This window comes from Spirochaetales bacterium (genome assembly GCA_016930085.1).
Classification (GTDB): Bacteria; Spirochaetota; Spirochaetia; order SZUA-6; family JAFGRV01; genus JAFGHO01.
Window position 1 is genome coordinate 1 of sequence record JAFGHO010000107.1, and the last position, 57,671, is coordinate 57,671.

The 57,671-nt window shown below is 49.1% G+C and carries 42 protein-coding genes and 3 tRNA genes (1 of these 45 running past the window's edge); 33 read left to right on the top strand and 12 right to left on the bottom strand.

Features of this window, described 5'->3' with window-relative positions; translation table 11 throughout:
- Window positions 1-3,002 (bottom strand): hypothetical protein (locus tag JW881_18185; GenBank protein MBN1699456.1); only part of this gene is annotated, 3,002 nt, incomplete at its 3' end.
- Window positions 3,003-3,338: 336 nt separating this feature from the next.
- Between JW881_18185 and JW881_18190 the strand changes: the two genes are divergently transcribed.
- From JW881_18190 to JW881_18210, 5 genes are all read left to right on the top strand, one after another.
- On the top strand, window positions 3,339-4,013 hold the full coding sequence (locus JW881_18190; GenBank protein MBN1699457.1) for a DUF4384 domain-containing protein: 675 nt from the start codon (window positions 3,339-3,341) through the stop codon (window positions 4,011-4,013).
- A complete protein-coding gene (locus tag JW881_18195; protein MBN1699458.1) occupies window positions 3,985-7,467 on the top strand; it encodes a sigma 54-interacting transcriptional regulator in 3,483 nt (1,160 codons plus the stop codon). Before JW881_18190 ends, JW881_18195 begins: the two co-directional genes overlap by 29 nt.
- A gap of 139 nt (window positions 7,468-7,606) precedes the next feature.
- Window positions 7,607-8,260: a peroxiredoxin gene (locus JW881_18200; GenBank protein MBN1699459.1), complete on the top strand. Its 654-nt coding sequence runs from the start codon at window positions 7,607-7,609 to the stop codon at window positions 8,258-8,260.
- 263 nt (window positions 8,261-8,523) lie between these two features.
- On the top strand, window positions 8,524-11,565 hold the full coding sequence (locus JW881_18205; GenBank protein ID MBN1699460.1) for a PAS domain S-box protein: 3,042 nt from the start codon (window positions 8,524-8,526) through the stop codon (window positions 11,563-11,565).
- A gap of 65 nt (window positions 11,566-11,630) precedes the next feature.
- The gene (locus tag JW881_18210; protein ID MBN1699461.1) at window positions 11,631-12,188 is read left to right on the top strand and encodes a carboxymuconolactone decarboxylase family protein; all 558 of its coding nucleotides are present in this window, start codon (window positions 11,631-11,633) and stop codon (window positions 12,186-12,188) included.
- A 381-nt stretch (window positions 12,189-12,569) separates the two neighbouring features.
- Here the strand turns inward: JW881_18210 and JW881_18215 are convergent, their stop codons facing one another.
- On the bottom strand, window positions 12,570-13,439 hold the full coding sequence (locus JW881_18215; protein MBN1699462.1) for a VIT1/CCC1 transporter family protein: 870 nt from the start codon (window positions 13,437-13,439) through the stop codon (window positions 12,570-12,572).
- Window positions 13,440-13,447: 8 nt separating this feature from the next.
- Window positions 13,448-14,860 carry a hypothetical protein gene (locus tag JW881_18220; GenBank protein ID MBN1699463.1) on the bottom strand — a complete coding sequence of 471 codons (1,413 nt, stop codon included), beginning with the start codon at window positions 14,858-14,860 and terminating at the stop codon, window positions 13,448-13,450.
- Window positions 14,861-14,992: 132 nt separating this feature from the next.
- Between JW881_18220 and JW881_18225 the strand changes: the two genes are divergently transcribed.
- The 9 genes from JW881_18225 to JW881_18265 all read left to right on the top strand — a co-directional run bounded on the left by JW881_18225 (window position 14,993) and on the right by JW881_18265 (window position 27,494).
- Window positions 14,993-15,868, top strand: coding sequence for a hypothetical protein (locus JW881_18225; GenBank protein MBN1699464.1), 876 nt, complete (start codon window positions 14,993-14,995; stop codon window positions 15,866-15,868).
- Window positions 15,846-16,919, top strand: coding sequence for a radical SAM protein (locus JW881_18230; GenBank protein ID MBN1699465.1), 1,074 nt, complete (start codon window positions 15,846-15,848; stop codon window positions 16,917-16,919). Before JW881_18225 ends, JW881_18230 begins: the two co-directional genes overlap by 23 nt.
- A 30-nt stretch (window positions 16,920-16,949) precedes the next feature.
- Entirely contained in the window at window positions 16,950-18,089 is a 1,140-nt protein-coding gene (locus tag JW881_18235; GenBank protein ID MBN1699466.1) for a FecR domain-containing protein, read from the top strand.
- 302 nt (window positions 18,090-18,391) lie between these two features.
- A complete protein-coding gene (locus JW881_18240) occupies window positions 18,392-19,381 on the top strand; it encodes a hypothetical protein (GenBank protein ID MBN1699467.1) in 990 nt (329 codons plus the stop codon).
- Window positions 19,382-19,432: 51 nt separating this feature from the next.
- Window positions 19,433-20,515 carry a hypothetical protein gene (locus tag JW881_18245; GenBank protein ID MBN1699468.1) on the top strand — a complete coding sequence of 361 codons (1,083 nt, stop codon included), beginning with the start codon at window positions 19,433-19,435 and terminating at the stop codon, window positions 20,513-20,515.
- A 99-nt stretch (window positions 20,516-20,614) separates the two neighbouring features.
- Window positions 20,615-22,432, top strand: coding sequence for a type IIA DNA topoisomerase subunit B (locus JW881_18250; GenBank protein ID MBN1699469.1), 1,818 nt, complete (start codon window positions 20,615-20,617; stop codon window positions 22,430-22,432).
- A 10-nt stretch (window positions 22,433-22,442) separates the two neighbouring features.
- Window positions 22,443-24,590: a DNA topoisomerase IV subunit A gene (locus JW881_18255; GenBank protein ID MBN1699470.1), complete on the top strand. Its 2,148-nt coding sequence runs from the start codon at window positions 22,443-22,445 to the stop codon at window positions 24,588-24,590.
- A gap of 124 nt (window positions 24,591-24,714) precedes the next feature.
- Window positions 24,715-26,217, top strand: a complete 1,503-nt coding sequence (locus JW881_18260) for a hypothetical protein (protein ID MBN1699471.1) — start codon at window positions 24,715-24,717, stop codon at window positions 26,215-26,217.
- Between the two features lie 86 nt (window positions 26,218-26,303).
- Complete coding sequence (locus tag JW881_18265; GenBank protein MBN1699472.1) at window positions 26,304-27,494, top strand: hypothetical protein; 1,191 nt, start codon at window positions 26,304-26,306, stop codon at window positions 27,492-27,494.
- Between the two features lie 20 nt (window positions 27,495-27,514).
- On the opposite strand, the gene tsaD is transcribed toward JW881_18265, so the two are convergent.
- From tsaD to JW881_18290, 5 genes are all read right to left on the bottom strand, one after another.
- The gene (gene tsaD, locus JW881_18270; GenBank protein ID MBN1699473.1) at window positions 27,515-28,528 is read right to left on the bottom strand and encodes a tRNA (adenosine(37)-N6)-threonylcarbamoyltransferase complex transferase subunit TsaD; all 1,014 of its coding nucleotides are present in this window, start codon (window positions 28,526-28,528) and stop codon (window positions 27,515-27,517) included.
- Entirely contained in the window at window positions 28,529-29,461 is a 933-nt protein-coding gene (locus tag JW881_18275) for a divergent polysaccharide deacetylase family protein (protein MBN1699474.1), read from the bottom strand.
- A 309-nt stretch (window positions 29,462-29,770) separates the two neighbouring features.
- On the bottom strand, window positions 29,771-30,613 hold the full coding sequence (locus tag JW881_18280; GenBank protein ID MBN1699475.1) for an RNA polymerase sigma factor RpoD/SigA: 843 nt from the start codon (window positions 30,611-30,613) through the stop codon (window positions 29,771-29,773).
- A 177-nt stretch (window positions 30,614-30,790) separates the two neighbouring features.
- On the bottom strand, window positions 30,791-31,603 hold the full coding sequence (locus JW881_18285; protein MBN1699476.1) for a ZIP family metal transporter: 813 nt from the start codon (window positions 31,601-31,603) through the stop codon (window positions 30,791-30,793).
- Between the two features lie 126 nt (window positions 31,604-31,729).
- The gene (locus tag JW881_18290) at window positions 31,730-32,290 is read right to left on the bottom strand and encodes a hypothetical protein (GenBank protein ID MBN1699477.1); all 561 of its coding nucleotides are present in this window, start codon (window positions 32,288-32,290) and stop codon (window positions 31,730-31,732) included.
- A gap of 214 nt (window positions 32,291-32,504) precedes the next feature.
- Between JW881_18290 and flgF the strand changes: the two genes are divergently transcribed.
- The 5 genes from flgF to JW881_18315 are packed head-to-tail and all read left to right on the top strand — an operon-like array spanning window position 32,505 to window position 36,521.
- A complete protein-coding gene (gene flgF, locus JW881_18295) occupies window positions 32,505-33,359 on the top strand; it encodes a flagellar basal-body rod protein FlgF (GenBank protein MBN1699478.1) in 855 nt (284 codons plus the stop codon).
- A gap of 14 nt (window positions 33,360-33,373) precedes the next feature.
- On the top strand, window positions 33,374-34,168 hold the full coding sequence (flgG, locus tag JW881_18300; GenBank protein MBN1699479.1) for a flagellar basal-body rod protein FlgG: 795 nt from the start codon (window positions 33,374-33,376) through the stop codon (window positions 34,166-34,168).
- Window positions 34,169-34,179: 11 nt separating this feature from the next.
- Window positions 34,180-35,148 carry a flagellar basal body P-ring formation protein FlgA gene (gene flgA / locus JW881_18305; GenBank protein ID MBN1699480.1) on the top strand — a complete coding sequence of 323 codons (969 nt, stop codon included), beginning with the start codon at window positions 34,180-34,182 and terminating at the stop codon, window positions 35,146-35,148.
- Entirely contained in the window at window positions 35,138-36,151 is a 1,014-nt protein-coding gene (locus tag JW881_18310; GenBank protein ID MBN1699481.1) for a flagellar basal body P-ring protein FlgI, read from the top strand. Before flgA ends, JW881_18310 begins: the two co-directional genes overlap by 11 nt.
- 16 nt (window positions 36,152-36,167) lie before the next feature.
- Window positions 36,168-36,521: a rod-binding protein gene (locus JW881_18315; GenBank protein MBN1699482.1), complete on the top strand. Its 354-nt coding sequence runs from the start codon at window positions 36,168-36,170 to the stop codon at window positions 36,519-36,521.
- Between the two features lie 71 nt (window positions 36,522-36,592).
- On the opposite strand, the gene JW881_18320 is transcribed toward JW881_18315, so the two are convergent.
- Window positions 36,593-38,377, bottom strand: a complete 1,785-nt coding sequence (locus JW881_18320; GenBank protein MBN1699483.1) for a hypothetical protein — start codon at window positions 38,375-38,377, stop codon at window positions 36,593-36,595.
- A gap of 207 nt (window positions 38,378-38,584) precedes the next feature.
- Here JW881_18320 and JW881_18325 point away from each other — a divergent pair, with 207 nt between their 5' ends.
- The 4 genes from JW881_18325 to JW881_18340 all read left to right on the top strand — a co-directional run bounded on the left by JW881_18325 (window position 38,585) and on the right by JW881_18340 (window position 47,706).
- Entirely contained in the window at window positions 38,585-39,529 is a 945-nt protein-coding gene (locus JW881_18325; GenBank protein MBN1699484.1) for a hypothetical protein, read from the top strand.
- 362 nt (window positions 39,530-39,891) lie between these two features.
- Window positions 39,892-40,218, top strand: a complete 327-nt coding sequence (locus JW881_18330; protein ID MBN1699485.1) for a helix-turn-helix transcriptional regulator — start codon at window positions 39,892-39,894, stop codon at window positions 40,216-40,218.
- Window positions 40,215-42,287 (top strand): cadmium-translocating P-type ATPase, encoded by a 2,073-nt coding sequence (gene cadA, locus JW881_18335; protein ID MBN1699486.1) that lies wholly within the window; start codon window positions 40,215-40,217, stop codon window positions 42,285-42,287. The genes JW881_18330 and cadA overlap by 4 nt, the downstream gene beginning before the upstream one ends.
- Window positions 42,288-42,465: 178 nt before the next feature.
- Window positions 42,466-47,706 carry a hypothetical protein gene (locus tag JW881_18340; GenBank protein MBN1699487.1) on the top strand — a complete coding sequence of 1,747 codons (5,241 nt, stop codon included), beginning with the start codon at window positions 42,466-42,468 and terminating at the stop codon, window positions 47,704-47,706.
- 33 nt (window positions 47,707-47,739) lie between these two features.
- On the opposite strand, the gene JW881_18345 is transcribed toward JW881_18340, so the two are convergent.
- The 3 genes from JW881_18345 to JW881_18355 all read right to left on the bottom strand — a co-directional run bounded on the left by JW881_18345 (window position 47,740) and on the right by JW881_18355 (window position 49,925).
- Window positions 47,740-48,228 carry a flavodoxin family protein gene (locus JW881_18345; protein MBN1699488.1) on the bottom strand — a complete coding sequence of 163 codons (489 nt, stop codon included), beginning with the start codon at window positions 48,226-48,228 and terminating at the stop codon, window positions 47,740-47,742.
- Window positions 48,229-48,437: 209 nt separating this feature from the next.
- The gene (locus JW881_18350) at window positions 48,438-49,673 is read right to left on the bottom strand and encodes a hypothetical protein (GenBank protein MBN1699489.1); all 1,236 of its coding nucleotides are present in this window, start codon (window positions 49,671-49,673) and stop codon (window positions 48,438-48,440) included.
- A 179-nt stretch (window positions 49,674-49,852) separates the two neighbouring features.
- Window positions 49,853-49,925 (bottom strand) — tRNA-Met (locus JW881_18355).
- 334 nt (window positions 49,926-50,259) lie between these two features.
- On the opposite strand from JW881_18355, the gene JW881_18360 reads away from it, so the two are divergent.
- The 10 genes from JW881_18360 to rpoB all read left to right on the top strand — a co-directional run.
- A tRNA-Thr gene (locus JW881_18360) sits at window positions 50,260-50,332 on the top strand.
- An 86-nt stretch (window positions 50,333-50,418) separates the two neighbouring features.
- Window positions 50,419-50,595, top strand: a complete 177-nt coding sequence (rpmG, locus tag JW881_18365) for a 50S ribosomal protein L33 (protein ID MBN1699490.1) — start codon at window positions 50,419-50,421, stop codon at window positions 50,593-50,595.
- A 10-nt stretch (window positions 50,596-50,605) separates the two neighbouring features.
- Window positions 50,606-50,680, top strand: a tRNA-Trp gene (locus JW881_18370).
- Window positions 50,681-50,703: 23 nt separating this feature from the next.
- Entirely contained in the window at window positions 50,704-50,883 is a 180-nt protein-coding gene (gene secE / locus JW881_18375) for a preprotein translocase subunit SecE (GenBank protein MBN1699491.1), read from the top strand.
- A gap of 15 nt (window positions 50,884-50,898) precedes the next feature.
- Window positions 50,899-51,453 carry a transcription termination/antitermination factor NusG gene (gene nusG / locus JW881_18380; protein MBN1699492.1) on the top strand — a complete coding sequence of 185 codons (555 nt, stop codon included), beginning with the start codon at window positions 50,899-50,901 and terminating at the stop codon, window positions 51,451-51,453.
- A gap of 244 nt (window positions 51,454-51,697) precedes the next feature.
- Window positions 51,698-52,132: a 50S ribosomal protein L11 gene (gene rplK / locus JW881_18385; protein MBN1699493.1), complete on the top strand. Its 435-nt coding sequence runs from the start codon at window positions 51,698-51,700 to the stop codon at window positions 52,130-52,132.
- Window position 52,133: 1 nt separating this feature from the next.
- Window positions 52,134-52,817 carry a 50S ribosomal protein L1 gene (locus JW881_18390; GenBank protein MBN1699494.1) on the top strand — a complete coding sequence of 228 codons (684 nt, stop codon included), beginning with the start codon at window positions 52,134-52,136 and terminating at the stop codon, window positions 52,815-52,817.
- A gap of 234 nt (window positions 52,818-53,051) precedes the next feature.
- Entirely contained in the window at window positions 53,052-53,597 is a 546-nt protein-coding gene (locus JW881_18395) for a 50S ribosomal protein L10 (protein ID MBN1699495.1), read from the top strand.
- A 386-nt stretch (window positions 53,598-53,983) separates the two neighbouring features.
- Window positions 53,984-54,382, top strand: a complete 399-nt coding sequence (rplL, locus tag JW881_18400; GenBank protein MBN1699496.1) for a 50S ribosomal protein L7/L12 — start codon at window positions 53,984-53,986, stop codon at window positions 54,380-54,382.
- Between the two features lie 139 nt (window positions 54,383-54,521).
- Window positions 54,522-57,671, top strand: the 5' portion of a protein-coding gene (rpoB, locus tag JW881_18405) for a DNA-directed RNA polymerase subunit beta (GenBank protein ID MBN1699497.1). The gene runs 354 nt beyond the window's last position; the window shows 3,150 of its 3,504 coding nt (coding positions 1-3,150); the start codon lies at window positions 54,522-54,524; its stop codon lies off the right edge, out of view.

Here is a 57,671-nt window from a genome sequence, read left to right on the forward strand (position 1 = left end):
ACGACCTCGAGCCCGGTCGCGTAGTCGACATTCACACACATTGCCGGGTTTGTACTGACGTCGTTCGCGCCGGGAGCGGGTTTGGGGTTGGAAACGGGCGCGGCGGGTAAGGTTTCCGTGGTGAACGTCCATTGCGTCGAATAAGGAACATTGCTTTGTTCACCGTCATGCGCCGAGGCGTACCACCAGTATCTTTGTCCGTGTTCAAGACCGGACCATGTGATGCTCGCGGTTCCGCCGCTCGGGACATTGTCGTCCGTTCCGATTGTCGTGTCTCCGCCGTCTCCGCCGCCGAGAGGACCGCCGTAAAATGTCACATTCATCGCATCTCCGTCAGGATCGAACACATTGACATTCAATGTCACACTCGTGCTCACTCCGGCCGCTTCATCCTCAGGTTCCGGGGCGGAAGGCGGTAGAGGAGCATAGCAGGGGCCGTAATCGATTGCCGAATAAAAAGACCATATGGGAGACGTATAAATCTTTTCACCGTCATCGATAACGACATACCATTTATAGGCTCCACTATTTTCAAGATGGGGAAACCGCGTATCCTGTATTCTGTAATGGTCACCCGTTTCACTTTTGACATTCCAATACATTCCAATACAATCTATAGAAGTTGAACCAGTCGCGGGATTCCATTCGCCGCCGTAAAAACTTATATCTACTTCTTCCTTGTCGGAAAACACTTCAACACGTAGTTGATTATTGTAAACAACTTCGCCATCGTGCGGAACATAGTCTTTGATTGTTGGAATTTTAGGGATATATCTCTCAACCGGTCCTAACCAGAGTGTTCTTCCATTATCATTATATCCGCGGACACCGTATCTATATGTGTTGTTATAAATTGTAATTTCATTGTCAATGAAAAAAGTATTTGTTATGCCGTCCCACTCCTTTGTTGTTCCCGTTTTAGTATCTTTTCTTATTATTTCATACCAGGTGTATGAATCCGGCCCTTTCGACCAGCTTATCTTTATTTTTGTATCATCGTATATTTCAGCATTTAAATTAGCGAGTTCAGCAATTGTTTTTTTTACAGGTATGAGTTTAATTACATATGGCCAATACTTCTTGACTCGCCAAAAAGGTTCGACTATTGTCCTTTCAGGATTACCGTCGTTAAAAAGGGAATTGTAAAACGTGTTTCCTGTTATTTTATTTGTTGAATTATATGCGGTCTCATAATCGGAGAGTATCATGGTTGTGAATGTTCCTTGTTGATTTTTGTTTTCCGTCATTACCTCGAAAAGAATATTTTTATATCCATTATCGATAGCATCAGTAACATCTAAAGGTATAGTTCCCCGAACACGTCTGTATTTCTCATCAAGAATTACACTTTTCAATCTTTTCCATGATTTGTCCTCTTTTTTCCCGATAATGCAAATCTTTGTTTTCCCGAAAGGTATAACATCGTATAATAATTGAATTGTTGTCCGAGTGCCTTCTTCTACATCCTGTTCGGAATAGACTGGCTTTCCGTCCCTTTCGAAGTGTATATCAAAAATCCCTGGTTGAAGATAATATTCGCAGGAAGAATCAATATCGAACATGGCACCAAGCAGTCCTGCTTTACGTGAAATGTTCCATGTATCATTACCGTTCGTCTTGTACCATATGAATTCTCTGCCGTCGATCATATCCTTTATGAATCCTTTAAAATTTAATCCTTCTTCAAGTTGATCCGCGTATGTACTTCTTAAATTTGGTTTTCTATTGGTACTGTAATCTTGATAATATTGTATCATTGATTTATATTTATTCTTATCATCAGGAATTTTATCTTCCGGTACACATTTCCATAGATTTTCATAGCTGGTTACGGATTCCAGATAGGAGGGCCACGGATCATTGGCAGTGCAATATTCAAGTGAAATCCAGAGTATTATCTTGATTATTTTCATTATTATTTTTATAACATCTCCCACTTTCAGAATGATTAAATCATGTAATATTGGGATATCCAATAACCTCACATTTTGATTACCTATATCTCCTATATAGGTAATTAAATCATAGGGAGACCAATTTGGATGACCCAATATACCCCCCTTGTCACTGCCATCCCACCTGTATCCCATTAAAACAAAAAGTGAAATTCCCCACCCATGCATATATGATTCCATTCTCTCCTGTGTCAGGTTATTCACTTTATAATTAACGGCTTTGGCTGCTTCAACGAAACCTTCAACTGCAAGGAAATTCATATCTTGCCATCCCTGGTGTTCCCCTAAAGCGTTCCATTCATTATAGAATTGTAAAAATGCCCTTTTGGGAATTACCTTTGGGTTTTTTCTTTCTATACCGAAAAATAGATGGCGATCAATTTCGTCCCAATTGGTAATAAAGGTGGGAGTGAATATTTCATGATAATATTCACCGGCAGTTAACAGTCCATCGTTTTTCATTGCGGGAGACTCTATGGCTTTACCGTATCCGAATATGGCAGGTTGCATCACCATATGGGCAACGGCATCCTGAAGAAGATGGACATAGCAGCCGTATATCATTGCTTTTTTATATGGTTCCCACTTCTGATCTTTTGCGTGTTTTACCATTTCTTTTATTTTTTCAATGTTTTGATTGGGCGGGGAGTCGATGAAATCTATCTTTGACTGAATATTATCGTATGTATGTTCTCTTATATCAAACGCAAAACTTAAATCCAGGATCCAACCGGGAAATTTATCCTTAGTTTTATATAATTTATTTATCAGGTTCCGAATTGAATTCTGCCCGCTTTCATCTAACATGTCGGGAAGTGTCGTTCCTATATAATAAAACTTATTTGTCAATATTGAAGTCTCATCCAGAATGTTTTGCTTAGTAATGGCATCATAAAACTCCGGATCGTAATCCTTCCAGATATCCTTCATATTAAGACTCATATACACGTGCGACGCCGGGTCCCAGGCATAAAGCGCCGCCGGCAAAAGAATGAAAAGCATTACTAATAGCAGTCCATTCCTTCCTGTTTTTATCACCTGTTTCATTTTTTAGTTCCTCCGTTTATTAATTGCTAAAGAAAACCGCTGTTTCTTTATGACAATTAAAGCAAGATGCGTGCCTTTTCGTTTACCGCAGCTATAATGGTATTAAATCATTATTATAAAAGGAATTATATTTCATTTGACTTTGGGCAAAATAGTATACGCTCCCTTTCCATATGGAAAAACAAAAAGCCGGATGTGCCGGAAATCAATATATTTGTATATATGGCAAGAAATTAAAAGAACCATTGCCGCATGGAAAAAATTTCCATACGGCAATGGGGCGGGGGAAAAATTTGTCCTTGCCGTCATCGCTTATCTGTTGTAAAATTGCATAGTATGAAAAAGATACATGGTGTCATGGTGATGTTTACCGTCATTTTTATTTTTTCCGCATCGATATGTTTTTCGGAACAGGGAGTCGGGGCGGGGAAGGCCGTTTTCAGGTATGCCTTTCTCGCAAGCGATAATGAGGGGAATGCGGCAACGATCGATTACAGGCAGCGGATCACCGATATGCAAACAGGCGAACGAATCAGGGTGTATATGGAGCCGGTGACATCGGTCTATATCTACCTTGTTCATGTCAGTTCCGGAGGTGAACTTTCGCTTCTTTTCCCTGCGGCATTCGGATTTTTCTCTGAAGATTATGAAACGGGAGCAACGTATTATCTTCCTTCGGAAGACAGGTGGTACATTCTCAAAGATCCCCCCGGTATCGAGGAGTTTCACCTGATTGTCTCGACGACCAGGCTGCCCGACCTGGAATCGCTTTTGGACGACTATCTCGAATTAATGTATGACAATCGGCATGAAACAGACACCGCCGATGCCAGGCAGGATGTTCTCGATGAAATCAGGCATCTTGCGAAACGCGGGAACATGCTTGCCGGAAAAAATCTCAAACCCGTTCCCATCGCCGGTGTGGTGCGCGCGTTCGATGAACGGCCCGTATCCGGTGTTGAGGCACGTTTCACGGACGTCTATGCAACAACAATACGGATCAGACACTGAGATCAAAAAGCGTATCGTCTGCGCGTCGATTATCCTCCTCTGTTTTTTCTGCGCGGCCGTCATTGCCCTGGTATTCCCCGTTCCCGTCTCCGTTCTGGAGCATCAGAAAAACGATATGCTTTTCCGCATGCGTTACCGTTTGTGCGGCAAACAAAAGATTTCTCCCTATCTCGTTCATGTCGTGCTGGATGACGCGTCGATAAAAGATCGCGGTCTTCCTCTTTGGGACAGAACCGTCTACGGCCGGATTATACGGCTTCTTTCAGGGGCGGGCGCCGTAGCGATCGTGTGTGACGTTTTTTTCCAGTTCGAAAGCACGCCGGAAAACGACGCGGAGGTCATCGCGGCCGCTTCAGAATCGGGCGGGGTGTATTTCCCCGTTATCGTTGCCCCCCGGGGATATCCCGCTTTTCCTCATGCGGCGGATGTCGGGACTGAAAACGATGAGGGAATCGTATGGCATCCCGCAGTCCTCCTCGACGGGCGGCTTCCCGAAAGCGGCGGAATCGGTTATCCGTTTCAGGCGCTCGCCGCGGAGGCCGCGGGACTCGGCCATATCAACTGCAGCCCCGATAGCGACGGCGTCAACAGGAGGTTCCCGCTCCTTATCGCCAGCGGCGGCGGTGTCGTTCCGTCACTCACCCTGAGGGCGGTAGCCGATTTCCTCGATGTTTCGCCTGCCGATATCGAGGTGGTTGCCGGCAGCCATATCCTGTTGAAAGGCGTAAAATATCCGGGAAGGCGGGAACGGGATGTGACCATACCGGTTGACGGGCGGGGCAGGATTATTTTAAATCATGTGGGGCCCTGGGACGATTCATTCATTCCGTTCCCGGTAGAGAAGATCCTTGATGCGGAGCGGGATGAAGAAGTCGCCACCCATCTTTACAATGTGATGCACGACGCATTCGTCGTTCTCTCGAATGTATCGACGGGAAACAAGGATTACGGCGCGAGTACATTCGACAACGTTTATCCTTTGAGCGGCATTCATCTCAATGTCGCCAACATGATCCTGACTGAAAATTTTATTGACGAGGCGACCCTGTTGGAAAATGTCATCACAGGATGCGTTCTCATCGTATTGTTATGGATTTTTTCATACGGAAGGCGGTCGAGATGGTATATCCCTTCGGGTCTGATAATCATGTTTCTTTTTTTCCTTTATAGTGCGGGATTGTTTTTATTTTTGAAACGACTCGGCGTTTTCGTTCCGCACGCAATCGGTATTATTCTTTCTTTAGCCGGCGTCGGTACATACCTTTATGCTACTGAGGAAAAGGAAAAATCATTTTTCAGGGGAAGATTCGAAAGCGAAAAAGAGAATATACTTTACAAAAACCGGCTTATACTTTCTCTTTCCGGTTCGATACGCGCGCCGCTCGAACGTATGACGCAGCATGTCAAAACACTCTCGGGAAAAGAGGTGGTCCGGAGGCTTCCCTCTCTCAGGGACGCGCTGTGCGGCATTGAACAAAGCTGCGCCGCCATGACGGATCTTTTTTCCGAGCTTCTCGATCTGACAAAATACAGAAAGGTACATGAGCCCGCATTGTCCGGCAACCGGATCGTCACGGGAGAAGGGCGGGGGAAACACGGCAGCGAGGATACGAACGTGTGCCTCCTCATAGTCGACGATAATGAATACGAACGCACGAGGATCCGTGAACTGTGTGAGGGTACATACAGGGTTCTCGAAGCGGAAAACGGGAAGAACGCCCTGCAGGTGTTCGAATCGGAGAAGGTCGATCTCGTCATTTCGGACCTTTTGATGCCGGAGATGAACGGGGATGACCTTATTGCAGAACTTAAAAAGGGTGAAGAAACGGCGGCAATCCCCGTCATTCTCTTGACAGGTCTTGCGGGTGAAGAGATTGAGGAAGAGCCCGACGATATCCTCTCGAAACAATTCACCGACAGGGAGTTGCTGAAAAGTGTCGAGAACGCCCTCGAACGTTCCTCCCAGAAGAAACAGCTTGTGTCGTACAGAAATAACCTCGTACTCACCGGAATACATCACGAGGAGATTGTCGCGGAGAAAAACCGCCTTTATCCGGAAAACCCCGTTGTCATTGTCGAAGACGAAAAAGAGATCCTGCAAAGTTACCGGCGCGCGCTTTGTGCAAAAGGGATCAATAACGTCCGGTTTTTCTCAAAAACGGAACAACTTTTACCGTTCCTTCTCGGGCAGCCCGTTTCCATCCTGATTCTCGATACCTCCATCCCCGGCGGTTCCGGGGATGCGGTCCTTCTCGATATACGAAAACGTTTTCCCGATATTCCCGTGGTAATGGCCTCCGGGATCATGGAAATGGAAACCGCGGTCAGGTGTATCGGCGCGGGAGCATATGACTATCTCGTCAAACCCGTGGAAACAGAAAAACTTGCCTCCCTCATCAATCACTGTATCGAATTGCGGTTTTACAGAGAAACCCTGGAACATATGAGCAGCAAGCTGAAACATCCGGAAATAACCGATACCGGAGCCTTTTCACATATTATCACTTGCAACGAACGGCTTTTGTCCCTTTTCCGTTATTGTGAAGCCGTTTCCGGAAGTCCCAAACCCTTTCTCATTGTGGGTGAAAGCGGCGTCGGGAAAGAACTCTTCGCGGAGGCGATCCATCTTTCGAGCGGACGTAAAGGCAGGTTCGTGTGTGAAAACATAGGAGGACTCGACGATACCATGATCTCCGACACCCTGTTCGGGCATGAAAAAGGGGCTTTTACCGGGGCGGAGAATCGCCGGAAAGGCCTTCTCGAGGAGGCGTGCGGCGGGACACTCTTTCTCGACGAAGTCGGGGATATCCCTCTCCATATACAGGTAAAACTCCTCCGCCTGCTCGAAAAAAACGAGTACCGCCCGATAGGTTCGGATTCATTGAGGAGGGCCGATGTGAGAATTATCGGCGCGACAAACCGGGATATCGCCGGGATGGCGAAACGTGGTGAGTTCAGGCAGGATTTGCTGAGCAGGTTTGTCCATACCATCACGATCCCGCCGCTGCGCGAACGGTGGGACGATCTTCCGCTTCTGGTGAATCATTTTATTAAAACATACGGCGGGGGAAAAACACTCTTCATCCCCGACGAACTATACGGTTATTTGAAGATTTATGATTTTCCGGGGAATGTACGCGAACTCCAGACCTTGATGGTCAATGCTCTCAGGCTGAATAAAGGCAATATACTCTCTCTCGACAGCATCAAATCATATATCCGTGAAAAGCGGAACGGTGAGGTCCGTCCCGAACCCGGCGATGCATATACGGAGGAGAACCTGATTTTCAAAGACGGTCCGGCGTTTCCGACATTGAAACAGGTCGAAGCGGTGCTTATCGACAAGGCATTAAAAAAGGCGGACGGGATGCAGACAGTCGCATCCCAACTCCTCGGCATCTCACCCTCGAATCTCAGCAAGAAATTGAAGAAATTAAAAAAACGAACGGGATAATCGAATAAAAAGATTTAAGCGGTATTTCAGATTTATTTTTTTTTATTTTTTTTAAATTTAATATTGATAATAGTTTTCATTTTCATTATAATAATAATTATTCCGATTATTAATTCTATAAAAAAAGGAGAGAAACAGTATGGAAGAAAGAGTTTTTCACATGCCGTTATTGGGAGACGAGTTTCCCGAATTAAAAGTACAGACGACACACGGGGCCATGAATATTCCCGGCGATTTCAAAGGCCGCTGGTTTGTCCTGTTCAGCCATCCGGCTGATTTTACCCCCGTGTGTACGACGGAATTCGTCGCGTTCCAGAAGCGCTACGATCAGTTCAGGAAGCTGAACTGCGACCTTATCGGTATGTCCGTCGACCAGGTGTTTTCACACATGAAGTGGGTGGAATGGATCGATGAGAAACTGAAGATCAAGATCGAATACCCGATCGTTGCCGCCAACGACGCGATCGCGTTGAAACTGGGCATGCTCCATCCCGGAAAGGGAACGAATACGGTCAGGGCCGTATTTATCGTGGATGCGAACGGCAAGGTAAGACTCGTCATGTATTATCCTCAGGAAGTCGGGAGAAATATGGATGAGGTGGTCCGGGCGGTCAAGGCATTGCAAATTTCGGACAAGCAGGGTGCTGTGCCGGCGGGCTGGCCGGAAAATGAATTGATCGGGAACAGAATCATCGTTTCACCGCCCAAAGACGAAAAAACGAAAAAAGAACGTCTCGCGGATAATAGTCTCGAATGTTTCGACTGGTGGTTCTGCCACAAACCGCTTCAGTAACAAAACCCGGGCGGATACCGGCCGGTATCGAACCGGATTGGGTCAGCCCGCGGGAGGATATTGCAGCGGAACAATTCTTTCCGATTGAATGAAAGGGGGAAGACGGTTGTCGTCCGGCCGCCGTCTTCCCGATTTTTAGTCGAAGTTCTTTCCTTTATATATTTCTTTATCACCTCTGGACTTTTCAACACCGATATATTACTATTGACGGTAAAATGACTGATACTCATTCCAAAAAATCGAACCCGTCGAAAGAATTCCGGATGAATATCATGTTCAAGCGGGATTTGATACCGGAGCTTCTCGAAGAAATACACACACTCAGAAGCGTTATCGAAGGACTCGAGGAAAAGGGGGAACAACTCGAAGAAGCCAGGGAAAAGCTGGCCGATTCCGATGAACGGTTCCGTTTGATTATCGGTCACACCACGGATGCCGTCTTCTGCTATGAGCAAAGGCCGCCCATCCCGCTCGATATAGCTCCGGAAGAACAACTCGAAAAAATGTGTGACGGTATACTCATCGAATGCAACGAGGTGTTCGCGGGATTATGCGGTGAAGGCAAACGCCGGGAGGATGTTGTCGGGAAGACATTGAGGGAGCTCGTCGGGCCGATACCGCTCATTATAAGGGATTTTCTCCTCGATTTTATCGGACACGGGTATCATCTCGTCGAGCGGGAAGTCGTTTGCACATTCCCGGACGGCGAAAAGCGGTCCATTCTCAATAACTGCCACGGGGTGATCGAACACGGGCGGATCGTCCGCGTCTGGGGCTCATTCAAGGACATTACGGAAAAACGGCAGATGATGACGGCGCTTGAAAAGAGTGAGAAGAAATACAGGGATCTCTTCGAAGAAGCGCCGATTTCTCTCTGGGAAGCGGATTTATCGGGGGTCAAGGAATATATCGGCGACATGATACGCCGGGGAGTCGAGGATCCTATCGGATATATACAGAATCACCCCGATTCGATAAAAAACTTTATCGGGAAAATAAGGATCGTTTCCGTGAACAAGGAGACACTCAGACTGTGCGAAGCCGAATCAAAAGAGGACCTTCAGGCAAATCTCATTTCGATCTATACAGAAAAAACACTCGAGACAATCAGGGAACAGCTGGCCGATATTCTGAGCGGGAAATTTTCAAGCCAACTGGAGTGTCAGTTCAGAACACTCAAGGGCAGGGAAATCAATGTGGCGGTTCAATGGATACTGCCCGATGAATATCGTGAGACCTGGTCGAAGACCCTCTTTTCCGTCGTCGATATTACGGAAAAAAAACAGGCGGAAATACTGCTTCGCCTCCAGCACGATATCGCTTCGAGTTTCAATACGTCCGGGAGCATCAAGGATGTGTGTACGAAATTTCTCTATGATCTGGTCGGGATCGACGGGATCGATTCGGGCGGGATTTATCTGAGGAATCCGGAAACCGGCGGGATAAACCTTATATCCCACATCGGACTATCGGACGATTTTATCAAAGCCGTTTCGCGTTTCGATGCGTATTCACGGCAAAGCACGATTCTTTTAAATAAAAAACCATTCTATACGGAATACAGTAAAGCCGGAATTCCGATGGATCAACCTCAAAAGGCCGAACGGCTCAAAGCCCTTTTTGTGTTGCCGATTCTCTATGGCGATACCGTCATCGGTTCCCTGAATGTGGCGTCCCATGTCTCGGATGAAATACCGCTTTACTCCCGTACGATTATCGAAGCGGTCGGCGGCATGATCGGCAGTTATCTCGCCCGGCTGGATGCGGAGGCCGCCCTGCGCGAAAGCGAAGAGCGGTATTCCATGCTGGTTCAGAATATCCCGTATGTCACATGGATAAGCGACAGTGATGGAATATCGGTGTTCGTAAGCGATAATGTCATACGGTATTACGGATTTACCCCGGAAGAAATATGCGGCTTCGGAAGCCGGTACTGGTTCGACAGGATTCATCCCGATGATAGCGAGGACGTCACGAAAGCGTGGCGCGAATTATTTGAAAACGGCCGCGCCTATGATATGGAATACAGGATCAAACACAAGGACGGCCGGTGGATATGGATACTGGACAGGGCCGTGAATACCTTCGAGAAGGACGGCAGACAATACGCCTACGGGATATTTACGGATATAACCAGGAAAAAGCAGACGGAAGAATACCTGCGCCAGTCGGAGAAACTGCAGGCGATAGGACAGCTTGCGGGCGGGATCGCCCACGATTTCAACAACCAGCTCGCCGCGATGTTGATCTATGCGGAACTGCTTCAGTCCGCGGTAACGGGTAATCCGAAACTCGAAGGACATGTAACGAATATGCTCTCATGCATCAATCATTCTTCCAGTCTGGTATCGAAACTGCTTGCATTCTCCAGAAAAGGAAAACTTGACTCCGTCGATCTCGATGTTCACGCGATTATCATGGAAGTCATCAATATTCTCTCGCACAGCGTCAACAAGAAGATCAGGATCCTCTACGATTTCAAGGCGGCAATGCATTATGTTTCGGGTGATCCGTCCCAGCTTCAGAATGCATTACTCAATATCGCCATCAACTCCCGTGACGCCATTCAAGGCAGCGGCTGGATATCGTTCGAGACGGAGAACGTGGAACTCGACCTGAAGAATATCGACAATATTCCGTTATGTCTGTCGCCGGGTACCTATATCATTATCACGGTCCGTGACAACGGGACGGGAATGGACACCGATGTATTGCACCGAATTTTCGAACCTTTTTTCACGACAAAGGATAAAGGCAAGGGAACGGGTTTGGGAATGGCCGCGGTTTACGGAACCGTGAAAAAACACAAGGGCGGTATCCGGGTTTCGAGTGAATTGGGAGCGGGTTCCGCGGTTGAGATCTACCTGCCGGTCATTACGCCGCTTGAAAAAAACCGGACGGAAACACGGCGGCGCTTTGTTCAAAGGAAAAGACCGCTTCATATCCTTTTTGTCGATGACGAAAAGGTGATATGTTCCTCAATCCGGACGATGCTTTCACAGTCGGGATACCGGGTCAGCACCCGTAATAATGGAATGGAGGCGGTCGAATTTTATGCTGCGGCGCATGAGGATGTGGATCTGGTCATCCTCGATATGATCATGCCGGAGATGAATGGTCTGGAAGTGTTCCTTAAAATGAAGGAAATACATCACGGGATAAAAGCCCTTATTGTCTCCGGATACAGCGTCGGAGACGATATCGGGAAGGCACGGGAAGCCGGTGTCGCCGGATTTCTTCAAAAACCTTTCGGATTGTCCGATATCACGGAAAAAATATCGTCTATCCTGAAGGAGGACACATAACGGCCGTCAATGGTTTTCTTTGCCCCGACTGATTTTTTATCCGTATCCGGATCGAAAAGGATGGAATGATGAACAAAGAATCGTTGAGAATATTTTCATCGCTGAGGGAATATCTGTCTCTTTTTATTCTCACCTTCAAAAAAATGTCGGGATTGAGAAAAATCAAGACCGATGAACGCCTTTCCCCCCGATTCCGTGAGAAAATCATGCTCGCCGTTTCCGGGGTGACAAGCTGTGCCTATTGTTCATATCTTCATGCGAAACTGGCGCTGGAGGAGGGAATCGATGAAAAAGAAATCGAAAAGATCCTGAAACGGGACATTACCGATGTCGAACGTTCGGAAATTCCCGCGCTCCTCTTTGCCCAGCATTTCGCCGAGACCGGTGGAGCGGTATCCGAAGGGGCGGAGAGAACCCTTGTCGAACACTATGGAGAAAGCCGGGCGCTGCAGATCCAGGCCTTTGCGCAATCGGTTTTGTTCGGCAATCTCTGCTGCAATACCGTTGTTTCGTTCAGGGAAGGACGGCTTGAGCCGGAAGAAAAAAAAGGGCGCCGTCTCGCCATGATGTTATCAACGCCGGTCGCCGCCATGATACGAAAACGATCGGGTATAAAATCATAGGCGGCGGAGATGGAACTTCTATTAAATTCATTAAATTTCCATTAACATATTCATTAGGAAAGTTTCTCACAGAGTTCACGGAGTGCACAGAGGAATAAATTATCAAGTATATAAAATAATAAAAATAAATATAATTTAAAAATAAATGAAAAAAGATAGTAGATGCAATTATTCGATAATCTCTGTGTGCTTTATGGCCTCTGTGCGAGATTCTCTTTTCTTATAAAATCATGCAAGAAGTTTGCCGTAACAGATGACAATATTGTAAATATTCTTTAATAAAATCTATGTTATTTCTTGAGTGAAAACAATTGAACAACAGGAACTATATGAAATAATTCATTGTTATAAAAAAATAGGCTGAAACAGCCGCATATTCTCTTATACATCGACACCCAAAAGATGTTTCAGCCCCAGCCCGGCCAGAAAACCGATCGCCGCGATGGTGAGGGAAATAACCGCCATCTCGAGGAAACGTCTCCAGAATTTGATTCCTTTCGCCGTGGTAATATAGAAGGTGTAAAGAAAAATGATACACAGCGCGATGGCGAGGGTGAGTGCGAGTGCGGCAAACGGCGTCAAGCCCAAAAAGTATGGAAAGATCAGCAATATGACCGTGATAACATAGGCGACTCCCGTGTACAGGGCCGCCTTGAGCGGATTTTTATTTTCCTGCCGGTCCGCTTCCTCTTTCGATGAAAGGTAACCGGATGCGGCCATGGAAAGGGATGCCGCGAAACCCGTCACCAGACCGGCAAGGGCGATGAGATCGTTTTTTTGCAAAGCAAGGGTGAGCCCGGCAAGGGCGCCGGTCAATTCCACCAACGCGTCGTTCAGGCCCAATATGATCGAGCCTGCATACTCGAGGCGTTCTTCCGAGAGGACCCCCAGCAGTTCCTTCTCGTGCTTTTGTTCGTCCATACTCAGGGCGCGGAGGAACTCATTTTTCTCCGATAAATCGGCATATATCCTCGTGGCGATCGATTCGCCGTTTTCCATAAGCTTCAGGCCGAAAGAAATTCCTAAAACCAGCGAGATGATGTAATAAAACCAGACTTTTATTCTGTTCGGTCGTATCTCCGTCCCGGTAAGTTCCTTCAGTCTGTTGTAATGCCGGCGTTCGTCCTCCGCGATCGAAAGAAGAATTTTCTTGTTCGCTTCATGTTTGACCGAAGACGCGATACGGGAGTATATGTGATATTCGGTTATCTCGTTTTTCTGCATTTTCCTGATTATTGCTTCGTGTGTCATACTCGTATTTACTCCTTTTTATCGTCGTATTCCGGAGAGAGGGGGATGATGAGGGATTGTCCCGGGTAAATGAGGCGCGGATCCGGAATCAGGTCCCTGTTCCACCGCCAGATAAGGGGCCATAGAAAGGGATTTCCGTACACCTCGTCATGTCCCGCGATATTCCAGAGACACTCCGGGTGAAGCGGAATATCTTTTACCGTATAGAGCGAATGAACCGCATACCGCCTGTAGCGGGAGATGAGGTGATACGCGGCGTCGAAACAGCGGGCGGCTTCCGAGTCGTTTCCGCTTTCCTCTTGGACGATACCGGCACGCAGATACGTCTGTGCCCGTCCGAAAAGCTTGGCGACGGGTATATGTTCCCAGAAATCGGTCTGCATACTTCCACGGCTTACCGCCTCCGTTTCATCTGTCCCTTCTTCCGTCTCATCTTGACCGGTATCGATACCGGCAAGAAACTCAGCGGAATCGAACGGTACCGGACCGGTCAATGTCCTGTCTTCCGTCACAACGGAAAACCCCGAGGATTCGGCGAGCAGATCGAGCACCTCGGTTTTCTTCAAGGCGTTCGTCCGCCGTATCTTTCGGGTCTCCGCTTCCGTGATCATGGAAAGACAGTATTCGTGCGCCTCACTGAAAGCTTCGGCCGCCTTATCGAGATCATGATCACCGAAAGCGGCCATTCCTTCAAAGTACCGGCGAAGCGCTTCCTCATGTGAGAGGGATGTACAGGCGAATATCCCGGTACCTTCGGATTCATCGAGCACCTTTTCGACCTCCTGTTTCAGTGCGGTCACGGTGTCGATTTTTTTATTGAGTGTGGTATAGCATTCTTCCATGCTTTTTTCCGTTTTTTCTCCAAGTGCGATGGCGGAAGCGGCTTCACCGTGATCGAACAATCGCGTTACTTCATCGCGTTGGGCTGAAAGCGCCGCATACTCATCACTGACATAAGCATCGGCGTCGATATCCCTGAGTTTTTCGAGGAGGCCGTCAAGCCGATCGATGATGGTTTCCCGTAATTCCGCTTGTGCGATGTCAAATGCCCGGTCAGCTTCGTCACGCGCGGCCGAAAGGAGCGCCCGTGATGAAGCCGGATCGGATTCACGGAGGGAGAGAGCCGAATCATACGCCTCCTGCGCCCGCCTCATCTCTTCCGGGCAGACAGATGCGGCGTCGATTGCGTCTGCACGGGCTAACGCGGAGTGTACGGCGAGTATTTCTTCTTCGGTGACCGGCTGTTCGCCGCCTGAGAGGCTGCCTGTTTTTAACACCGGCGACTCTGAAGCGGTCGTCTCGGGAGCGGTCTCCTCATCGATGTGTCCGGATGAGTTTGTAAGTGGTTCGGTACCGCTTACGCATGAAATGCAAGAGAGAAAGAGAAGCGCGGGCAGCATGAAGAATAATAAATATCTCATGGACGTACTCCTTTTCGGGACCGAAAACCTAAAGGCAGCTTAAAGTGTAACACCTGAAACAGACGAGGTCAAGGAAGTATTGGTGTTAATCATCCCCTTGGAACAATGACGGTATTCTGATAGGATTTATTTATGGAAACATGTTCTCTCACGGAAATCAAGTCCCTCGGAACGGAACTCGATCTTTACGAGCGGAAAAAAAGAATCGATACAGGACTTGTCTCCCGCGGCCTTTATTTGCCCCTTCCCGTTTCCGGGAATGTGCTGATCTGGGGATTTGCCCTCATTGAAGCCTCAGAGAGGTGCGGGATTGATTCGTATATTGTTTCGAGGCTGCCGGAAATGGACAGGCACTCGATGCTTACACTTTCACTCCGCCTGGAAGACCGTCCGGGCGAATATTCCTGGGATGAAAAACTGAAGATAGTCTCCTACGCGGGGTGGAAAACCGTTCCGGATGATATTATCGGACTGATACAGGGCAGGGACGACCCCTCCCTTGAAGCCCGCCTGCGCGCCTATGAAAGACTTCCAGGCCCGGTCAAGGAATGCGTGAGACTCAGATACTGCGATATAAAAACAGCAGTTGCCAATGCGGGCCTGCCGGAAGGAATTTTCTCGGTGCTTCTCGAAAAAAAGGATAAGAAACGATTATCGTTCAGCGATACAAGGATACTTCTCGAATGGGTCTCCGATATCATGAAACGCGACAAACTTCCCGAAAGCGGCATTGTGAAACTGGTCGAAGAAATCCTCCTCGAGGCCGATCCGATGGCGGCCGCCGCCCGGAAGCGTTTTCCTCTCCTCACGCACCTGAACGGGCGTTTCGAGAGGATTTCGAAAGAGGTGCTTGCGGGAACGGGAGTGACCATGAAAGCCCCTCCATATTTTGAGGGCGGAAGCTTTTCGATATCGTTTTCGTTTTCAGGTAAAAGGAATCTTCTCAAGAAAATAGCGGCGATCGAGCGTCTCGGGGAACGGACGGATGAATTGTTTGAACTTCTATAAACGCTTTATCAAAAAAATTTATCTTTCTTCTTCGCTCGAAGGTCACCCGGACGTCGACCATGCACTCCGGCTTCTGGACGGTATTCCGCTTGCCGTGGTCGGGGGGAGGGACGACATACCTGAAAGAGACCGTTCCAGCCATACCCTGTTCATCAATCGTCCCGCTTCTTCGATTGTCGGGCGGTGTCCGGGGTCCCGGGGGCACCTTTGCTGCAACTACCTCACCGTCGATGTGTACGAAGGGTGTCCGATCGGGTGCACCTACTGTATCATGAAAAGTTACCTCAATTTTCAGCCGCTGACCGTCAATATTCAGACCGATGAGGCGATCGCGAGGATTGTCGAAATTTCTGAAAAAAATCCGGGGAAGACCGTCCGTATCGGCACCGGTGAGGTGGGCGACTCCCTTTTCTTCGATCCCCTTTTCAGACTGTCGGAGAGATTCGTGAAGGCCCTCGCGCGGCTTCCCAATGTGTATTTCGAATTGAAAACAAAAACGGATTTTGTCGACCACCTGCTCGATATCCCGGAAAAAGGGAACGCGGTCGTCGCATTTTCACTCAATCCCGATTCAATTTCAAAAACGGAAGAAGGTATTGCGGCGGCGCTCGCGGACCGTATCGGGGCCGCGGCAAAGGCGGCGGAATACGGGTTCAATCTCGCCTTTCATTTTGATCCGGTCTTCTATTATCAAGGCTGGGAAGACGATTACAGGGGGGTGATCCGGATGCTCGACGGATTTCCGCCGCAAAAGATCGTCTGGATCAGCATCGGGACATTCAGATATACCCGCGGGCTTCGTGATGCGATGGATGAACGGTGGTTTCTCTATGACGAGTTCGTCCCCTGCAACGACAAAAAGTTCAGGTATATCCAGCGCAAACGGGGTGCAATGTATGCCTCACTCGTTCGTTTCCTCGATTCGGTTCTTCCTGGTGTTCCCCTCTACATGTGTATGGAAAGCGGAGTTATGTGGCGGAAAATATTTGGTCAAAATCCGAGGAAAATCGATCGTCTTTGTGCTATATTTAAAAAGGTAGCATTACCATGACAATTATGAGGAATGATGGAGGAACTCGAGATGAATAGATTTTTTATTGCCGCGGTATGTATCGTTTCGTTATTTGCGGGTGTCGTGACCGCTTTCGGTGAGGTTGTCGGGAATATCGAATATTGCGACGGGGATATCGAAATAACACGGAACGGAAGGATCCTCGGCGCCGGTGACTGCCGGGAGGGCTCCGCTATTGAAAATTATGACCTCATACGGACATATGGTAACAGCGAACTCTCGATCGTTCTGACCTCCCCGCTCAGTCCGGGGACGGTCATCGATGTCGAACCGAATACGACCGTCACCATCGAAATCAACAAACATGCGGGAAAGAAGATGTCGGCCTTCGATATGCTGACCGGGGGACTCGCTCTCAAGGTAAACAAACTCGGCCAGGACCAGGATCTCTTCGTGCAGACGGAATCCGCGGTCATGGGTGTGCGCGGCACGTCATTCAATGTCACATCTTCTCCGGCGGGGGATATTCTTGTTGCCTGCGACGAGGGCGAAGTGGAATGCGTCGACGAAAAAGGAACGTCATTGCGCGCCGTACCCGGCGAGGTGGTGGAACAGCGCCCCGGGGAGTTGTTCAAAAAAATAGCCGTCAAGGTGAGTAACCTTAAAGAATTCAGGCGCCAATGGATCGCGGAACGGATAGAGGCCTTCAAACCCAACGCCCTCAAGGCGATCCGGGTTTATGCCGGATTATATGCGGTCCAGCTGATTAAATTCGAACGGCAATACAAGGATCTGATGAAGAATCAGGAGATTATCGAACGGTGGATAAAGGAAGAAAAAGAGGGTAAAACGGGTTCGACCATGGATAACCTCCGGGACAAGAAAAAGTTGATCGGTCCGCTTTTCAGGCTGCGAAGGATCCTCTTTATCTTCGAACGGGTGTATTTCCGTCTTCTGGAACTCGAAAGCTATCACGAACAGGGGTACGGGCACGGTACCATCAAACCGGGACTCACCACGGAACAGTTTTTCAAAGATTTCAACACGATATCGAAAGAACTTGCCGCAAAGGCGGGCCGGATCAGGTATATCGCAAAACTCTATGCAAAACGGAATAACGGCAGTTTTCCGGTCGAATTCGGCGGTGATGCGGGAGATGAAGATGATGGTGCGGAGGAAGACGATTTTTTCGGGGACGATGATATTTAGTTGACGGCGGGCCGGCATCCTGAAAAAACGTTTTGCCTTACGAGTCTTCCGGCATGAAATTGGAATTTCTCACGGAGGACACGGGGAAGAAAATAAAAAATATTTTCTCTGTGTTCTCTGAGAACTCTGACTGTGAGAAATTTTCTTTATACAAATCTGAATGAAAATCTTAAGCATTATAGAAAAAAATCGTTATTCAACAGGAACTAATATACTTTTTATTATAATTCAATTGACAAAAGTGATGACTTCTTCGAATATAGGGGATAGATTCCAATACTATTCCCGACAAGGAGGAGTGTATGATAAAAGTATATGGTTACCTGATTATTGCGGCAGCGGCGGCCCTTTTTATTCTGGCCGGTTGTTCGGATATCGCAGAGCCGGCCGGGCCTGTTACGGAGGAAGAGGCCGCATCCGCGTTGAATAAAGAGCTTTCGGCAGTCATGGCGTGCTACCAGAAAGCACAGCTTTCCGGCGACCCCGCTGCGGTCGATGAGTTGATCGGTGTTCTCGATGATTTTGACGCCAGATACGGCGGGGCGACCAAAGCGGAGTTTCTCGAGTTTCTCGAAAAGGGGAAAAAACAGAGCAGACTGACCGCACCCCTGACCGATTTTCCGCCGCTCGCGGATCTTCCACTCGGCTCGGACGGCGATGTCTATCTCGCGGGCGGGGCAAACAGCCTTGCCGGTTATCTCATCGACTGGGTGTCGCCGAATGCGACTGAGGGAAATTACAATCACGGTGCCGTATTCGATCTGGACAAATTCGATCCCACGAACCTCGAGGCCCCCTGTTTTCAGACGGCGATCGAGAAAGGTGCGGGTTTTGAAACGGCCATACAGTGGATGACCAAGCAGAATGTGTGTGTCATGAAACCCGTGGCCGCGCCCGACCGGTCGTCACTCGATACGGCGCAAAAAAGAATGGACTTTTATTGCGATCCGGCGAATACGAATATGGCGTATGGATTTTTTGAAAATACGATCGATGTTTTCAATATGGTGACAAAAAGCGACAATTATTACTGGTATTGCACAAAGGTGCCATGGCGGGTTTATAACGAACTCGGTATCGATATCGATTCCAATACATCCCTGATCGACTGGACGACTTCCGGCCTCTATTCGATCATGAAGACGTATTACAATATCGTCTATTTCTGGAGCAGAAGCAGGGCGAAAAAGGCATTGCAGGCTCATATCGATACCGCGCGGAGAACCCTCGTCCTGGCCGAAGAAGTATACTTTTCGCCCAGGTTTTCACGCTGTTATGAAGTCGTCCGGTAATGGCGCATTTCAATGCGGTGATGCCGTATTGAAATACATTATCGAGGTTCGATGAACAGGATCTGCTCTATCGCATGTGTTCTCTGTATCTGCTCGGGCTGTGCGGGGTCGCTTGCGCAGGAGACGGGAAAAATTTTCTTTCCGTTTTACAACCGGCTCTACGCGTATGACACCGTGGAGGGAACGCTTTCGGTTTTAAAGGAAACACCGTATCTTTTTTCACGGTATTTTCACCCGGCGGGCGGCGGCCGGACCGCCCGCACGTGTTACTGGTTGAGCGGAAACCTTTACGAAAAGCCTTTTGAAAAACACCTCTTTGTCTGGCACCCCGCAAGCGGCAGCCTCGAGACCGTCATCGAGGGCAATTTCATGAACATGTATCCACTGAAAGACGGTGTGGTGACTGTTTCCGGGGACTATACGCCGGGAAAGGGGTACCTGTTTGATTTCTTCCGGTATGACGGGTGCGGGAAGCGGCTGGAAAAACGCTACTCGGCTTTTCTCGATATACTGGTAAGCGATGCAGGAAGCGTCCCGTCACGTTTTATGATCGCCGGATACGAAGCTGAAGGCCGAGACAATCTCATTATCATAATCGATACTGAGGCGGGCAGCCACAGGGAACTCTTCAGGGAAAAAAGAGAAGATGATTTTCTCAAACTCGTGGTGACGGAGAAGGACCTCGTTTTTTTTCCGTCAAGCAGGGACTGGGAGGCGGGCGGGGAGGTTTCCTACCGTTTCTTCAGCCTCACCTCATGCGCGATCGAGGCCGGTTCCGAAACGCCTGAGCCGGTAAAAAAGTCGCTCGCTTCCGGGACGGGCGATGTGGTCCTTTACGGAAGCGGATATTATGCCGACGGACGTCTCTATGTCCAGGTCCTCGATAAGGATTACTCGATCGGCCTCTTCGAAATAGAAAACTATGACACGGTTCCCAGACATATGTCGTATCGGCTTCCCACGGGTCTCTATTCCCCCATCCAGGACACGACGGAGGCCGAACCGGGACGTCTCTGTTTTCTCGGCTACAATTATTACAGGGAAAAGAACCGCTTTTATTTTCTGCAATGCCGCCGTCCCCTTTCACGGGAATCCGTCGAATCGGCGGTGTGTCTGCCGATCGGTAACGAGTAGCAGAAGGGTAACGGTACGGGCCTGCCGCTTGCGCCCTTGACCTTATTACGCGAATCTGGGATAATTATGGAAATTTAAGTCAGTAACTGGGGAAATATTATGGGGAAATCACATGTCATCTATGATGAAAAAGCCATAAAAACCCTCGACGCTCTCGAACATATCCGTCTTCGAACCGGTATGTATGTGGGGAGACTCGGTGACGGGAGTCACCCCCAGGACGGCATCTATATTCTCCTCAAGGAAGTGATCGACAACAGTGTGGATGAGTTTATCATGGGAGAAGGCGAGAGGATCGAGATACGCCGCAAGGGTGATGAAGTGACCGTGAGGGATTACGGCCGCGGTATTCCGCTGGGCAAGGTGATCGATTGCGTCAGCAGGATCAATACCGGAGGGAAATATTCCGATGACGTCTTTCAGTTCTCGGTGGGTCTGAACGGCGTCGGTACCAAAGCGGTCAATGCGTTGAGCAGCGAGTTCGAAGTGGCCAGTTACCGGGACGGCCGGTATGTGCGGGGGCTTTTCAGTGAAGGGAAACTCGTTGAGAAAAAAGAGGGAAAAAAACCCGCGGAAAAAAACGGTACCTATATCAGATTTATTCCCGACCGCTCGATCTTCAAAAACTATTCCTGGAACGAGGAATATATCGAGTGGCGGCTTTCATTTTATTCCTATCTGAACTCCGGGCTTCTCATCAATTATAATGGAAGAAAATTCACGAGCAGGGAAGGACTCAAAGACCTTCTCGAAGCGGAAATCGGAAACGAACCGATTCTCTACAAGATCATCTATTACAAGGAACAGAAATGCGAGTTCGCCTTTACCCATACGATCGGGTATGGTGAAAATTATTTCAGTTTCGTCAATGGCCAGTACACGATCGACGGAGGAACCCACCAGACCGCGTTCAGAATGGGATTACTCAAAGGGATAAACGAGTACGCGGGGACGACCTTTACCGGCGAGGACGTGCGGGAGGGGATCATGGGGGCGATCGCGATCAAACTCAAGGATCCGGTCTTCGAAAGCCAGACAAAGAACAAACTCGGCTCGACGGAAATAAAGTCATGGATCGTCAATTCGGTAAGGGAACAAACGCTTATCTGGCTTCACAAGAACCAGACGGAATCGAAGAAACTGATCGAGAAGATCAAGACGAACGAGCGGCTCAGGAAGGAGCTTTCCACCATAAAAAAACAGGCGCGGGAACGGGCAAAAAAGGTCGCCATCAGGATTCCGAAACTTATCGACTGCAAGATCCATTACACCGACATACGTGACAAGCGTCACGAAGAAAGCAGTATTTTCATCACCGAAGGGGATTCGGCGGGCGGCGCGATGATTCAGGCGCGGAATGTTCATACCCAGGCCATTTTTTCACTCAAGGGGAAACCGTTGAATGTGTACGGGCATAAAAAGGATACGGTGTATAAAAACGAGGAGTTGTACAACATCATGTGCGCCCTCGGGGTGGAAGACGGGCTCGAGGGACTACGGTACGCGAAGGTCATCATCGCCACGGACGCGGATGTGGACGGTATGCACATCCGTAATCTTCTCCTTACCTATTTTCTCCGTTATTTCGAGGACCTTGTTATCAAGAACCATGTCTATATCCTCGAAACACCCCTGTTCAGGGTGAGAAACAAAAAGGAAACCGTCTACTGCTACAGCGAACAGGAGCGCGATGAGGCGGTGAAAGCGCTGAGTAATCCGGAGGTGACGCGATTCAAGGGACTCGGGGAAATCAGCCCGAACGAGTTCAAGCAGTTTGTCGGGGAGAATATGCGATTGATTCCGGTGCAGGTCGGATCGCTCGGAAAAGTTCATAAAATACTCGAGTTTTTCATGGGGAAAAATACACCGGAACGAAAACGGTTCATTATAAAAAACCTCAACATGGATGTCATATAGGGGCCGCGATATGAGTCAGTTAAAACCATTGATGGAAAGAAATTTCGTCGAATACGCAAGCTACGTGATCGTCGACCGGGCAATACCGGATATACGCGACGGGTGCAAGCCCGTCCAGCGGCGGATTCTGGACACCCTCATGACCATCCATGACGGCAAGTTCCACAAGGTGGCGAATGTCATCGGTGAAACCATGAAGCTCCATCCCCACGGCGACGCGTCGATCAGGGACGCTCTGGTCGTCCTCGCGAACAAGGAATACTTTATCGAAAAGCAGGGAAACTTCGGCAATGTCATTACGGGTCATAATGCCGCGGCACCCCGCTACATCGAGTGCAGGCTCACGCCGCTCGCCCGTGAAAACCTTTTCAACAGGCAGTTGACCGAATACAAGCCGAGCTATGACGGCCGTAAAAAGGAACCCGTATTTTTACCCGCGAAACTTCCCGTTCTGCTGATGCTCGGGGCGGAGGGGATCGCCGTTGGAATGACCACGAAAATACTGCCCCATAACTTTATCGAACTTCTGCGCGCACAGGTTGACATCCTCAAAAAGAAGCAGATCGAAATATACCCCGATTTTTTTCAGGGCGGACTTGTCGATGTCTCGGAATACGATGACGGCGCCGGAAGGGTCCGTGTCAGGGCGAGGATCGATACAAAGGGTGAAAAAAAACTCATCATACGGGAGATCCCGTATTCGACGACGACCACGAACCTTATCAATTCGATCGAAGCGGCCGTCCAGAAGGGGAAGGTCAGCGTCGGGACGATAAGCGATTTTACGACGGAACGGGTGGAAATCGAACTCCACTGTTCGCGGGGCGCCACGGTCGAGGACGTGCTGCCGCAGCTTTTTGCCTATACCGAATGCGAGATGAGTGTGAATTCGAATATCGTGGTGATCAGAAACAACCACCCGGTCGAGATCACGGTGACCCAGTATCTGAACGAGATCACCGCTCAGCTCAGGAACCAGATAAAGGCGGAACTCGAACTGGAACTGGCCGGCCTGACGGAACGGCGGCACTGGCTTACCCTCGAACATCTTTTTATCGTCAACAAGGTATATAAACGCCTCGAAAAAGCCGGAAGCGAAGAACAGCTCGTCGCCGAAGTATATGAGGGGATGATGGGCTTTTCATCCCTTTTTATCAGACCGATGACGGACGATGACGTCAAACGTCTGCTCGAACTGAAAATACGCCGGATATCGGTCTATGATATCAAAAAACACAAAAAAGAGACCGATGATATCGTGGCGCGGATCGAAGAGTGCGGGGAAAAACTGAAATCCCTCACAAAGACGACCATCTCGTTTCTCGAAGGCCTGATCGTGAGGTATGCGGATCACTATCCGCGGCGCACGGAAATCACGAGGTTTTCAACGGTCGACAAGAAAACGGTCGCAAAGGCCGATATCAGAATGAGTTACGATCCTGAAACCGGATTTTTCGGCACCTCCATCAGGGGCGGGGTATCGAGTATCACGGTCAGTGAATACGACAGGGTGTTGGTGGTAACGGACGACGGCACGTACCGGATCATGGCGCCGGCGGACAAGGTCCTCCTTACCGGCAGGATGCTGTATTGCGGTATATTCGATCAGGAGAAGGGGGCGGTTTTTACCCTCGTCTATCGCGACGATAACAAGGTCGCATGGGGCAAGCAAATCCATATCAGTAAGTTCATTACCGATAAGCTCTACACTCTTTTCCCGCCGTCACGCTACGGTATCCTCTATTTCAGGGAGAAAAATACTCATGATGTACTTCTGCTTCATTTTGTAAAGACCAAACGTTCGAAACTCCTTGAAGCCGAATACGATTGTTCCGGACTGAAAACGGCAAGCAACGCCTCGCGCGGAACCCGGCTTCACGCAAAACCGGTCGCCCGTATTACGATCGTGAAAGAGAAAAAAAAGGCGGCGGACGCAAAAATGACGAAAAAAAGATCGGTTGAAGCCTCGCGGCAAAAAAATAAGGCAAAACCGTCAAAAACGGCACAAAAGCCGCGAAAAAAGAGGAACGGATCGACAGCATCCCGTCAAAAATCACGGCAATCAACGAAAAAAGCGGGCACAAAGAAAAAGATGCCTGCCGTCAAAACCAAAAAAACCGGAAAGACAACCGGATCAAAAAAAAGAAAAAATCTCTGATGGCATTGTGCCGCCGATAACCCGCGATATCGCTGAAATACCTCTCCCGATGTCTTGATTTATAATCCCGGTTTGATTAGAGTATACGGTAGACACTTGAGGTGAGGAGGATTTCGAGAATCATATGGTAAAAACAAAAACAAAAAAGATATACGATTTCAACATGCCGAAGGTAAAAAATCAACTGGTGCGTGTTCTGAAACGGAGAAACAACGAATCGACGATTGCCGATCTCGTAGCCTCCTCCGGCCTGCCGAAGTTCCAGGTGGAACAGGCGGTCAAGGTGGTGCTCGACGAATACCGCGGGCATCTTCGGGCGACAGAATCGGGGGAACTCATCTATTATTTCCCCCATGGCATGACGAACCAGGTTGAAGGCTTCATTCCCGGATTAAAACGGGCTTTTGCGGGGTTTCTGAAAAGCCTGGGCAGGGTACTTGCCTTTCTTTTCAAGATATGGATCATGGTCATGCTCGTCGGGTACTTTTTGCTTTTTCTCGCGATTTTCCTCGCGGCGGTGGTGGCATCAATCGCGGTTTCAGCGGGAGGAAGGGGGAGAAGCAGCAGCCGCAGTTCGAAAGGGGGCGCCTTTTACCTCGTTATCAAGCTGTTCGAGCTCTTTGCCCGGATATGGTTCTACGGCCAGATCATAAAGGGACCGTCGGCGAGGAAACGCGGAAGGCCGCTGCACAAGGCGGTTTTCGCTTTTGTGTTCGGCGAACCGGATGTGAATAAGGATTTCGAGACAAACGAAAAGAAATATATCATTTCCTTTATCCAGAGTCACAAGGGGGCGGTCACCCTGGAAGAGTTCATGTCGATGACGGGAAAAGATTCCTACGAGGCAAACGAACTCATCAACCGTTACCTTCTCGAGTACGAAGGGGAACCGCGGGTGACGGATAACGGTGCGATCGTCTATTTTTTCCCCGAACTGCTCAGGACGGCGGAAACGGTCGAGGCGATGCGGGAGGTCTCACTCGGTACCCCGCCACGGAAGCGCCCCGTTCCCTTCAATTACAACAAGCAGTCGAAGAACCGCTGGATCGGGTTTTTCAACGGATTCAACATCTTTTTCGGCGCCTATTTCAGCTATTACGCGCTTTTCGAGCCGAACCTCCCTTTTATGGTCGGAAACAAGCTGATTGTCGATTTCGCGCTCGTGTACCGCTTTCTCAATGATTTTTTGCAGGGACTCGCCGACAATCCGCCGGCGCTCGTCTTTATCGCACTCGGGATCGTCCCCCTTTCGTTTTCATTCTTTTTCTACCTCATTCCCATTATAAGAAACGCGCGGCGAAAGGGAGAAAACGAGGCGATAAAGCGGGAAAACCTGAGAAAGCGGATCTACCGGACGATCCGTGCAAATCCGCTGGCGGTCGATACGGCGACGATGCGGGGAGCGGATGAGGAAGAACGCCCGAAAAACATGCCGCGCTTTATCGAGGACGAGGTCAAACGATTCGCCGCTTCGAAACAGGCGGATGTCGAAGCCCGCGCGGACGGGACGTACACCTATTCGATAACGGAACTCGACCGGGAAATAAAGGATGTGGAGGTCTTCAGAAATTCGGTCCGTCTTTCGGATTATGCGGTCGGAAAGAAGATATTCGATTCGGGAGAGTGAACGGGAAACCGTCCAGGTCGTCTACCATATACGGGTGCCGTCTCTCCGTCAGGCAGCCCCGATATTTTCAAGGGAAGGAGACCGTGATGATGAAAAGGGTCTTGATTGCAGGCTGTTTGCTTTTCGGTGTTATCGGGATATACGCCCAGGATACGAAAGATGCGATTGTCGGCAACTATATACGTTATTTCAACCAGGGTGATATCGATACAAAGATCAGCATTATCGAGAATTCCTTCAGGTTGAAGGATGTCAATATGGGGCCCCTCTATCATGAGGCGGTCGAGTTTATCATCGGCAATATCGGATTATTGAACAGCGCGCCGGCGGTCGGCTCGATGATTATCGATTCCCTAAAAAAAATCGAGGAGATACCCTACCGGGAGGCGAGGTATTCGGTTCTGAAACTCGTACAGGTCGACGATACGGGGGTGACGAGAACCTATGCGCTGGATACCCTGGCCGTGATCGCGAAAGGCGACCGAAACGTTATCGTCCAGTTAAACGAGTTCCTCGATCACCAGAACAAGCTTTTCCTGTCACAGAAAAAGCCGGATCTGCATATAGTCGATACCTGTATCAGAACACTCGGCGAACTCGGAGACAAAAGCTCTTTTTCCCGTATCTTTACCTCCTATACACTCAAGTATTCGGTCCATATCACGGAAACGGCGCGGTTGGCCCTGTTCAAGATCGAAGGTAGTTTCAAGGACAACCTCCTCGCCGTCATCGAAACGGGCCCGATCCCGGACCGCCGGAAGGCGTTCGAGTTCGGTATCGACCTCGAGGAGCTTTCCGATTCGGAGAAGAGGGATATAATTATTCGTTCGTTTAAAATGGCCCTGACCACCGACAGCGTCGTGACGGAGGAGCAGAAAATCCTCCGGGAGATACGCTACCGTGCGGTAAGGGAAATCACCGCGTATAAAATGAGTGAGGCAACGGACCTGGTGATCCGTCATTTCGAACGAACCAGGCAGGACCACCTTGTCGGAAGGGATACCAGGCCGCATCTCATCCAGGCGATAGACTGCCTCGGCAGTATGGGAAACCGCAAGGCGGCGAAAACGCTTGCCGATTATCTCGCCTATATGAACGCGATTACGGAAAAGAAACAGGTTTACGACGAGCAACTCGTCATTGCGGCCATCAACAACCTCGCGAAACTGAAGGATCCGATCGGTATCGATCCGGTCCAGTATGCCGTGTTCCTCGATTACAGCGAACGTGTCAAAAAAACGGCACAGGAAGCCGCGGACAAACTGATCGGGATGTAGTGTATGCCGCAGGAGGACTGTTACGGGTAGGTTTTTCTGAACAGGGGAACCCGCGCTTCGGCGTTCAGATCGAACGAGTCCCTCCTGCCTGCTTCAAGATAGCGGTAACCGAGGCCCGCCACCATGGCGGCATTGTCGGTACAGAGCCGGGGGGAGGGGAATACCGATTCGATTCCCTCTTCTGCACCAAGCCGTTTTCTGAGATAGCTGTTTGCCGAAACACCGCCGCCGGCGACGACCGTCGCGAGGCCGGTATCCGCGACAACCCGTTTGACGCGTGAGACGATTATATCGATTGCCGTTTTCTGGAAGGAGGCGGCGATATTTTCCGGAGTTTTTTCATATCCGGCGTTCAAGAATTGATCGAGCTGGTTGACGACCGCCGTTTTGAGGCCGGAATACGAAACGTCATAGCTGTGATCGCCTTTGTGCAGGGACGGTTTCGGAAAGGAAAACGCGTCGGGATTTCCTTTTTGCGCGAGTTTGTCGATGACAACGCCGCCGGGATATCCGAGATCGTAATATTTTGCGACCTTGTCAAATGCCTCGCCGCAGGCGTCGTCGATCGTGGTACCGAGTACCGAAAAGCTGTCATAGCCTTCGACGAGCGCGATGATCGTGTGGCCCCCGGAAACCAGAAGCCCGATATAGGGGTAGGGGATATCTTTTTCCAGGTGCGGAGCATAGAGGTGGGCGTAAATATGGTCCACCCCGACAAACGGGATGCCGCATGCGGCGGCCAGCCCCTTGGCATAGGAAAGACCGACCAGAAGCGAACCGATAAGGCCGGGACGGTAGGTGACCGCAATACCGTCAATATCGTGTACTGAGAGGTGCGCCCGTTCCAGCGCTTCGGTGACGACGGGGGTGATCCATTCCGTGTGTTTGCGTGAGGCGATTTCCGGTACCACACCGTAATACGGCCTGTGGATATCGATCTGTGATGCGACACAGTCCGAAAGGATGGTTTTTCCGTCCCGAACGACCGCGGCCGCGCATTCGTCGCACGATGTTTCGATGCCCAGTATTTTCATTCAATGTATTCCATTATTCCGGCCGTAATGAACGGTCTGTTTTAATTCGGAAAGTGTTACCAGACGCACGTTCTTTTCCCTGAAAACCGGCATATACTCTCCGAGAATATCGATAATAACGGTATTACGGATATGACCGATCAGTACCGCGTACCCGGTCCTGACGGCCAGCTCCAGTCCTTTTTTCATCTGGGTTCTGATTATATCATCATCCGTCTCGTAGTCAAGGAAGATATGCCGTTCGAAGAAGGGGACATCATATAATGACGCGCTTTGTTCGGCGACTGAATATGGCGTTGTTTTCGAATCGAGAAAATACATTCCCTTTTTTTTGAAAAAGGCGAGAACGACATCCATGAGATGTTCGTCCGCCGTTGCCTTTGAGCCCATATGGTTGTTCGCTCCCGCGGCGCCGGGAACGGATGAGAGGTTTTTCTCGAGTATCGATTCGATTTCATTGGCGGTAGAGGTGGTGTAAATCGCCCCGGGGCCGGGGTCTTCATGGCCGAGGGGTTCCATCGGCTGGTGCAGCAGCACCTCTTTCCCGGCATCAAGGATGCGCCGCGCGGATTCCCTGCTTTCGGGAAGCTGCGGAAGAACCGCGATGGAAAGCGGGGCGGGAAAATCAAGAAAGTTCGTGAGTTCGGAAAGACTGTAGCCGGCATCGTCGATGACGATCGAGAGAAAAACCTCGGGTTCTTCTCTTCTTGCCGGTCCCCCCGTCCTTTCAGGTACGGGGGCTTCGCCGTTTCCTTCCGTTTCTGCAATATCGTTTCCAGGTTTTTCCGGAATAAAGCAGAGGATGATCGTAAGAAGAAAAAAAATAATGAAAAGCATGACGACTGCCCTGATCGAACGTTCTTTCATCATCGATTTTTTTGTCTGCCTTCTTTTTTTAACCGTATTGTTTACGCCGCTGTTATTTTTTTTCATATCGTCTCATCCCACCCTCAATCATTGTGCAAAAAGCAGGGGACAACAACCCCCGGTGTCCTGATGCTCTGGCAATTCCGGACGGCTTGACATCCGGATTATCGGGGATATCCCATATTTTATGTTTTCGGCAGGGACAAGCGATGTTATAACATCCGGCGATATATTTATGGAGATGGAAAGGAATACGTATACGGGTTGACGATACAATAACATGTATGACATTGGCGGTATAAAGCCGGGATTGTGTATGTAATGGGGAGGACCTGCAAGGAAGTGATCCGTTTGCAGGCCCGCCCCGTCATTGTATCAGTTGATGCAATACTCCCGCAGTTCTTCCGCATTCTCCTTGAGTTTCGAAAGCGCCCTCATTTCAATCTGGCGTACAGTTTCGGGAGAGATACCCATCCGTGCGCCGATCGTTTTCAGCGTACATTTTTTTCCGCCGTAAAAGGAATAACGGTAGAGGATGATCTCTTTTTCCTTTTTACGCAGCCTGTCGAGATGTTTCAGTGTTTCCTCATGAAGGTTTTTCTGCATTAATTCCCTGTCCGGATCATACGAATAATCTTCCAGCACCTCCTGGAGTGTTCCCGACATATCGTTCGTCTCGCTGTCAAGGGAGACAATATGATTGGAGATTGTCAGGATATTGATGATCTCTTTTTCATCGATACCGAGTTCTACCGCCACTTCATGCATATCCGGGGTTCTCATGAGTTTCTGGGACAGAGCATTGATTGTCTTGTTGATTTTCCGCAGCTTTTCTTCCTTTCTGTGAGGAAGACGAATCGCGCGGCGCTTGTTTGAAAGCGAACGAACGATCGATTGCTTGATCCACCATGATGCGTAGGTGCTGAACCGCACATTCTTCCTGAAATCGAACCGGTCCGCCGCTTTCATGAGTCCGAGGTTTCCCTCCTGGATAAGATCGAGAAAGGAAACATCGTTCGTTTTAAAGCTTCTGGCAATTTTTACCACCAGCTTTAAATTGGCTTCGATGAGTTTCTGACGGGCTTCAAGATTTCCTGCCTGGATTTTTTTTGATAATTCAAGCTCCTCTTCGAACGTCAGGAGCGGTGTATCTTTTATCTGATCAAAGTAGGATTGCAGCGGATCTGTCTGGGATCTCGTCGTCTTGTTTCTTACCATAAATATCCCCCTCTATGCGAATAATAATGCAATTATTGTGCCACATGAGGAATGGTGGATTAAATTTTTAATTATTTATAATATAGATAATTAAAAAAGGCTTTCAATCGGGGCGGATATCCGGCTCAGAAAGTGTATGATATTTCATACACTGTTTATTATTGTGAATATACTGATTTATCCAAGCGCCACATCGAGGGCCATCATGATCGCGAAACCTGCCATCGCACCGAGGGTCGCGATATGGGTATTCCCCGATCCCTGCGATTCGGGAATAACCTCTTCGACCACGACAAATATCATGGCGCCGGCGGCGAAAGCCAACGCGTAAGGAAGAATCGGTTTCATCAGGATAACGAGGGCCGCGCCGCATACACCGGCGACCGGCTCCACGATTCCGGACAGCTGACCGTACCAGAAACTCTTGAGGCGCGAAAGCCCTTCCCGGTGAAGGGGGACGGAGACCGCTGTACCTTCGGGAAAATTCTGTATACCGATACCCAGCGCGAGAGCGATAGCCCCCCCGAGTGTCGCGGAGTCGACTCCCGTGGCGATCGCCCCGAAGGCGACACCCACGGCAAGTCCTTCGGGAATATTGTGAAGGGTGATGGCGAGGACTAAAAGGATGCTCCGCCGCCACGATGTTTTTACCCCCTCTGCATGTTCGATCGGTTCACCGAGATGAAGGTGGGGGAGAAATCTGTCGATGAGACGAAGAAACGCGCCGCCTGAGAGAAACCCTATCACCGCGGGAAGCCATGCGGGAACGCCCGAGCCTTCCGCCATTTCTATCGCCGGCGCAAGAAGCGACCAGAAGCTTGCCGCGATCATCACGCCCCCGGCAAAGCCGAGCATTCCGTCGAGGACTTTACGGTTCATTTTCTTAAAAATAAAGACGAGCCCGGCCCCGAGTGCGGTCACAAACCAGGTAAAACCGGTTGCGATAAGGGCCTGAAGCACATGATTGAGATTTTTAAACCATTCATACATAGCGGTTCACCTCTCTTTTTTAAGAATCATTACAATCCTCTCTCAACGATTATGGATAATACCAGAAAACACACGGGTTGTGAAGACGCTTGTAACGATGATAGGCCTGAGTGATCGGAAATAACGTCACCCGGAGATGCCCAGTTCGGAAAAGACATTTTTCCAGAAGACCGTTTCCTCGAGGGTTCCCTTCAGATAGCGGGAAACGAGTAAACGGACCGCTTCCGGAAAACTCTGCCAGTATCGTTCGGGCCAGTCACCCATTGCGGCCCTGAGCCGTTCGTCTTCTTCTTTCGGCATTTTGTTGATACTGAATGCGATAAACTGGCGGATCATCTCGAGTATCATTTCAGGGGGAAACCGGCCCGTCGGTTGATTTTTCCTTTCGGGTTCACCGACCCATTCCTTGAGAAGAACATCGAGTTGTTCATCGGTGATTTCCGGGGCGTTTTCCTTTATCATGCGGATGACCATGTCCCTCACCGTATGCCTGATCTGCTCGAGGGGCACCTTCATCTGTTTCCCGATCTCTCTGCTCATCCCCGCCGCCATGTCACTCAGGCTTTTCCCGGACGGACCGGCAGCGTTCCGTTCCCTTCGTTTTATCGCTTCCTTGATTGCGAATAGTTCTTTCTCCGTTGCCCGGTTGAGGATAAAATCAAGAATGACGGTCAGGTTGTTTTTCATCGTCGTTACTATCAGTATATCCCAATATCAAAGTAAAATACAACCCGGCATACATCACGGCGCATGCGTTTATCGATTTTTAATATTCGTAAACGCGACTGTTTGTAAGAATTCGCACATATATGTCTTTTCCGGCATGAAACCCTCATTAAGGAAAAAAATAATCGACCGATAATTGTAATGATCATGAAACTTTTAAAACCGGAGGTGTCCCTTGATACGAGGAATGTATACCGGTGCGAGCGGTATGGTCGCACAGATGCACCGTCTCGATGCGCTGTCAAACAACCTCGCGAATGTTGATTTGAACGGCTACAAGCGGGATACGACCATCCACAAAGCCTTTCCCGAACTGCTTCTCCGAAGAATGGACGATGACGGGGTATATAATTTTCCTTTCGGATCGGTCGATACCATGCCGATTGTGGGGAAACTGGGAACCGGCGTCGAGGTCAACGAGGTGTTCACCATTTTTACCCAGGGTTCCCTCAAACAGACGGAAAACCCCTTCGACCTCGCGATCGAAGGGAAGGGGGAAGAGTTTTTCTGTATTCTCACACCAGAGGGCGAACGATACACCCGTAACGGCGCGTTTCTCCTGAACAATGAAAGCTACCTTGTCACCAAGAACGGGGAATATGTCCTTGGTGAAAACGGACCGATCAAGTTGAAGAAAAATAATTTCATGATCGATCAGGACGGGGTCATCTACCAGAACGCGGCATACAGCGGGGACGACAACCGGCTGGTAAGTATGGAAGAGAACGAGTGGGAAAATACCGAGCGGGTGGACAGGCTCAAACTCGTGGATTTCAAACGGTCCCGTTATCTGAGAAAAAAGGGGGATTCCTTCTGGAATTCGACGGAGGAATCGGGGCCGGCCGTAATTATCGGCGAAAGCGGGCGGCCGAAGATACGCCAGGGATTCGTTGAAGGTTCGAACGTGAATCCGGTCGTCGAGATGGTCGAGATTATCGAAGTGCACAGAAGCTATGAAGCGAACCAGCGCCTGATACAAAGTGAAGATCAGATGTCGGGCAAGCTCATTAACGAAGCGGTAAAGCTATAGGAGGATAACGATATATGATGAGATCATTATGGACTGCGGCATCGGGAATGATCGGCCAGCAGTTTAATATCGATACGATTTCAAACAACCTCTCCAATGTCAATACGACGGGATTCAAAAAGAACAGGCCGGATTTCGAGGACCTGCTCTACCAGACACTCAGGGTCGCGGGAACGCCCGCCACCGAGGTGACCAACATCCCCACACCTATCCAGGTCGGCCATGGTGTGCGCCCGGCTGCGACGCAGAAAATATTCTCCCAGGGGAATCTCCAGTTCACGGACAATATCTCCGATATGGCGATCGAAGGGGAAGGGTTTTTCCGGGTGCTGCTTTATGACGGGACATACGGCTACACGAGGGATGGTTCGTTCAAGATCGATTCAAACGGCCAGATCGTCAATTCAAACGGATACCGGCTCATGCCGGAAGTCATTCTGCCTGAAGGCTTTGTCCGTGAAAGCCTGACCGTGTCACAGGACGGCCGTATTACCGTCAAGGTAGCGGGATCGGACGATATTCTCGAAGTGGGCCAGCTCGAATTATACCGGTTCGTCAATCCGACCGGGCTTCATGCGATCGGAGAAAATCTCTTCAAGGTCAGTAACGCCTCCGGCGAAGCGATCACCGGAAGACCCGGATTCGACGGGATGGGGAAAATCATCCATAAATATCTTGAAATGTCGAATGTCTCGATTGTCACGGAAATGGTGAACATGATCGTCGCCCAGCGGGCGTATGAACTCAATTCAAAGGCAATCCAGACATCGGATTCGATGCTGGCAACCGCGAACAACCTGAAACGATAACAGGGTGAGGTATGGGTAAGGCCGATATGACAGGAAAAATCGCGTTGACTCATCTCGTTATGTTCCTTTGTTTTTGTTCTGTCCTCTACGGTGAACGCGGTAACGCGTCTTCGATTCATATGAAGGACGTAGTGATTTTAAAAGATGATGAAATACGTGTATCATATCTTGTCGCGCCGGCAGATAAACGACTCGATACGGCCGTTCTCTCCCTTGATCCGGATTCGCTTCATATCATCCCCTCCCGGGTGATACGTGATGCATTGCGGCCGCCGGGTGAACCGGTGGGCGTTATCGTCGGGAGACATACCGCGGTTGTCCCCCGAAGGCAGGCCTCGATGCTCGGCCCCGGTTTTGCGGAAGGATTCTGCCGGTTTCTGCTTTCCGAGGTGTACGACCGCGACGTGCGGGCGGAAGTCGAAATTAACGGCAGCCCGGTACTCCCCGACGGAAAGGCGGGGGAGCGGTATTCGTTCCGTTTTCTCAAGGCAAACCGTGTGAACGGCAATCCGTGGGGGGAGGCGATCGTCGAGTATGCATATGCAGACGCTTCGGGTGAGGCGGCACGTTTCAATCTTTTTATCCGTTTTCGTCTGTTTATACCCGCATTCAAGGCGCATCGTGATATCGAAGCAGGCGGGCAAATCACCGTGGAATCCCTCACTGCCTCCGAGGCCGAAATATCACCGTTTACCGAAGCGCTTCTCCCCGTTTCACGGAATCCCGGTCAGTATATCGCACGTACGGTGATAAATAAAAACGAGTTCATCCGGATGCGGAATCTTTCAAAACGGATCGACGTTCGTGCGGGGGACGAGGTCGTGATCATCATCAAAAAGGGAACGATACGGTTGACCATGAGCGGTACGGCCTGCAATTCGGGGAGTATCGGTGATGAGATACGTGTGCGGCCGCACGATTCCGGAATATGGCTCGATGCCGCGGTGACAGGGGAGAAGGAGGTGCGGATTGGCATATAAACCGGCTTTAGCCGCCTTCCTTTTCATGTTTTGTGCTGCGTTTCTCTTTTCGGTACCGACCGTGCGTATCAAGGATATCGCCTCCCTGAACGGCATACGCGACAATCAGCTTTCGGGGATCGGGCTTGTCACCGGTCTTGCGGGAAGAGGCGATTCATCCGGTTCCCCCCTCCTCAGACAGACCCTTTCGAACCTCCTTTCGAATTTCAATATCGAGGTAAGCCCTGATGACCTTAAAAGCAAGAATTGCGCGGTGGTTATGGTCACCGTGGAACTTCCCCCGTTCGTCCGTCCCGGTGACAGGGTGAACGTCACGGTGTCGAGTATCGGTGACGCCAGAACACTCGAGGGGGGAATCCTGCTTCAGACGAACCTGAAAGCGGCGAATAACCGTGTTTATGCCGTCGCCCAGGGGAGGGTGCTTGTCCCCAAAACGGGACAGGTCGTTGAAACAGTCGGAACGATTACCGGAGGCGGTATCGTCGAACGGGAAATCACATCGGTCTATAACGAAAACGGTAAAATCAGGATTATCCTGAGAAACCCGGATTTTGTGACGGCCAGCAAGGTCGCGGAAGCGATTACCGGTGCGTTTGACAACATACAGGTGGAAAGCCGGGACGCGGCGATGATCGAGGTGACGATACCCGAATCGCGGCGCGGAAATCCTGTCGCATTTATCGCGGAAATCGAGGCCCTCACCCTTGTCCCGGATATATCGGGAAAGGTCGTCATCGATCCGAACTCGGGGGTTATCATTATCGGTGAAAACGTGAAAGTGGGGAAAGTCGCCGTTTCATACCGTGATATCAATATTACCGTCGGTTCGTATTACGGGCAGCAGGAAGAAAGCGGGGACAAATTCGTGATCGAGGATACGACGACGGTGAACGATCTCGTCGACGTCTTGCGGACGGCGGGACTCTCGACGGATATTATTATCGGAATACTGCAGGCAATCGAACGATCGGGGGCGCTGTTCGGTACCCTGATCGTCATGTAAGTGAAGGAGGAAGGATATGGGAGTACTCGATATCGGGAGTTTGGGGGTCCGGGATACCTATCATACGGCAAGGATGGAAGCCGCGGAAAAGAACGTAACGGCCGGAAAGAACGCGGTGACATCAAACGGGAACAAAAAGAACGGAAAATTGTACAAGGCGTGCCGGGAGTTCGAGGCGATCTATATCAAACAGATGCTCGATGTCATGAGAAAGACCGTGAACAAGACGGGACTTCTCGACGGCGGATTCGCCCAGGATGTTTTCGAGGATATGCTTTATGACGAATACGCGAAAAAGATGGCCGAGAACGCGGGTTTCGGGTTGAGCGACGCCCTCTACAAACAGCTTTCGTCTTATGTCGAAGAGTAACGGGCGACCGCTTTGTGCCTTGCTCACATCTCATCTGATATGTCTTTAATCATATATACCGATGTCATGACTCATTTGCCCAGGATGTCGTTCCACGACCAGCCGATTGCCGCGCGAAAATACGATGAGGGACTGAAGAAGTTTTCGATATCCGTGACGATATACGAACCTTCGATAATAAACCCTCCAAGCGATATCTTTACCCCCATATCGAGACCGTCGAGTGCGCTTCCCATGACACAAAAATAGTAACCGCCGTATACCTGGATAAAGGTGCCGCCGCCCCCGAAACGGAGAAACCCCCTGACCGGGACATCGAGAAAAAGCACTTCAATGTCAAGATTCTCTTCTTTCCAGGTCATGAATGCGCAGCCGGCTTCAATCCCGACACCCAAAAAAGGAAGAAAATTGAGAAGGACATCGGCATAGTAGTTGACCCGGCTGCTTAACAGCATTAGAAGGAGGGAAATATTGATCGGGTAACTCCCCCAGTCTGGTGTATCGAAGAACCCCATGGACAGGCTTGCGCCCATGCCGATATTGAAGAGGGGGCGCGAATGCGATGAAATTGTTTTTTCCGTTTTGGGGACCGTTTCTGAGATTTCATCCGCTTCGATGATTTCCGGTTCCGTTTCTGAAACCGTTTCTTCTGCGGGAGCTTCCGGTACCGCTTCTGCTGCCGTTTCTTCAGAGGATGCTTCAGGTACGGTTTCATCGGCTTTATGTTCCGGTTCTGTGGTAACCGGGACCGATTTCGGTTCGTAGAGCTGGCCGGTTGGTGAAAGAATATATCCTTTTTTGCCGTTGGCGGAGGCCCTTTCCTTTAAAAACGAAAATACAAGCCGGTTTTTTTCAATCGCTTTCAGGTAGACTGAATCGATGAAACCGGAGTAACGCGTCTGATCGCCGGTCCTGATGATCTGCTCGTAGAGGTTATATATTTCATTGAGATCGTATCCTGCGCCGCTTTTCTCTTCTTCGATAACGACAATGAGGGTGCCGTTCTCGACATCACTGACTATGAACTCCCGCTTTTCCGGCGGTTTATCCTTAATCGAAGGTGTATCCGGTGATCCTTTATCCGAACTCCCCGTTTTTGTCTTTTCAAAGGCGGCCGCTCCTTCCGGGGAAGGGGGCGTCGGCTCCCCCACGGCCTCAACGCCCGGTGGGGCCGTCGGAAGCGGGGTCGTCTCCGCTTCAGGGGAGAGTGGAATCGTATTGCCGGTAAAAGGGTCCTTGATTGCGGATTCGAACACAAGCCGGCCGGCAAGGAAACGGTACCGGTCCGAAAGGGGAACGGATCTGAACTGCCCGCCGTAGCTGTCGGCCATCCTGTCTTCGGTGACGGTGATGATTTCCCCCCTGCTGTTCGAGAAAAAACATTCGCCTTTGAGAACAAAGACACTTTCTTCCTTTCCCCGCTTGACAGTCATCCCGAAATCTGCGCGAGAGGCGGTGCATATCGATGTTCCGCAGATAAAACGGGATGGGACGCTGCGTGTTTCGGGACCCGTAACGACACGGCATGTTCCCTCGATGAGTTTGAATGTGAGACCTCCCGTCTCCCCGGACGTCCGTACGGATTCGATTTTGAAAGTGGTTTTATCGTCGAGTTTGATGCCGGTACGCCCACCCCCGAGACTGAGTTCACAGGAACTTCGAATTCCCGTCTCGATCACACTTCCCGGGGGGACCGGGTCGCCTTTGATGAGTTCTTCAAAAGGTATCAGGCGAAAGTCGGGGGTGTAGATGACGATTTCTTTGCCGCCGATATAAGAAAGAACGGCCTCTTCCGCCGTCACTGAAATAACGGCACACGAAAGTAAAAAAAGGAAGATAATAGCGTTTTTAGTCATTGCACCTCCGCTTGACACGATAAACAGTTAATCCGCCAATGTTTGATACCTGCCGGCAGGAAGACGGCAGGCAACCGCATCGACAACGCATCGGTTTACGGAAAAACTCAGCCGCCGCCATTAATTTTATCACAAAAACCCCATAATATCTATAAAAAAAGATGTCTGCTATTTGAAAACATGATGATATTGGCTTATAGTGTGAGTATGAAACATCACATCCTATTAATAAGTATAATCTGTGTCATTGTTGCCGGATGCGCGAGCGGACCTTCATTTACAAGCGGTGAATGCAGCCCCGAAGATATGGTGAAGCTTCTTCACCCGGAAGCGAATGTTTTTTTTGTCGTCAATGTCGGAGAAATGAAGAAAAACGACTATATAACCCGGTTGTTTTTCACGGCGATGAAGGAAATAAAAGAACTGAACGCTTTTTTGAATGAATGCGATATCGACCTCGAAGAGGACGTCTATTTTCTTTCCGTCGGTCTTATCGATTTTATTCCCGGCGCCAAAAACAATGAAGGCTCGGTTATCATCAATCTCCGGTATGACCGGAAACTTCTCGCCGACTGGTTAAAGCGGGACGGTTTTACGGAGAATGAAAACACACCTTCGCATATCGCCGTCTATACAAAACAGTCCGGCGACGGACTCGATTGTTATGCCTTTTTAAGTGACTCGCTGGTTTTCATGGGAAGCGAATCGGTGCTGGCGGTACTCCTCGATCCGGAGAAGGAAGAGAAAGCGGAAAGTCTTCTTTCTATCGCGCAGACCGTCGAGATGAATGCCGCCGGATTCGGAGGGATCACCACCTTTGGCGACTTTCTCAACGCTTCCGACGAAGATAATGCGGCACTTGTCATGACCCTCTTTTCAGGTGTTGCCTCAGTCGCTTTTTCCGTCGATGTGGGTGATGACGATCTCCTTGTTCAATGCCTTTTACTCGTTGCGGATGAAGATCAGAAGGCGACCATTTTTACCATTATGAATCTCTCAAAAAGCCAGGCTTCTTCGGGGGCCGATAATCCGGCCCTTGCCGGGATAATGAAGTCAATGAAAGTCACGAAGGAAGAGAAAGGTGTCATGCTTGAAATGAGTCTGCCGCTTTCCATGCTGGGTGATGTGATTTCGTCTTTCGCGACGGAGTGAATCGGTAACAACGCAGGGGACCTGTCTCGTCGACGTGATTTCTCTATAAAAAGCAGGGGTATCCCGATTGAAATGTATAATAATTCTGTACGGGATAATTTTATACCCGGCAAATCGAATACAGATCGTACACTAAATATACCGGACTTAACATGCTCCTCACTCAATGCATCAAGTATTCAACATAGAAAGAATTAATAAACAGTAAACATTGGTTGACGTCCTCCAGCATCGGACCGGTAATTATCGCCGTGTCCGTTCTTGACCGGATTACAATGAAATTGTATATTATATATGAATATGTGTTCATATATTCAATTGATGTGAAAGAGAGACAGACAATGGCGGAAAAAAAGGGAACGATGACGGGAGTACGCGAAGGAGGATCATCTCCTTTTCAAGCGACATTACAGAACCTGGCGGATTTCTTCAGTGTTTTGGGCGATCCGACGAGATTGAAAATTCTTTTCGCGCTTTTCGGCAAAGAACGCTGTGTGAGTGCAATAAGCTTCGAGATCGGCATGAACCAGTCCGCAGTTTCGCATCAACTCCGTATCCTCAAGCAGAACCGTATCGTCCGCTACCGGAAGGAGGGGAAGGTGATATTTTATTCCCTTTCGGATTTACATGTCGAAGAGATCGTCGACCGGGGATTGACGCATATGCAGGAAAGAGAAGGTACGGGATGAAAACATATAAACTCAAAAATCTCGATTGTCATGAATGTGCCGCGGATATCGAAAAAAGTCTGAACAAACGAAAGGATGTCCGTTCGGTTTCGATCAACTTCGCCACATCAACGATGACACTCGATTCCCCGTCTCCTGAGGAGGTCCTGCGGGATCTCGCAGATATCCATCCCGATATCACCGTGATCGGGGAGCATATCGATGACGGACATAGAATTCCGTTTCGAAGTCTCGTGCCAATCGGGATTGCCGCCGTACTGTTTATAACAGGGCTTTTTTTTCAGCAGATTCTCCATGCAACCCCGTATTCTTTTGCCGAATATCTGGTTTTCGGGTGCGCCTATATCATCAGCGGGTGGAAGGTACTCAGGAATGCGGCAATAAATATGGTTCGGGGAAAGCTGTTCGATGAAAATTTTCTCATGAGTGTAGCCACCATCGGAGCTTTTCTCATAAACGAATTGCCGGAAGCCGTCGGGGTGATGCTTTTTTATCAGGTCGGTGAGTTCTTCCAGAATCTTTCACTTTCACATTCGCGCAGGTCGATCGGTTCGCTTTTGGCACTCAGGCCGGAGACGGCGCACCTCAAGACGGAGACCGGACTCAAGACGATTCATCCGAAGGAGGTCGCTGCCGGGAGTACTATCGTCGTCAAGCCGGGAGAACGGGTTCCGCTGGACGGCGTCATTGTCAACGGGACATCGCAGGTGGACACCTCCCCCCTGACCGGTGAAAGCGTCCCCCGGATATTGAAAAAAGGCGATACCATTTTGGCCGGAATGATCAATAAAACCGCCGCCGTCAGCGTCACGGTCAAAAGGGTTTTCAGTGAATCATCGCTTTCCGTGATTCTGGATCTTGTTGAAAATGCGAACAGAAAAAAAGCCGGGACGGAGAAATTTATTTCGCGTTTCGCACGTTTCTACACACCTTTTGTCGTTGCCACGGCACTTCTCATTGCCCTGCTGCCGCCGCTTCTTTTTCAGGGTTTCTCGTTTCAGGACGCAATAAACAGGGCCCTGGTGCTTCTCGTGATTTCATGTCCGTGTGCTCTTGTCCTGAGTATTCCGCTCGGTTATTTCAGTGGGATTGGTAAGGCGTCAAAGAACGGTATCCTCATCAAGGGTTCGAATTACCTCGATATTCTCACCGGGATAAAAACCGTTATTTTTGACAAGACCGGGACACTCACAAAGGGCGTTTTCACGGTCAGGGAGATCGTCCCGGAACCGGGATATACAAAGGAAGAAGTCCTCCGGCTTGCCGTATCGGCGGAATCCCATTCGAATCATCCCATCGCCGCGTCGCTTTTCGATTATTACGGGAAAAAGCCGTCCTCTCACGAAATCACGTCGCACGAGGAGGTCTCCGGCCACGGCGTTATCGCAACGGTCTCAGGAAAAAGAATTACGGCCGGTAATGACGGGCTGCTTCACCGTGAGGGGATTTCTCATACGGTCTGCCATACCGCGGGCACTGTCGTTCATGTCGCCGAAGATGACCGGTACGCGGGTTATATCATCATCGGGGATGAAATAAAGGATGACGCCCGGGAAGCAATCGACGGCCTCAGGAAAGAAGGGATCAAGCGTATCGTTCTTTTTACCGGGGACAGCGAGGATGAGGCGAGGATACTTTCATCGCGTCTTTCACTCGATGAGTACCACGCACACTTGCTGCCGGAAGAGAAGGTCAGGGAACTGGAGAAGGTGCTGGATGGGTGCGGCAAAGGAGAACAGGTGGCCTTTGTGGGTGACGGCATCAACGATGCGCCGGTGATCGCGCGCGCCGATGTCGGATTCGCGATGGGAAAAAGCGGAACGGACGCCGCGATCGATACCGCGGATATCGTTCTCATGACGGACAGGCTCTCGAAAATCGGTGAAGCCGTCCGGATCGGAAAAAAAACACGGAGGATCATCATCCAGAATATCGTTTTTGCGATTACCGTTAAAATCGCCTTTATTATCCTGGGAAGTCTGGGGTATGCGGAAATGTGGTTTGCCGTCTTTGCCGATATCGGGGTGAGTCTCCTGGCGGTTTTCAATGCCATGAGGATATTGCGATAAGCCGGTCGGCTGATCGAATGCACGGCAATGATGTAGATTTTTCGTCCGATATAGATTACATTGATAGTGAAGGCATCGACGTCGATTTAAAAAGCTATGATAGTATCCCGCCTGTGAAAAAAAGAAGTTGCCATTGATTTTTGTGATAATGCCTTATTATAGTATAGGGTAGAAGAGCGTGGCAAAACAGAGGACAGATACCGACAAAAAAACAAGCCTTTTTGCTCGAATCGGCCGGATTTTCGGGGGATTTTTCAGGCAGCAGCAGGAGAGGCCCGTTGAATACGGAAATTATCCGTCGAAACGCGTCGAAGAGGATACCGAAGGGGCATCGTCGCTGCTTCGCCCCTCTCATGCAGGGACCTCGCCGGGCCTTTCCGCGGCGGACGTTGATCCTTTGAGTCAATCACTGAGGCGTCTTCTTGATACCGTGCACGCGGTGGAAGCAAAACGCATCATCGTCCGGTTCATCGGGCAAACGGAAGCGGATTCGCTTTCCGAAAAACAAAAAACCGCTTTTTCGAATTATTATCGATCGTTTCTCGATGACCTGAAGCGCCGAAAACAAAGAATCAGCCTTACTATCGGGAATACCGGTCTTCCGCAGATAATGAATTTTATCGATGAACTCAAGCGAGATTCAGTTACCTCGAATGTCGTGAAACGGGCTATTGTCAGTGAGATTCTCAAGAAAACGGAAGGATTGGCGTCGGATAACGGTCATGATAAAGGAGAGGTGATGCGGCAGTACTTCGGGTACCTCAAGCGGCTCGAATGGGAATTGAAAGGTGAAATAAGAATCATCACCTATACGGTAAGGGCTCTCATGAAAATCGATGACCTTTCTGAGAGGAGTAAGCGGATCGAGGATCTGGGCCCGTATATCAAATCGAAAATCAAAGACAAACGGCTCGAGGCAACGGCTGATACGATATTCAGGCATCTGGGTTCCTTCTACCGGATCGTCCTGCAGGAAGAGAAGACATCCATGGATATCCAAAACGATGAAGAAGCCGGTTCGGACATCGTGTCGGATGAGGAATGGTCGGAAAAGCTGCCGGATTTCGGTCCCGAAGAAGATGAGTTCCTCAGAAAACTCGAGAAAAGCGATAATCCGCAGGAGATCGCGGCCGAGATCGAAAAATATAGCGAGAACGAAAAAACCCTCCTTATCGAGTCCCTCGGATTCGATCCGAGATTCGACCCGTATTTCGAGGGGATCGTCGAATACCTGAATGAAAAGGATTGCGGGCACCTCATCGGGATCATAATGACAAAACTCAAAAAAGTCGAATATCAATACGGAAAACCGACATGCGTCGAGTATATCGAGGATCTCGCCGGCCGGCTCGCGGGCTTAATCGGTGAGGATTCGATGATTACAAGACGTGTGCGGCAGATGACGATGCACCTCCGAAAGGTGAATAAAGAGTGGACGCTGAAACTCGACGAATTGAAAAGGCGGCTTCGGGGCAAGAGTGTCCTCACCCAGATCGCCGTGCTGGAAGAGATGGCGGAAGATCCCGCATACGCCGGTATTTTCGGAACGGTTCAGAATCTGGAACGGCTCACCGTTGAAGAGCATTTCGACGAGATATTTTCGGGACTGCCACTCGAGACGCAAAAAATCGTCGCCGAAAACCTTCTCGATGATCTGGGAAGCTTGAAACAATACTACCCCAATCTCATCAGGAAACTCGAAAACAAACTTCAAAGCGCTATCGTTCTGTTGCAAAAACAATCGGAAGGAAAGCCCGGTACCGACGGCGATCTGATCCGGCGGATCGTCGATTTTAGCGAATCCGAAACGGGAAGATCAGCACGAGTGGAAGAGACGGAAAGCGCGCAGGATAATATACAATCGATCGCACGGGAAATTGCGCTTATTCCCACACTCGGTGAAAAAATCGAGACGCTGCGGTTCTGGCTGAAAAACAAATATTTCAGCGACGAGCCCGATATCGAACGGTATATCGAAAATGTGCTCGAATCCCTCACTCGCGCAAAGGTGCGTGAAGGCGGGCTGCTGCGGACCGTTTTCGACCACCTTCTGTCATTACAATCGAACCGTGAAAAAATCGCATACCTGAATCAGCGTCTCGACGATCCCGAATATAATCACCTCGTTTCGACGATACGGACATTGATCGGTAATATCGACGGCGGTGAAGAGCTCGTGCCGGGAGAAATTTCAGGTGAATGGATTGTCGAATCGCTCGAAAATATCACCGATCTCCATATGAAACTCGACTGGCTGCGGATACGGCGTTATCTCGAGGCATACTCGGATTACACGTCGCTTATGCAGTATCATATGGACCGGATCGAATCAGAGTTGAAAGAGGGGCTTGAAGAAAGACTCGAGAGTGATTTTTTCGATACTTGTGAAGCGTCCGCTTTGTCCTGGCATCATGAGGTACACGAAAATATCATCACCCTCACCCGGGCGGTGCTGAAACTCCCCGGAAAGGTGATCAGGCGGCAATATATCAAAAAACAGGAAAAGCTGAAACCGTTGCCGGACGAGGATCTCTTCCAGAAACAGAGAAAACTGCTTTACTACATACTCAATACCGAAAGCGATGACAAACCGGAATCGGGTCTCAAAGTACTGGCGGACAAGGTGTTACTGTCATATGCCCAAAAGCGTGAGTACCTTAGAATCCTCAAGCTCTCACGATACAAGGTGTCAGGAACCACGATCACCCTTCAGGATGAATTGGGGCTTACGAACGATCATATCGCCTATTGCGCCGTCTATATTCTTGGAAGCGATAAGCCGTCGCTCGAGGCACGAATTAATATCATCGACAATGTGCTGCATAACTCGATCGTTCCAAAGGATGTTGTTGTAAGCCGTAAAGACGGGCGGGAGATCGGACAGCCGTATCTTTCCTTTTTTGACGTTACGCCTCAGATTATCCGCACGGTCCTCGAGGATTTCAAGGTATTTCTGAAAAAGCATATGAACCGGGTCGCGGGTGGGGCAATTCACGTGTCAGGTAAGGAGGCAACCGGCGGCGGCACCACCCCTGAAGAGGTCCCGCCTTCCGGTGATGATGATTCCGCTACCGAACGCATCGCGGGGGACACCGGTGCCGGGGGAGAGCAGTTGCTGCCGACTGAGGGAATCGAGGGGGGGGGCGGCGAAGAAGAACGGGATATAGGGGAAAATATAGGGGACCGGGAAATGGATGAGAATACCGGTGAGGAGGAAGTTTCAGACAATGAAATAATTTTTGACAATGAAGAGGGAACCTGGGATGGAGAAGACGAATACGATGGTATAGCCACCGAAACGGACTCCGAAAAAAAAGAAAAAGCCCGGCGGCGGTATGCGTTTACGAAACACAATAAACGGGAAGAACAAAACAAGACGACGGAAGGAGACGGCGGGGAATCAGGAAAAGGTCGGAGTACCGATAAAGGTCGGAGTACCGATAAAGGTCGGAGTACCGATAAAGATCGGAGTACCGATAAAGATCGGAGTACCGATAAAGGTCGGAGTACCGATAAAGATCGGAGTACCGATAAAGATCGGAGTACCGATAAAGATCGGAGTACCGTGGAAGGCCGGGAAATCAAACGAAGCGGAGAGGACGATGTTCGGCGTGCGAAGGATCAAGAAACGGAAAAGGTTGAAGAGGACCGGACCATCTCACGGAAGGATAAAGCGGCGATCGACATGGTCGTCAAAGAACGCCTCCTCGAGACAGGAAAAAGAAAATCGGAGGAGATCGCGGAGGCGTTGCGCGCGAAAACCGCAACGACCGTCACCGAGAAGTCGAGTACGCTTGAAAACCGCATCATGAAGCTTTTTTCGGAACTTACCCGATGTTTTCCCGAAGCGGTTCCCCATCTCATCAACCATACAATGCTGCCTGTGTTTCTGGAAAAGAATATCACGGATGAGAGTGACATCCTTAATGCGATAAACCAGAATATTTTTATGCCGGTCCTCTACGAAGGGGCCGATATACCGGTCGATACCACCGTCGATTCTATCGAAGCATTACTGGATAAACAGGGACTCTTGAAAGAAACAAGGAAAATGATCCGCGAGATTGTCGGGCGTATGAAAAAGGTCCGTGTCAAGGAGATCAATAACGAGGCGGTGAAAAAAGGAGAAGCGGCACCCGCTCCCGTGCCGGGAGGGGTATCCGGCGGCGGAATCGGTATCAGCGCAATTCTCAAATGTCTGCGGGCGATAGAAAATCCCGAAGAGATACTCCCGCATCTGCAGGAAAAGTATATCGATCATACGGAGGGCAATCCCGAATATTCCTCACTGACGAAAAATCTGCATGCGTTGAAAAATATACTTTCGACCGACAAACTGGTCAATTGGGAGATGGTGGCGGACCGTTTTGGAAAAGAAGCGGCAGGTATCATCGAACGGCTCAGGATGAGAATTATCAACAAGAAGGAAGAGGAAGGACGGCAGGATGGGGATGCCAAAAAGGAGAAAACACCTCCCGGAAAACATGAAGAAATGCCGCCCATGAAAGAAAACGGAGAACTTGTTCCCGAGGAGATCGAAAAAGCCCTTACCGGTATGGAGTATTTTTCGGATCCGCATCAGGTGATTCTCAAACAGGTGTCTGAGGATCAGGGTTTAAAAGATCGATTCGGGGGAGGGCGATCAAAGGAACGTCAGTATATTGTGTCCACGCTCTTCAATGCCGGAAAGATTTTTACCTATGATAATAAGCATTACATCGGATTCGGAAAAATCAAATCATATATCGACGACAAAAATAATGTGGGCTATGATAAACGGAAGCTATCGCGGGAATTGTTCGTTTTTATCCGAAAGTTTCCCTCGGACAGTCTGAAGGCGAAATTTCTGGGCGTGCACGAAAACGAATTACAGGATTTTATCGCGATCCTCTCCGGATGGGCCAATGTCGGGAAGACCGAATCAAAAGGTACCGTGACGGCAGGCAGGCAAAAACCGCAGAAAGAGCGGCTTTTGAGGAGGGACGTTGACCGGAGGAAAGCGGAAAGGCGTACAAGGATTTCTTCGGGACACACGGGGACCGACCGAAGGAAAAAAGAGCGGCGGGTTGCCGATAGAAAAAAGTCGGCCGGGGATACAGGCTCTGAGCGAAACAAAGACATGCCGAAACTATCCAGACAGCGGGGGGAGGTAGTAAAAAACGCCAGGATTCTCATAACTGATAAACTTGTTTTTCTCATCAAACATTATGATAGGAGGGAACCGCTGAAAATGCTTTTTACCTCATACCTGGCCCATGAGGCACCCAAAAAAAACCTTCTCATGTTGATCGATAAAGACAGGCACAGGATCATGTATGAAACGGTTCGGGACGATCCGGGGGTATTGATGCGTTTAGGTTTCGACCGGGACAAAATAATGAGACTCTACAACAAACGCCTTAAAAAATTGAAAAAATAGGCATTTTGGGGCATGAAACACGGCGGGAAAACCTTACCGTGATCGGGCTTTTTCTGCGATACCGCCGGCCCATTCGACCGCCCGTTCCTCTTCCCCCTTTCCGAGAGGACCTTCAGACCCTTCCACGATAAAACCTTCCGGATCGGCGAGGGGTGTACCGCCCTTTTTTACGAGTTTTTGCAATATCGGATCGGCGGCATATCCGAAAAGGTTCATGAGGAACCTGAGGGCGGATGACGAGGTTGCGGCTGCCTCTATTCTCGTATCGAATGCCGCCACCCCCTTTCCGTCCAGCTTCTTTTTTGGAATGCTTTTGAGAAAGGTTATTATATTTTTTGTAGGCCGGAACGCGCGGGTAGGTGAGCCCACAATCAGTACATCGACATCCTCGAGTTGACCATACACGACGCCGGTCGCCCTGCGGGCTTCAAAAACAGTATCCGGAACAGAAGCGCCGCGCATGCCAAGCGCAATTTTCTCCGTATTGCCGAATACCGAATCATAAACGACCATGACTTTCATGGTAGAATCCCTCCTTTTTTAAAATAATCCGATAATGTTCCGGACAAAAACGGCATTATCGGTATGAAACCGCTTATAACGGCGCGGTTCATTACCGTTAGGATACCACCTCCTTTGGAGGTGGTCCATAGGGTCGCCTGCTTTATTTCGATAAAGGCTATGGCCATAATATTTCCGTACATCGACGTCACAAGGAAATATCCGGCGGGTTATTCGAGTAAGGTAAATCGTTCGCCGTCAGAGGTGATTATTTTCAGTACCGTACGGCGGGCCGCGACAACACCCCTCCTGCGGACAAGCCCGAGCAGCCTTTTAAAAAGATCTTTCCGCTCAAGCAGCTTCAGGAAGGGATAACGGTTCTTCAGCAGACTGAACCCCATGGCGGTATCGAGTTTCATGGAAGGAGTCCGCGAGCTTCCCCTCCTTCCGCTTTCGAGGCTTTTCAGAAAAAAATAATGGCGGTCGAGTTCCGGACAGACCCCTTTCCCGGCGAGCCGGCGGGTAATTTCGGCTTTCACCATTTCCTGCATTCTCGACAGATTGGTACCAGACGGATAGATGACCGGAATATGCAAGGTAACAAGGAGTTCTCCGTTCTCCGTATACCCGCTAATTGCATCAGTATAATAGTTTTTTTCCGGAAATACAGGCGAGGATCGGGGCAAAAACCGGAGTCGTTTGAGTTCGTTTATCTGATGTTCGGTTTCCGAGATACGTTGCTGCAGTCGTTTACTCCCCGGCGATTCGCAGAGTTCCTTTTTCAATTGAGGAAGAAGTTCGTTTTCAAGATAATGGACTGCCTGTGACAGGGGCATTCTCATTCGGTTCGACCGTCTGAGGTATTCCTCTCCTTCATCGATACCGTACGGCGGGCCTTTCTGATTGCCGGGGGCAAGGACGGGGAGGAAGGTTTCAATGATTTTTCTGAGAAATCCGGGAAGCTTTTCCGGGTCGAGGACGGGTTCATACGTTTCATCCGGTCCGTCGTATTTTTTTATTGCATCGACAATGGCCGCGGCAAATATTTTGGCCGATTTATTTTCCTTGATAGTACTCTGAAAGAAATACCCCCCGCCTTCAAGGAGAAATTCGTGAAGAAGTTCCTTTGCCTTTTCATATCCCGGAGCGTTGTTCACAATGTGCTTTTGATCCTCGGAGATGCCGGAATCGAGCAGGCTTTCGAGCATCTGAACGGCTTTTTGTGATTTTGTCTGTGCGAGTTCCTGAATATTTTCTGTCTCTGAGGGGCGGATGTTCGTTTTCAGGGCGGTAATACAGTGCAGGGCGATCGTGAGTTTTATAATAATGAGTTCGAAAAGATCATCGAGGTCCTTAAGCCCGGAATATTCAAAATCAAGACGGCCGATCCGCTCCTCGAGTAAACGTTCCTTTATGAGGTAGTTTTCGAGGTTAATGTCGAATTGATCGATGATACCCTTTTTCATTTTGTTTTTTATATAAGGCCGCGGGCCGTTTGTGTGCCCATGAATGCCACCCTGCCACTATAAAGGGAGGGACGTACATTCCCGTACCCCCTCCCTTCCCTGACATTATATTGAAATAAAGAAAAAAAACAGCGGATGATCATAAAAAAAAAGAGGACCTCCTTGGACCTCTTTTCGTTTAGCAGGGGCAGGACTCGAACCTGCGACCTCCGGGTTATGAGCCCGACGAGCTGCCATCTGCTCTACCCTGCGGCGTATATCAATGTATAAACAATCGATAAAAAAATGTCAAGGCATACTTCCATATTTAATTGAATAATTATCGTTTTGCTGCCATTGTGATAACCGGGAATGACGGTGTGATTCACCGAATTGAACATACTCCTGAAAAGCCTGGAAATATCCTTTGGACCCATGCATGGTTCTGTGATACTGTCCGTGAAATTTATATACTTCCGGTGAATCCGTGGATAACCGTGGTGTAGGGAACGTCGTTCATCTATTGAAATATGAGGGGAATCGGTTTAAATTCGTAAGAAAGTCTTGACAGATTTCTCTAAAAAAATGTACATTAGGTGCTTAAAAGGCCCTTGTAGCTCAGCCGGTAGAGCACCTCCATGGTAAGGAGGGGGTCACCAGTTCGAATCTGGTCGAGGGCTTACTTTTTTATTTTTTCTCTATTGACACGATGGTGGAAATTTGTGTATAGTAGTTTTCCACCAGGTTATAGAAGGAGTAGTATGTAATGGCAAAAGGTAAGGCAAAAACAGTCGAGCTTATTGCGCTGCGGTGTTCCGAGTGCAAGAGACGTAATTATACAACATCCAAGAATAAACGCAATATGCAGGGGAAACTTGAATTAAAAAAGTATTGCAAATTCGATAAAAAACATACACTCCACAAAGAAGCAAAGATCAAGTGATCGGTACTATAGGCCAGTAGCTCCAATTGGCTAGAGCGCCGGTCTCCAAAACCGGATGTTGCAGGTTCGAGTCCTGCCTGGCCTGATACATAATTTCAGGAGAAAAAAGTGAAAAAAATAATTAGTTATATTAAGGAAAGTTATGCTGAATTAAAGAAAGTCATATGGCCGAGCAGGGAAGAGGTATTTTCATCGACCAAGGTTGTTATCATTTCGACGATTTTTATAGCTGCCGCGCTTGGTTTCATCGATATCTTGCTTTTTAGATTATTGAATCTTGTTTTTTAACAGTTGCGGAGGAAAATGGCTAAAGGGTGGTTTGTAGTCCATGTATATTCTGGACAGGAAAATAAAGTAGAAAAACAGATCAGGAAACTGATTGATAACGGCGAATTATCAGATTATATATTCGATGTCAAGGTCCCTTCCGAGGATATTATCGAAGTGAAGGACGGCAAGAAGCGTATGACATCGAAGAAGTTTCTTCCCGGTTACGTATTGGTGGAACTGGATCTGCCGGAGGCGGGGTGGAAAGAAGTGTGTGCCCAGGTAAGAAAAATTCCCGGAGTCACCGGATTTGTCGGATCCAACAGGAATCAAAAGCCGAAACCAATCGAACAGGATGAAGCAAAAGTGATTTTACAGAAGATTGGAGAGATCAAGTCGGAGAAAATACTGAAGCCAAAGATGGAGTTCAATGTGGGTGAGGTCGTGCGTATCATCGACGGCCCGTTCAACAGTTTCACGGGAAATATTGAAGAGATAAATTATGAAAAAAACAAGTTGAGAGTGATGGTCGGTATTTTCGGCAGGGCGACACCGGTTGAACTTGAGTTCTTGCAGGTGGAAAAGATTTAGTGCGGTAATACTGTTCTTTTTTCCGGATATATCGTGAACGTGAAGCTTGAAAATCAGGCAGAACGACGGAAACATGGTGAAGAAAGCGGTGATCCCGACGGGAAACACCGTCCGGAGCGGGATATTCCGGGACATCATAGCGGAAAGTATGTGAGTAAGGCACGAAAAGCCCTTGAAGAGGAAACGAAGCAAACATTATATACTTTAGACGTTTTTATGCGGAATAAAGAGATGGAGAAGATATATGGCTAAGAAAAAGGTAAAGGCATTGATTAAACTGCAGGTCCCGGCAGGAAAAGCCACTCCGGCGCCGCCGGTTGGTCCCGCGCTTGGTCCGCACGGAGTGAGTGCTCCACAGTTCGTTAAGCAGTTTAATGATAAAACGAAAAATATGGAAGAAGGATTGACGATTCCCGTTGTCATCACCGTGTATCAGGATAAATCCTTCAGTTTCATTACAAAGACTCCGCCCGCGGCAGTCCTTATCAAGAAGGCGTGTAATCTCGAAAAGGGTTCATCGGAACCGAACAAGCAGAAGGTGGCGACAATAACCAAAAAACAGCTTCAGGAGATTGCGACAACGAAAATGCCCGATCTGAACGCAACGGGCATGGAAGGCGCCGTCAAGATAATAGCGGGCACGGCACGCAGTATGGGTGTTTTGGTGGAGGAAGATTGACATGAAACGAGGAAAAAAATATCAGGCTGCGGTCAAGGACCATGACCGGAATACACGCTATGGTATCGAAGAAGCGGTATCGGGTCTTAAAAAATGCGCTTACGCCAAATTCGACGAGACAGTCGAGATCGCCATCAATCTCAATTTGAAAAAAGGGGTTTCGGTCAGGGATACGGTCGTACTCGAACACCAGTTCGGCAAGGAAAAAAAGATACTGGTATTCGCCAAGGGTGAAAAGGCGGACGAAGCGAAAAAAGCCGGTGCGACATATATAGGCGATACGGACCTCATCGAAAAAATCAAGGGTGGATGGATCGATTTCGACGTCGCGATCGCCACCCCGGATATGATGAAGGATGTCGGGAAACTCGGTCCGATTCTCGGACGAAGGGGTCTCATGCCGAATCCCAAAACACAGACAGTGACGTTTGATATTAAAGGGGCGATTTCCGAACTCAAAAAGGGACGTATGGAGTTCAGGGCGGACAAGACCGGGGTCGTTCATCTTCCCGTGGGCAAGGTCTCCATGGAAGACAACAAGATCGTTGAAAATGCAAAGGTTGTCATAAAAGAAGTGAACAGGAAAAAACCCGCTGATTTGAAAGGGGAGTTTATCAAATCGGTCGCCCTTTCTTCAACGATGGGTCCGGGATTTATGTTGTCGTTCAAGGAGCTTCTATCCTGACGGGCCGGCGGCCCGGATCGAAAGATGGACCTGAAACCCGGAAAAGGAAGCGTGGAGTGTTGACACTGCGGATGTACAAAAAGTATTGCACACCGTGGGGGTAAAAGAACGGTCGGATGATTCAGTTGATCGTCCCGTCATAGAGTGAAATAAAACGGGGATGATGCAAGGCGATACGGTAAGGCCGCATCCCTGTTTGTTACATACACGCGGGTTGCCGTGAAAGGAGAACTCATGGGAGAAAAAACACAATGTATTCAACAATATAAGGTTGATGCGGTCAATAAACTCAAGCAAGCAATCGAAGGTTCGAAAGATATCGTCTTTACCGATTTCAGGGGGCTGAATGTCGAAAAAATAACGGAACTTCGAACAAAATTATATGAACAGGATTCCGTACTCAAAGTCGCCAAAAATAACTTTATAAAGCTGGCCTTTAAATCGTATGACCTTCCCGATATTCAGGATATCATAAAAGGCCCGATCGCGCTTGCATTGATCAATCGGGACACGAGCCAGATACTCAAGATACTTTTCGACTATGCGAAGAACGAATCCTTTGCGGTGCGGGGCGGCATCGTCGATGGACGTCGTTTTTCACCGGAAAATCTCGAGACACTGTCGAGACTTCCGGGAAAAACACAACTTATCGGAATGTTGATGAGTGCCATGATCGGTCCGGTGAGAAATCTCCTCTACACCATGAACGGCGTCACTCAGAAACTGGTTCTCACCTTGAAGGCAATTGCCGATAAAAAGGAAGGAGAAAAAGGCGAGTAATAGGGGGGCGGTTCGTAAAAACCGTTAAACCGTACGGAAGCGGGAGTGTTGTCAATAAACACGGGGAACAAAGACGAAAATGTGTTTGTTGTGAAAGCGGGAGAAGCATCATCCTTCCCCGAGGAGGGGCGGAAAATGCTTACTTTATAAATAATGAAAAAGCGATTATTTTCCGGTGTATTCGGAATCGGGAAGAGTATTCCGTCCGACGGATAACATGCTTCTTGGTTGTTTATTCCATAACGGGAAGCCGGCGGAAACGGCCGGCTGTCTTTTAGGACGGGGAAAATCAGCCAGTTATCCGGAGAAAGAATATACATGGCAGGGATACATCGGGATGACATTTAAAACGATAAACTATTTGGTAGAGTGAAGGAGAAATTAGCATGGCAGCAATTACGAAAGAACAGATTCTGGACGCAATCGCAAACATGTCTGTACTCGAGGTTTCGGAACTTGTCAAGGATATGGAAGAGAAATTTAGCGTGACTGCGGCTGCACCTGTCGCTATGATCGGCGGCATGGACAGCGGACAGCAGGCGGGCGGTGCTCAGGAAGCATCCGAAGAAAAGACCGAATTCACCGTTGTCTTGAAGAGTTGCGATGACGGAAAGAAAATTCCGGTCATCAAGGAAGTCAAGGCTATTACCGGACTTGGATTGAAGGATGCGAAAGAACTCGTCGAAGCAGGGAATAAACCTGTGAAGGAAGACGTTTCGAAAGAGGAAGCTGAAAAAATCAAGGAAAGACTTGTCGCAGCCGGGGGTGTTGTAGAGATTCAGTAGATGAAACATACGACAGACACGAAAGGTTGTGTAGCTGGATAACATTAATGATGATAAATGACTCTTTAAATTTATTACTCGTGTGCCACCGGAATACGTATGTCCCGGTGGCAATATAAATTTAGGAGGGGAGACGATAATGAGCTCTAAAAAGCCTCAAATAATTAAACGAAAATACCTCGGAAAAGAATATAAGGATGTGATGGCTGTTCCCCACCTCATCGATATTCAACTTTCATCATTCGAACGCTTTATTCAACGGAATAGGTTGTTGGGCGGTGAAACGCCGCTTCGCCAGGGACTGGAAAGTGTTTTTCAGGACACCTTTCCCATCGAAAGTCCGAACGGAGAACTGGTTCTGGAATATTGCGGCTATTCATTGAATGAGGAAGGGGTCAAATATTCCGAACATGACTGTAAGGAAAAAGGCCTTACTTTTTCCATTCCTGTAAAGGCGAAGATAAATCTCCTTTTTCTCCAGACCGGAGAGATACGGCAAAAGGAAATTTATATGGGAGATATCCCCCTCATGACGGATCGGGGGACCTTTATTATCAATGGTGCGGAAAGGGTCGTCGTCAGCCAGATCCATCGTTCACCGGGTGTCATTTTTTCCCATGACAAGGGGATCTTTTCGTCGCGGATCATTCCGTATAAAGGTTCGTGGCTCGAGTTTGAGATAGATCAGAAAAGGGAACTTGTTTATACGAAAATAGACAGGAAAAAGAAAATCCTTATCACCATGTTTCTGAGGGCGCTTGGGTTTGATACCAGGGAAAAAATAATCGAGCTTTTCTATAAAATCAAGACGATAAAGCTTTCGGAATCGCGTGATGAGAAAGAAAAACTCGTCGGTAAGGTCTTTGCCAAGGAAGTATTTCTCGAGCATGAAAACGAGAAAAAAAAGCTTTATCGAGCGGGCGATAAAATACATCCTCACGATGTCGAAGAGTTGCTGCATCAGGGCATCAAGAAAATCGATATTATCGATTTCGAACATCCGGAATCCCTCCATTCAATGATCATTCTCAATTGCTTCGAACGTGAAGAGATGAAGGTGATGAAGGACGATCCCTCAAAGGACGAACCGACGAAAGAAGACGCGATATCTCACGTGTATTCGCATATCATGCCCGGCGAACCGATCACAATCGAAAGCGCCGAAAAAGATCTCCAATCGATGTTCTTTTCACCGAGACGATATGATCTCGGCAAGGTCGGCCGTTATAAACTCAATAAAAAATTCGACTACAAGGATATGGGTGATTCCCATACACTGCGAAAAGAAGACATCATCAATACAGTCAATTACCTTATTCAGGTATATATCGGTGAAGCGAATGTCGACGATATCGATCATCTGGGAAACAGGCGCGTTCGTTCGGTCGGGGAATTGCTTTCGAATCAACTCAAGACGGCCTTTGCCCGCATGGAACGAATCGCGAAGGAACGGATGAGTCTCAAGGAAATAGAGACGATCAAACCACAGGATCTTATTTCGATTAAACCGATTGTGACCAGCATCAAGGAGTTTTTCGGCTCGAGTCAGCTTTCGCAGTTTATGGACCAGGTCAATCCGCTCTCGGAATTGACGCACAAGCGGCGGTTGAACGCACTCGGGCCTGGCGGCCTCTCCAGAGACAGGGCGGGGTTTGAGGTAAGAGATGTTCATTATACCCATTACGGGCGCATGTGTCCGATCGAGACGCCTGAAGGACCGAATATCGGACTTATCGTTTCACTGGCCAATTATACCCGTGTCAATGAATACGGGTTCCTCGAAAGTCCTTACCGGAAAGTGGTCAACGGAAAGGCGACCACAAAGATCGAATACCTTTCCGCAATGGATGAAGAGCGGTATTTTATCGCGCAGGCGAACGCGCCGATAGCAAAAGACGGGACATTTTTGGAGAGTATGGTACCGGTCCGAAAGGGAGGTGATTATACGACGAGAACGCCCGCTGAAATCGATTATATGGACGTGTCGCCAAAGCAGGTCGTTTCCGTTTCGGCGTCGCTGATCCCGTTTCTCGAGCATGACGACGCGAACAGGGCGCTCATGGGTTCGAATATGCAGCGCCAGGCCGTTCCTCTTCTCCAGCCCGAACCCCCGCGGGTCGGAACGGGCATGGAAGGAAAGACGGCATATGATTCCGGGGTCTGTGTGATCGCAAAACGATCGGGGGTGATCACCTATGTCACATCGAAAGAAATTCAGATAAAGCCGGATAATGCGGCAAACAACAAGGATATCGACATTTACCGGCTTTTCAAGTTCAAGCGGACCAATCAGGACACCTGTTTCAATCAAAAACCGATTGTCAGAAAGGATATTCATGTGGAGGCGGGGGATGTCATCGCGGACGGTCCTGCGACGTCCAATGGCGAACTCGCGCTTGGAAGAAATGTCCTTGTCGCCTTTATGCCGTGGAACGGATACAATTATGAAGACGCTATACTGATTTCGGAAAATGTCGTCAAGGACGATATCTTTACCTCCATCCATATAAAGGAATTTTCCGTCGAAGTCCGGGAAACGAAACTCGGCCCTGAAAAGATTACAAGGGATATTCCAAACACGAGTGAACGCTCATTCGACCAGCTTGACGAGGAGGGAATAATCAGGGTCGGAGCGAAGGTCACCTCCGGGTTCATTCTGGTCGGCAAGGTGACTCCGAAAAGCGAGACGGATTCGACGCCGGAGTTCAAGCTTCTCAACTCCATTTTCGGTGAAAAAGCCAAAGAGGTGCGGGACACCTCCCTGAAAGTTCCCCATGGCGTTGAAGGAACCGTCATCGAAGTCCAGCGATTGAGACGGACGGAAGGCGATGATCTTGATCCCGGCGTGATCGAAGTAGTCAAGGTCCTTATCGCGACAAAGAGAAAACTTCAGGAAGGCGACAAGATGGCGGGACGGCACGGGAACAAGGGCGTCATCGCCAGGGTGCTTCCAGAAGAAGACATGCCGTTTATGGAGGACGGAACACCGGTCGATCTCGTGCTCAATCCGCTCGGTGTCCCGTCGAGAATGAATCTCGGACAGATACTCGAAACCGAACTCGGCTGGGCGGCTATGAAACTCGATGAATGGTATGCGACGCCGGTATTCCAGTCAGCGACCAACGAGATGATCGAGAAAAAACTGGAAGAATCACAGCTTCCTAAAAACTCGAAAATCAAGCTTTTTGACGGTCGAACCGGGATACCTTTCGAGAATCCGGTTAATGTCGGATATCTCTATATGCTGAAACTTCACCACCTTGTTGACGACAAGATTCATGCGCGTTCG

Bases quoted from the DNA above. Each gene is read 5' to 3' on its own strand.
- flgA (MBN1699480.1), top strand. From the start codon at position 34,180: ATGGGTAAGGCCGATATGACAGGAAAAATCGCGTTGACTCATCTCGTT.
- JW881_18235 (MBN1699466.1), top strand. From the start codon at position 16,950: ATGAATAGATTTTTTATTGCCGCGGTATGTATCGTTTCGTTATTTGCG.
- JW881_18395 (MBN1699495.1), top strand. From the start codon at position 53,052: ATGGGAGAAAAAACACAATGTATTCAACAATATAAGGTTGATGCGGTC.
- JW881_18230 (MBN1699465.1), top strand. From the start codon at position 15,846: ATGAATTGTTTGAACTTCTATAAACGCTTTATCAAAAAAATTTATCTT.
- JW881_18245 (MBN1699468.1), top strand. From the start codon at position 19,433: ATGAACAGGATCTGCTCTATCGCATGTGTTCTCTGTATCTGCTCGGGC.
- JW881_18215 (MBN1699462.1), bottom strand. From the start codon at position 13,439: ATGACACACGAAGCAATAATCAGGAAAATGCAGAAAAACGAGATAACC.
- rplL (MBN1699496.1), top strand. From the start codon at position 53,984: ATGGCAGCAATTACGAAAGAACAGATTCTGGACGCAATCGCAAACATG.
- JW881_18390 (MBN1699494.1), top strand. From the start codon at position 52,134: ATGAAACGAGGAAAAAAATATCAGGCTGCGGTCAAGGACCATGACCGG.
- JW881_18325 (MBN1699484.1), top strand. From the start codon at position 38,585: ATGAAACATCACATCCTATTAATAAGTATAATCTGTGTCATTGTTGCC.
- JW881_18220 (MBN1699463.1), bottom strand. From the start codon at position 14,860: ATGAGATATTTATTATTCTTCATGCTGCCCGCGCTTCTCTTTCTCTCT.
- JW881_18195 (MBN1699458.1), top strand. From the start codon at position 3,985: ATGCAACAACAATACGGATCAGACACTGAGATCAAAAAGCGTATCGTC.
- JW881_18225 (MBN1699464.1), top strand. From the start codon at position 14,993: ATGGAAACATGTTCTCTCACGGAAATCAAGTCCCTCGGAACGGAACTC.
- JW881_18205 (MBN1699460.1), top strand. From the start codon at position 8,524: ATGAATATCATGTTCAAGCGGGATTTGATACCGGAGCTTCTCGAAGAA.
- cadA (MBN1699486.1), top strand. From the start codon at position 40,215: ATGAAAACATATAAACTCAAAAATCTCGATTGTCATGAATGTGCCGCG.
- JW881_18240 (MBN1699467.1), top strand. From the start codon at position 18,392: ATGATAAAAGTATATGGTTACCTGATTATTGCGGCAGCGGCGGCCCTT.
- JW881_18320 (MBN1699483.1), bottom strand. From the start codon at position 38,377: ATGACTAAAAACGCTATTATCTTCCTTTTTTTACTTTCGTGTGCCGTT.
- JW881_18255 (MBN1699470.1), top strand. From the start codon at position 22,443: ATGAGTCAGTTAAAACCATTGATGGAAAGAAATTTCGTCGAATACGCA.
- rpmG (MBN1699490.1), top strand. From the start codon at position 50,419: ATGGCAAAAGGTAAGGCAAAAACAGTCGAGCTTATTGCGCTGCGGTGT.
- JW881_18290 (MBN1699477.1), bottom strand. From the start codon at position 32,290: ATGAAAAACAACCTGACCGTCATTCTTGATTTTATCCTCAACCGGGCA.
- JW881_18275 (MBN1699474.1), bottom strand. From the start codon at position 29,461: ATGAAAAAAAATAACAGCGGCGTAAACAATACGGTTAAAAAAAGAAGG.
- JW881_18280 (MBN1699475.1), bottom strand. From the start codon at position 30,613: ATGGTAAGAAACAAGACGACGAGATCCCAGACAGATCCGCTGCAATCC.
- JW881_18260 (MBN1699471.1), top strand. From the start codon at position 24,715: ATGGTAAAAACAAAAACAAAAAAGATATACGATTTCAACATGCCGAAG.
- JW881_18210 (MBN1699461.1), top strand. From the start codon at position 11,631: ATGATGAACAAAGAATCGTTGAGAATATTTTCATCGCTGAGGGAATAT.
- JW881_18265 (MBN1699472.1), top strand. From the start codon at position 26,304: ATGATGAAAAGGGTCTTGATTGCAGGCTGTTTGCTTTTCGGTGTTATC.
- JW881_18190 (MBN1699457.1), top strand. From the start codon at position 3,339: ATGAAAAAGATACATGGTGTCATGGTGATGTTTACCGTCATTTTTATT.
- JW881_18315 (MBN1699482.1), top strand. From the start codon at position 36,168: ATGGGAGTACTCGATATCGGGAGTTTGGGGGTCCGGGATACCTATCAT.
- JW881_18350 (MBN1699489.1), bottom strand. From the start codon at position 49,673: ATGAAAAAGGGTATCATCGATCAATTCGACATTAACCTCGAAAACTAC.
- rplK (MBN1699493.1), top strand. From the start codon at position 51,698: ATGGCTAAGAAAAAGGTAAAGGCATTGATTAAACTGCAGGTCCCGGCA.
- JW881_18285 (MBN1699476.1), bottom strand. From the start codon at position 31,603: ATGTATGAATGGTTTAAAAATCTCAATCATGTGCTTCAGGCCCTTATC.
- JW881_18200 (MBN1699459.1), top strand. From the start codon at position 7,607: ATGGAAGAAAGAGTTTTTCACATGCCGTTATTGGGAGACGAGTTTCCC.
- JW881_18345 (MBN1699488.1), bottom strand. From the start codon at position 48,228: ATGAAAGTCATGGTCGTTTATGATTCGGTATTCGGCAATACGGAGAAA.
- JW881_18330 (MBN1699485.1), top strand. From the start codon at position 39,892: ATGACGGGAGTACGCGAAGGAGGATCATCTCCTTTTCAAGCGACATTA.
- tsaD (MBN1699473.1), bottom strand. From the start codon at position 28,528: ATGAAAATACTGGGCATCGAAACATCGTGCGACGAATGCGCGGCCGCG.
- nusG (MBN1699492.1), top strand. From the start codon at position 50,899: ATGGCTAAAGGGTGGTTTGTAGTCCATGTATATTCTGGACAGGAAAAT.
- flgG (MBN1699479.1), top strand. From the start codon at position 33,374: ATGATGAGATCATTATGGACTGCGGCATCGGGAATGATCGGCCAGCAG.
- JW881_18250 (MBN1699469.1), top strand. From the start codon at position 20,615: ATGGGGAAATCACATGTCATCTATGATGAAAAAGCCATAAAAACCCTC.